Origin of the sequence: Streptomyces sp. JJ36 (assembly GCF_021696945.1) — a bacterium.
Lineage (GTDB): Bacteria > Actinomycetota > Actinomycetes > Streptomycetales > Streptomycetaceae > Streptomyces.
The window spans coordinates 55,003-112,673 of sequence record NZ_JACYHE010000010.1 but is presented as its reverse complement, the minus strand read 5'-3'; the positions used below and the strand labels follow the sequence as shown (position 1 = coordinate 112,673).

General features: G+C 70.1%; 34 protein-coding genes (2 of these 34 only partly in view). 17 read left to right on the top strand and 17 right to left on the bottom strand.

The genetic code is table 11. The annotated features are described in order from the left end of the window. Window positions 1-186 carry the 3' portion of a 3-hydroxyacyl-CoA dehydrogenase NAD-binding domain-containing protein gene (locus HOY81_RS06570; RefSeq protein WP_237319194.1) on the top strand. Its footprint begins 1,968 nt before the window's first position, so only the last 186 of its 2,154 coding nucleotides appear in the window; its start codon lies off the left edge, out of view; its stop codon occupies window positions 184-186. 73 nt (window positions 187-259) lie between these two features. Next, window positions 260-643: an NTP pyrophosphohydrolase gene (locus tag HOY81_RS06565; protein WP_237319193.1), complete on the top strand. Its 384-nt coding sequence runs from the start codon at window positions 260-262 to the stop codon at window positions 641-643. 21 nt (window positions 644-664) lie between these two features. On the opposite strand, the gene HOY81_RS06560 is transcribed toward HOY81_RS06565, so the two are convergent. From HOY81_RS06560 to acnA, 10 genes are all read right to left on the bottom strand, one after another. Beyond that, window positions 665-2,191: a glycosyltransferase family 39 protein gene (locus tag HOY81_RS06560; protein ID WP_237319192.1), complete on the bottom strand. Its 1,527-nt coding sequence runs from the start codon at window positions 2,189-2,191 to the stop codon at window positions 665-667. A gap of 530 nt (window positions 2,192-2,721) precedes the next feature. Further along, window positions 2,722-4,638: a 1-deoxy-D-xylulose-5-phosphate synthase gene (dxs, locus tag HOY81_RS06555; protein WP_237319189.1), complete on the bottom strand. Its 1,917-nt coding sequence runs from the start codon at window positions 4,636-4,638 to the stop codon at window positions 2,722-2,724. Window positions 4,639-4,900: 262 nt separating this feature from the next. Continuing rightward, window positions 4,901-6,211 carry a sugar ABC transporter permease gene (locus HOY81_RS06550; RefSeq protein ID WP_237319187.1) on the bottom strand — a complete coding sequence of 437 codons (1,311 nt, stop codon included), beginning with the start codon at window positions 6,209-6,211 and terminating at the stop codon, window positions 4,901-4,903. Further along, window positions 6,208-6,972 (bottom strand): ATP-binding cassette domain-containing protein, encoded by a 765-nt coding sequence (locus HOY81_RS06545; protein ID WP_237319208.1) that lies wholly within the window; start codon window positions 6,970-6,972, stop codon window positions 6,208-6,210. Before HOY81_RS06545 ends, HOY81_RS06550 begins: the two co-directional genes overlap by 4 nt. Window positions 6,973-7,146: 174 nt before the next feature. Beyond that, complete coding sequence (locus HOY81_RS06540; protein WP_237319185.1) at window positions 7,147-8,241, bottom strand: sugar ABC transporter substrate-binding protein; 1,095 nt, start codon at window positions 8,239-8,241, stop codon at window positions 7,147-7,149. A gap of 175 nt (window positions 8,242-8,416) precedes the next feature. After that, complete coding sequence (locus tag HOY81_RS06535; RefSeq protein WP_237319183.1) at window positions 8,417-9,625, bottom strand: ROK family transcriptional regulator; 1,209 nt, start codon at window positions 9,623-9,625, stop codon at window positions 8,417-8,419. Window positions 9,626-9,893: 268 nt separating this feature from the next. Then, complete coding sequence (locus HOY81_RS06530) at window positions 9,894-10,814, bottom strand: carbohydrate ABC transporter permease (RefSeq protein WP_237319181.1); 921 nt, start codon at window positions 10,812-10,814, stop codon at window positions 9,894-9,896. A 23-nt stretch (window positions 10,815-10,837) separates the two neighbouring features. After that, window positions 10,838-11,884, bottom strand: coding sequence for a carbohydrate ABC transporter permease (locus HOY81_RS06525; protein ID WP_237319180.1), 1,047 nt, complete (start codon window positions 11,882-11,884; stop codon window positions 10,838-10,840). Between the two features lie 49 nt (window positions 11,885-11,933). After that, window positions 11,934-13,355: an N-acetylglucosamine/diacetylchitobiose ABC transporter substrate-binding protein gene (gene ngcE / locus HOY81_RS06520; RefSeq protein WP_237319178.1), complete on the bottom strand. Its 1,422-nt coding sequence runs from the start codon at window positions 13,353-13,355 to the stop codon at window positions 11,934-11,936. Between the two features lie 324 nt (window positions 13,356-13,679). Further along, window positions 13,680-16,403 (bottom strand): aconitate hydratase AcnA, encoded by a 2,724-nt coding sequence (gene acnA, locus HOY81_RS06515; protein ID WP_237319176.1) that lies wholly within the window; start codon window positions 16,401-16,403, stop codon window positions 13,680-13,682. 410 nt (window positions 16,404-16,813) lie between these two features. Between acnA and HOY81_RS06510 the strand changes: the two genes are divergently transcribed. The 5 genes from HOY81_RS06510 (at window position 16,814) to pglX (ending at window position 31,801) form a co-directional block, all read left to right on the top strand. Then, complete coding sequence (locus HOY81_RS06510) at window positions 16,814-18,343, top strand: UDP-N-acetylglucosamine 1-carboxyvinyltransferase (protein ID WP_237319173.1); 1,530 nt, start codon at window positions 16,814-16,816, stop codon at window positions 18,341-18,343. Window positions 18,344-18,561: 218 nt separating this feature from the next. After that, window positions 18,562-18,957, top strand: a complete 396-nt coding sequence (locus HOY81_RS06505; protein ID WP_237319171.1) for a CU044_2847 family protein — start codon at window positions 18,562-18,564, stop codon at window positions 18,955-18,957. A 24-nt stretch (window positions 18,958-18,981) separates the two neighbouring features. Then, window positions 18,982-23,184 (top strand): serine protease, encoded by a 4,203-nt coding sequence (locus HOY81_RS06500; RefSeq protein WP_237319168.1) that lies wholly within the window; start codon window positions 18,982-18,984, stop codon window positions 23,182-23,184. A 323-nt stretch (window positions 23,185-23,507) separates the two neighbouring features. After that, window positions 23,508-28,196, top strand: coding sequence for a BREX system serine/threonine kinase PglW (gene pglW / locus HOY81_RS06495; RefSeq protein ID WP_237319166.1), 4,689 nt, complete (start codon window positions 23,508-23,510; stop codon window positions 28,194-28,196). Then, window positions 28,193-31,801 (top strand): BREX-2 system adenine-specific DNA-methyltransferase PglX, encoded by a 3,609-nt coding sequence (gene pglX, locus HOY81_RS06490; protein ID WP_237319163.1) that lies wholly within the window; start codon window positions 28,193-28,195, stop codon window positions 31,799-31,801. Before pglW ends, pglX begins: the two co-directional genes overlap by 4 nt. 65 nt (window positions 31,802-31,866) lie before the next feature. Here the strand turns inward: pglX and HOY81_RS06485 are convergent, their stop codons facing one another. Both HOY81_RS06485 and HOY81_RS06480 read right to left on the bottom strand, forming a co-directional pair. Next, complete coding sequence (locus HOY81_RS06485) at window positions 31,867-32,076, bottom strand: DUF397 domain-containing protein (protein WP_237319161.1); 210 nt, start codon at window positions 32,074-32,076, stop codon at window positions 31,867-31,869. Next, window positions 32,058-32,900, bottom strand: coding sequence for a helix-turn-helix transcriptional regulator (locus tag HOY81_RS06480; protein WP_237319159.1), 843 nt, complete (start codon window positions 32,898-32,900; stop codon window positions 32,058-32,060). Before HOY81_RS06480 ends, HOY81_RS06485 begins: the two co-directional genes overlap by 19 nt. A 205-nt stretch (window positions 32,901-33,105) precedes the next feature. Between HOY81_RS06480 and HOY81_RS06475 the strand changes: the two genes are divergently transcribed. The 4 genes from HOY81_RS06475 (at window position 33,106) to HOY81_RS06460 (ending at window position 35,620) form a co-directional block, all read left to right on the top strand. Then, window positions 33,106-33,375, top strand: coding sequence for a hypothetical protein (locus HOY81_RS06475; RefSeq protein ID WP_237319157.1), 270 nt, complete (start codon window positions 33,106-33,108; stop codon window positions 33,373-33,375). Beyond that, window positions 33,372-33,596, top strand: coding sequence for a hypothetical protein (locus HOY81_RS06470; protein WP_237319155.1), 225 nt, complete (start codon window positions 33,372-33,374; stop codon window positions 33,594-33,596). Before HOY81_RS06475 ends, HOY81_RS06470 begins: the two co-directional genes overlap by 4 nt. Window positions 33,597-34,119: 523 nt before the next feature. Beyond that, window positions 34,120-34,275 carry a hypothetical protein gene (locus HOY81_RS06465; protein ID WP_237319153.1) on the top strand — a complete coding sequence of 52 codons (156 nt, stop codon included), beginning with the start codon at window positions 34,120-34,122 and terminating at the stop codon, window positions 34,273-34,275. A gap of 577 nt (window positions 34,276-34,852) precedes the next feature. Beyond that, window positions 34,853-35,620 carry a hypothetical protein gene (locus HOY81_RS06460; protein WP_237319151.1) on the top strand — a complete coding sequence of 256 codons (768 nt, stop codon included), beginning with the start codon at window positions 34,853-34,855 and terminating at the stop codon, window positions 35,618-35,620. 343 nt (window positions 35,621-35,963) lie between these two features. Here the strand turns inward: HOY81_RS06460 and HOY81_RS06455 are convergent, their stop codons facing one another. From HOY81_RS06455 to HOY81_RS06440, 4 genes are read right to left on the bottom strand one after another with little or no spacing between them, the layout of a single operon-like run. After that, window positions 35,964-39,416: an SAV_2336 N-terminal domain-related protein gene (locus HOY81_RS06455; protein ID WP_237319150.1), complete on the bottom strand. Its 3,453-nt coding sequence runs from the start codon at window positions 39,414-39,416 to the stop codon at window positions 35,964-35,966. 4 nt (window positions 39,417-39,420) lie between these two features. After that, window positions 39,421-40,431: a MoxR family ATPase gene (locus tag HOY81_RS06450; RefSeq protein ID WP_237319148.1), complete on the bottom strand. Its 1,011-nt coding sequence runs from the start codon at window positions 40,429-40,431 to the stop codon at window positions 39,421-39,423. Then, window positions 40,428-42,581 carry a trypsin-like peptidase domain-containing protein gene (locus tag HOY81_RS06445; RefSeq protein WP_237319146.1) on the bottom strand — a complete coding sequence of 718 codons (2,154 nt, stop codon included), beginning with the start codon at window positions 42,579-42,581 and terminating at the stop codon, window positions 40,428-40,430. The genes HOY81_RS06450 and HOY81_RS06445 overlap by 4 nt, the downstream gene beginning before the upstream one ends. A gap of 1 nt (window position 42,582) precedes the next feature. Further along, window positions 42,583-42,897, bottom strand: coding sequence for a trypco2 family protein (locus HOY81_RS06440; RefSeq protein WP_237319144.1), 315 nt, complete (start codon window positions 42,895-42,897; stop codon window positions 42,583-42,585). A gap of 109 nt (window positions 42,898-43,006) precedes the next feature. On the opposite strand from HOY81_RS06440, the gene HOY81_RS06435 reads away from it, so the two are divergent. From HOY81_RS06435 to HOY81_RS06410, 6 genes are all read left to right on the top strand, one after another. Beyond that, window positions 43,007-44,545 carry a class I SAM-dependent DNA methyltransferase gene (locus HOY81_RS06435; RefSeq protein ID WP_237319142.1) on the top strand — a complete coding sequence of 513 codons (1,539 nt, stop codon included), beginning with the start codon at window positions 43,007-43,009 and terminating at the stop codon, window positions 44,543-44,545. A 340-nt stretch (window positions 44,546-44,885) separates the two neighbouring features. Then, entirely contained in the window at window positions 44,886-46,778 is a 1,893-nt protein-coding gene (locus tag HOY81_RS06430; protein ID WP_237319139.1) for a DUF2075 domain-containing protein, read from the top strand. A gap of 107 nt (window positions 46,779-46,885) precedes the next feature. Next, entirely contained in the window at window positions 46,886-50,776 is a 3,891-nt protein-coding gene (locus tag HOY81_RS06425) for a DUF6079 family protein (protein ID WP_237319137.1), read from the top strand. After that, on the top strand, window positions 50,773-53,673 hold the full coding sequence (pglZ, locus tag HOY81_RS06420; protein ID WP_237319135.1) for a BREX-2 system phosphatase PglZ: 2,901 nt from the start codon (window positions 50,773-50,775) through the stop codon (window positions 53,671-53,673). Before HOY81_RS06425 ends, pglZ begins: the two co-directional genes overlap by 4 nt. A 98-nt stretch (window positions 53,674-53,771) precedes the next feature. Next, window positions 53,772-55,097, top strand: a complete 1,326-nt coding sequence (gene brxD, locus HOY81_RS06415) for a BREX system ATP-binding protein BrxD (protein ID WP_237319133.1) — start codon at window positions 53,772-53,774, stop codon at window positions 55,095-55,097. Next, a complete protein-coding gene (locus tag HOY81_RS06410; protein ID WP_237319131.1) occupies window positions 55,097-57,265 on the top strand; it encodes a DEAD/DEAH box helicase in 2,169 nt (722 codons plus the stop codon). The genes brxD and HOY81_RS06410 overlap by 1 nt, the downstream gene beginning before the upstream one ends. A 169-nt stretch (window positions 57,266-57,434) precedes the next feature. Here HOY81_RS06410 and HOY81_RS06405 read toward each other — a convergent pair whose 3' ends face one another. Then, on the bottom strand, window positions 57,435-57,671 hold the end of the coding sequence (locus HOY81_RS06405) for a putative immunity protein (RefSeq protein ID WP_237319129.1). The gene runs 279 nt beyond the window's last position; 237 of the gene's 516 nt are visible here — the last part of the coding sequence; its start codon lies beyond the right edge, outside the window — the gene reads right to left on this strand; it ends in the stop codon at window positions 57,435-57,437.

Genomic DNA, 57,671 nt, shown 5'->3' with positions numbered 1-57,671 from the left:
ATCCGGCTGATGCTGGACGAGGGCGTGGTCGCCGAGGCGCAGGACGTCGACCTGTGCCTGATCACCGGCGCCGGCTGGCCCTTCCACCTGGGCGGCGTCACGCCGTACCTGGACCGGGAGGGCGTGAGCGAGCGGGCCACGGGCAAGCGGTTCCTGGAGCCGGGTGTGGCGAGCATCCCGGCGTAGGGACGATCCCGACCGGGGAGGGGGGTGCGCTTCAAGGGAGGCGCACCCCCCTTCCGCATGGGAGGCTTCCGGTATGAGAACGCTCCTCGTCGTGGACGCGGCCAACGTCATCGGCTCGGTGCCGGACGGCTGGTGGCGGGACCGGCTGGGCGCCGCGGAACGGCTGCGGGACAGCCTGGTGCCGTACGCGGAGAGCGGCCTGCCGGAACACCCCGGCCCGGTCGAGGTGGTGCTGGTCGTGGAGGGCGCCGCCCGTACGCTGCCGGGGGTCCCCGGGGTCCGTACGCTCGCGGCGCCGGGCAGCGGCGACGACCGCATCGTCCGGCTGGTGGCCGAGGAGGCGACCGGACGGCCCTGTGTGGTGGTGACCGCGGACCGGGGCCTGCGGCAGCGGGTACGGGCGCTGGGCGCCGAGGTGACGGGGCCGCGGGCGGTCCGACCGGAGGCGGGCGGCTGACGGCCGTACGCGCGGGACCGTTCAGTCGCGGCGCACCCAGAAGACCGCGCCGTCCACGGTGCCGGCCCGCTCGTAGTGACCGGTGAGGTACCGGCGCAGGGCCGGGACGCGCTCCGGGCGGTAGGGCTTGCCGCGCGAGTCGTCGACGACGATCTCCGGCTCCGAGGCGGCGAGGTCGCGGCGGAAGTGGTACCAGGCGCCGGGCATGGCGTGCCGCTGCCCGGTCCGTACGCCGCCGCGGCCGCCGCTGTAGTTGGTCAGGAAGCCCGCGGTCAGGTAGCGGGAGGCGGGTTCCCGGTCGGCCAGCCAGTAGTCCTCCGGGTGCATGCCCCAGACCAGCACCCGGTCCTCCGGCCCGGTGTACCGCTTGAGCGCCGCGGAGACCTTGCGGGCGTGCTCCAGCTCCGGGCGTTCGGCGGTGAGCCCCCAGGTCACGAACCCGGCGCAGAGCAGTGCGGTCCCCCCGAGGGCCGCCGTCGCGGGGCGCGGGGGCAGCCGGGTCAGGGCGGCGGTGCCCAGCAGCGCCAGGGGCGGGACGAGTTGCAGGAAGTAGTGCCCGTAGAACTGGAAGCCCACCGCCACGGCCAGCCCGGAGGAACCCAGCCACACCCAGACGTCCGTCGCCCGGAGCGGGCGGCGCAGCCGCCGGGTGACGTGCACCAGGGCCACCAGCAGCGGCGCGGCGGCCACCGTCAGGATGGCCGTGCTGCCCGCCGCCCGGGCCGCGGCGAGGAGTTCGGCGCCCGCCACCGAGGCGTAGGAGCCGGAGCCGGTGGCGATCCAGTAGCAGAACCGGCCGGGCTCGAGGGCCAGGGCCACGGCACCGATCGGCAGCGCGTACGCGGCCAGCAGCCGCAGCAGCGCGAACCCCCCGGCCCGGCTGCGGAACAGCAGGAAGAGCACCGGTACCAGCACGGCGCCGCCGGTCTGCTTGGTGAGCGCCGCCAGCGCCACCGCCAGGCCCGCCCACGCCCAGCGGCGGCGGTCCGCACACCACACCGCGGCCGCCGTCCACGGCAGCATGAAGACCTCGAAGGTGGCCGCCTGGGTGTCCTCCGGGTTCAGCCCCACCGAGAGCAGCACGACCAGCACGCCCGCCGTCCACCCGGCCCCGTCGCCCCACCGGCGCCGGGCGAACGAGGCCAGCAGCAGCGCGGTGGCGACCGTCGCGGCGACCGCGGCCGCCTTCAGCGGCCACAGCGACTCGTCGCCGAAGAGCGCGAACGCACCCTGGTACAGCCAGGGCAGCAGCGGCGGCTTGCGGTCCACGACGGTGTCGTAGAGCACTCCCCCTTCGGCCAGTTGGCGTGCCTGGGTGGCCAGGAAGCCCTCGTCGGGGTTCCAGAGGGAGCGGGTGAAGGAGGGGAGCCGGGTGAGCGTGGCGAGCACCACCAGAACGGGCAGCAGCCACCGCCAGTAGTGCGGCGTCCGGGCGGCGTCGGCCGGGGAGCCGCCGGCCACCGGGCGCACCGCCCGCCGTACGCCCGCCGCCGGCCGGGGCGGTGCGGCGGCGGGGCGGGCACGCGGCGGCTCAGCGGACGGCGGCATGGGCCCAACCTATCGGCCGGACCAGGGCCGCACGGGCCAAGGTCCCACCCCGCGGCGGCACGCCGGGCCGCGGGCGCCGGACGCACGGTGTGCCGCCGCCCTGCCGGCCACGGACGGCCGGCGCGTCCGGCATCCCGAGCACCGCACCGCTGCCACTGCCGCACGCCCGGCCGGACTTCGTCCGGCCGTCGCCGCCCGCGCAGCGTTCACGCTGCCGCCACCGCACAACCGGCCGCGCACACACCGCAGTCCGTACCGCCACCGCACACCCGGCCGCGCACCGCACCACTACCGCCGCCGCCCGCGCACCGTTCCGCTGCCGTCGCCGCACAACCGGCCGCGCACCGTCCGGCCGTCGCCGCCCGCGCACCGCAGCACGGCCGCCGCCGCGTGCACAACGCCGCGGCCCGCGCCCGGCGTGCGCACGTCGTGGGGACGGGCCCGCCGCGCGGACGGCGGGCACCGCCGCACGGACCCCGCCGGCGACCACGGGCCGCGGCTGTCATCTGCCGGCCGCGGCAGCACCCCCCTCAGTCGCGGGCGACTTCGGCCGCCTCCTCGTCGATCCGGCCGGTCAGGCGGGCGACCAGCCCGGTCACCTGGCGGGCGATGTCCGGTGCGGTGAGGCCGACCTCGGTCAGCACCTCCTGCCGGGAGGCGTGGTCCAGGAAGCGCTCCGGGATGCCGAAGTCCCGCAGCGGGACGTCCACCCCGGCGCCCCGCAGGGCCTGAGCGACGGCCGAACCGACGCCGCCCGCCCGGCTGTTGTCCTCCACCGTGACCACCACCCGGTGCCGCTCGGCGAGCGGCGCCAGCGCCTCGTCGACCGGCTTGACCCAGCGCGGGTCCACCACGGTGGTGGAGATGCCCTGTTTGTCCAGCAGGGCGGCGACCTCCAGGCACATCGGGGCCAGCGCGCCGACGGAGACCAGCAGCACGTCCGGGCGGTCCTGCCCGGCGGGCTCGCGCAGCACGTCCATCCCGCCGACGGTGCCGACCGCCGGCACGGCGGGGCCCACGGCGCCCTTCGAGTACCGCACCACGGTCGGCGCGTCGTCCACGTCCAGCGCCTCCCGGAGCTGGGCGCGGAGCTGGTCGGCGTCGCGCGGCGCGGCGAGTCGCAGCCCGGGGACGACCTGGAGGATGGACATGTCCCACATGCCGTTGTGCGAGGCACCGTCCGAGCCGGTGATCCCGGCGCGGTCCAGCACGAAGGTGACACCGCAGCGGTGCAGCGCGACGTCCATCAGCACCTGGTCGAAGGCGCGGTTGAGGAAGGTGGCGTAGACGGCGAAGACCGGGTGCAGGCCGCCGGTCGCCAGTCCGGCGGCGGAGACGGCCGCGTGCTGCTCGGCGATGCCGACGTCGAACACCCGCTCGGGGAAGGCCTCGGCGAAGCGGTGCAGGCCGGTCGGCCGCATCATGGCCGCGGTGAGGGCGACCACGTCCTCCCGTTCGCGCCCGATCCGCACCATCTCCTCGGAGAAGACGGACGTCCAGTCGGCGCCGGAGGACTTCACCGGCAGCCCGGTGTCGGGGTGGATCACGCCCACCGCGTGGAACTGGTCGGCCTCGTCCTGCCGGGCCGGCTGGTAGCCGCGGCCCTTCTCGGTGAGGCAGTGCACGATGACCGGGCCGCCGAAGCGTTTGGCCCGCTGGAGCGCGGACTCCACCGCCTCGATGTCGTGGCCGTCGATCGGGCCCACGTACTTCAGGCCCAGGTCCTCGAACATCCCCTGCGGCGCGACCAGGTCCTTCAGGCCCTTCTTGGCGCCGTGCAGCGCGTCGTAGACCGGCTTGCCGACCACCGGGGTGCGGTTGAGGACGTCCTTGCCGCGGGCCAGGAACCGCTCGTAGCCGTCGGTGGTGCGCAGGGTGGCCAGGTGGTCGGCGAGGCCGCCGATGGTGGGCGCGTAGGAGCGCTCGTTGTCGTTGACGATGATGACCAGCGGACGGTCCTTGGCGGCGGCGATGTTGTTCAGCGCCTCCCAGGCCATGCCGCCGGTGAGCGCGCCGTCGCCGATGACGGCGGCGACGTGGTGGCCGGTGCCGCGGATCTGGTTGGCCTTGGCGAGGCCGTCGGCCCAGCCCAGCACGGTGGAGGCGTGCGAGTTCTCGATGACGTCGTGTTCGGACTCGGCGCGGGAGGGATAGCCGGAGAGGCCGCCCTTGGCGCGCAGCCGGGAGAAGTCCTGACGGCCGGTCAGCATCTTGTGGACGTAGCACTGGTGGCCCGTGTCGAAGAGCACCTTGTCCCGCGGCGAGTCGAAGACGCGGTGCAGCGCGATGGTGAGCTCCACCACGCCGAGGTTGGGACCGAGGTGACCACCGGTCCTGGCGACCGACTCGATGAGGAAGCTCCGGATCTCCGCGGCGAGCTGGTCGAGCTCCTCGGGGGTGAGCCGGTCCAGATCGCGCGGTCCCGTGATGCGGGTCAGCAGGGCCACCCTTGCCTCCTTGCTGTCGGGCTGAGCCTGATCGGTGCCGATCCGACGAGTCTAATGTTCCCGGTGCCGCCCGGGTCGCCGAAGGGTCTCCTCTCGCTCACCCGTTCGGCGGCACGGGCGTGACTCCGGACACACCTGTGCCCGGCGCCACGGTGGCGCCGGGCACAGGTACCCGAGAGGCGCGATCGTACGCGCGAGCCGGCGCCCGCGCGCCGGGGGCGGCGCCGGGCACGGCGACCCGCGGTGCCGCCCCCGCGGGTCGCTAGGTGCGGCCCGCGGTCTTCTGGGTCTTCCGGGAGATCGAGTCGATCACGACCGCCGCCAGCAGCACCGCGCCGGTGATCATGAACTGGATCTCGCTCGCCATGCCCATCAGGTTCAGGCCCTGCTGGATGGACATGATCACCAGCGCGCCCAGCAGCGCGGAGAGGATCTTGCCCCGGCCGCCGAAGAGGCTGGTGCCGCCGATGACGGCCGCGGCGATCACGTTCATCAGCGTGTTGCCCGCACCGAGGTCCTTGGTCGCGGTGCCCTGCTGGCTCGCGATGAAGAGACCGCCGAAGGCCGCCAGCATGCCGGCGATGCCGAACACCGTGATGCGGATCTTCTCGACGTTGATGCCGGCCCGCCTGGCCGCCTCCGCGTTGCCGCCGACGGCGAAGATCTGCCGGCCGTAGGTGGTGCGACGGGAGACGAAGTCGGCGAGGAAGAGCACGCCCAGGAAGATCACCAGGGCCAGGGGCAGGCCGCGGGCGCCCGGCGGCTCGTTCAGCACGTAGGCCACCACGAAGGCGATCACCCCGATCACCACGGTGCGCAGCACGATCTCGCTGGTCGGGCGGAACGGCAGCCCGGCGCTGCGGCGGCGCTTGGTGTCCATGAGCAGCGAGGCGAGGTACCCGGTCACGGCCAGCGTCGCCACCGCGTACGCCGCGGCCTTGTCGGAGAAGTAGTAGCCGGTGATCTCCGAGACGATGCTGCCGGCGGGCGTGTTGAGGCTGCCCTCGTCGCCCATCAGCCAGATCTGCAGGCCGCTCCAGCCCAGGAAGCCGGCCAGGGTGACGACGAAGGCGGGGACGCCCACCTTGGCGAAGAAGAAGCCGTGCGTCAGCCCGATGAGACCGCCGACGGCGAGCGCCATCACGACCGAGAGCCAGTCGTTCAGGCCGTGCGTCACCTCCAGCACCGCCCAGATGGCCGCGCCGACACCGGCGACCGAGCCGACCGAGAGGTCGATCTCGCCGAGGAGCAGCACGAAGACGATGCCGATCGCCATGATGCCCAGGCCGGAGGTGTAGACGCTGATGTTGCTCAGGCTGCCGGCCGAGAGGAAGCTGTCGTTCAGCGACTGGAAGATGACGGCGATGGCGATCAGGCCGATGACCACGGGCAGCGAGCCCAGTTCGCCACCGCGCACCTTGCGCTTGAACTCGGTCAGGTAGCCGTGCAGGCCCTCCTGCCGGACCAGCAGCCGCGGGTCGACGGCGCCGCCCGGGGTGTCGCCGTTGCCACCGTTGCCGGGCTGCTGTGCGTGCCGCCCGCGGGCGGGGGCGTCCTTCTTCAGGTCACTCATGACGACGTCTCCGTCCTGCGCGCCTGGCGGCGGGTCACGGCGTTGTCCGTGGCGCCGGTGATCGCGGCGATGATCTCTTCGTTCGTGGTGTCGCGTACGGAGAAGATGCCGTTGTTCCGGCCCAGCCGGAGCACCGCGACGCGGTCGGCGACGGCCTTGACGTCGGCCATGTTGTGGCTGATGAGGATGGTGCCGAGACCGCGCTCCCGCAGACGTTCGACGAGGTCGAGCACCTGGGCGGTCTGCTCGACGCCGAGCGCGGCGGTGGGCTCGTCCAGGATCACGACCCGGGGGTCGCCGATCAGCGCGCGGGCGATGGCGACGACCTGCCGCTGACCGCCGGAGAGCGAGGCGACCGGGATGCGGACGCTGGGGATGCGGATGGCGAGCGTGCTCAGCAGCTCCATGGCACGCTTCTCCATCGCCACCTCGTCGAGGACGGTGGCGTGGCGGACCTCGCTGCCGAGGAAGAGGTTGGCCACCACGTCGAGGTTGTCGCAGAGTGCGAGGTCCTGGTAGACGGTGGCGATGCCGAGATCCTGGGCGTCGTGCGGCCGGTTGATCTGCACCGGCCTGCCCTGCCACTCGATGGTGCCCTCGTCGATGGGGTGCACGCCCGCGATCGTCTTGACGAGGGTGGACTTCCCGGCGCCGTTGTCGCCGACGAGGGCGACCACTTCACCGGGCCGGACCTCCAGGTCCACTTCGGTGAGCGCTTGGACGGCACCGAACCGCTTGGAGACGCCGCGCAGCGCGAGCACGGGTTCGTTCGGCACTGGGCCTACTCCGATCTGTGCGGGGGCGTCCCGCCGGTACGCAGTGGTACCGGGGGTACCGACGCGAGAAGCCCCCAGGGGGGTGGGATGTACGAGGCGGCGCGCCCCGGGCGCACCGCAGAACCCGCCCCCGGCTCCGGGCCGGGGGCGGGCGGCGGGTCACTTCAGTCCGGCCTCGGCGCAGGCCTTGGCGAACCGCGAGGTGCAGATCTCGCCGACCTCGTACACGCCGTCCTTGATGACCGTGTCCTTGATGTTGTCCTTGGTCACGATCTCGGCGCTGTAGAGCTTCGAGGGGATGCCCTTCTTGCTCTTGCTGTCGACCGTGGTGTCGGTGTGCTCCTCGACGCTCTCGCCGTTGAGCAGGGAGACGGCCATGGAGGCGGCGGTGTCGGCCTCCGGCTTGATCGCCTTGTAGATCGTGAAGCTCTGGGTGCCCCGCACGATGCGCTGCAGCCCGGCGAGCTCGGCGTCCTGGCCGCCCACCGGGACGTCCTTGATCCCGGCCTTCTGCAGGGCGGTGATGATGCCGCCGGCCATGCCGTCGTTGGCGGAGTAGACCGCGTCGAAGCCGTCCTTGCCGAGCGAGGTGATCGCGGCGGCCATCTTCTTGTTGGCCTCGTCCGGCGACCAGTCCGGGATGTCGCTCTCGTAGACGATCTCGCCGACCTGCTCGTCGAGGACGGAGTGCGCGCCCTTCTTGAAGAGCGCGGCGTTCGGGTCGGTGGGCGAGCCGTTGATCATCACGACGCGGGAGTCCTTGGCGTCGTCCCCGAGGGCCTGCACCATGCCCTTGCCCTGGAGCTCGCCGACCTTCTCGTTGTCGTAGCTGACGTAACCGGAGATGTCACCCTCGGCGAGGCGGTCGTAGGCGACGACCTTGACCCCGTCCTTGGCGGCGCGGTCGACCCAGGAGCGGGTCGCCGTGGCGTCGACGGCGTCCAGGATGATCACCTTCACACCCTGGTTGATCAGCGCGTCGAACTGCTTCTTCTGCTGCTGGGTGTCCTGCGAGGCGTTGTTGTACTTCACCTCGCACTCCGAGCACAGCTCCTTGATCTTCTTGGTGATCAGGGGCCGGTCGAAGGCCTCGTAACGGGTCGTCTTGTTCTCCGGCAGCAGCAGGCCGATCATCTTGTTGTCGCTGCCCCCGCTGTCCTCGTTGCCACTGCCCGCCTCGCCGCATGCGGCGAGCGAGACGGACATGGCGATCGCGGCCGTTCCGATGACGACGCGGCGCGTCATTGCCTTCATAAGTTTGAACCTCCCTGACGAGGCCGCGTCGCTGCGGCCGAGGTGGCAGGCAGTCAACTCCCAGCTCCGGACATCGTCAAGAAGTTAATCCTTAACGAGACGGCAACGATGCCATGCGTTATGTCTGTGAAGGCATCGCCGCCACCGAGCGTTGCCGCGCCGTCTCAGAGCGCTCTCAGACCGGGGCGGCCGCACCGGCCGGTACGGCCGGTGCCGAGGAGTCCAGCAGGGTGGCGTCCCCCATCTCGCTGAGGACCAGCGCCAGGGCCCCCAGGACCTCCGCACGCCCTCCCAGGGTGCCCGGTACCACGGTGAGCTGGCGAGCGGCGCTGGGAATGGCGTAGCGGGCCACGGAGTCCCGCACCGGGTCCAGCACCAGATCGCCGGCCTCGGCCAGGTCGCCGCCGAGGATCACCCGGCTCGGGTTGAGCAGGTTGCAGAGGCTGGCCACGCCGCTGCCGATGTGCCGCCCGATGTCCGCGACCACCCGGCGGCAGCCGGGATCGCCGTCCCGGGCGAGCCGGACCACCTCCGGCATGGTGACCCCGGGCCCGTGGCTGGAGTGCAGCAGCGGCAGCACGTAGCGGGCGGCGGTGAAGGTCTCCAGGCAGCCGCGGTTGCCGCAGCGGCACACCGGCCCGGACTCGTCCAGCGTGATGTGGCCGATCTCCCCCGCGGTGCCGCCGGGTCCCCGGTAGATCTGCCCGCTGATCACCAGGCCGGCGCCGACACCGCTGGCGATCTTGATGTACGCGAGGTCGCGGGCCCCGCGCCCGCTGCCCCAGACCTGCTCGCCGAGCGCGCCCAGGTTGGCGTCGTTGTCCACGTGCACGGGCACGCCGAGCCGGTCGGCGACCTCCTCCCGGGGGCGGGTGCCGCCCCAGCCCGGCAGGATGGCCGTGGAGCCCAGTGCACCGGTCTCCACGTCGATCGGGCCCGGGACGCCGAGGCCGACGCCGATGACCTTCTCCCGCGGGATGCCGGTGGCGTCCAGCAGCCTCTTCACCAGCCGCTCCGCCCGGTCGAAACCCTCCGCGGCGGAGGCGTCCACATCGATGGGCTCGGCCTCCTCGGCGAGCACCTGGTGCGCCAGGTTCCCGACCGCCACCCGCAGGTGCGAGTGGCCGAAGTCGACCCCGACCACGGTGCCCGCGTCGTCCGCGAGCGACACGCTGCGGGCCCGCCGGCCTCCCGCGGAGGTGGGCGTGACCTGGACGGTGCCGCCGTCCTTCAGCTCCCGGACGATGTTGGAGACCGTGGCCGCGGACAGCCCGGTGGACCGGGCGATCTCCGCCTGCGTGAGCGAGCCCGCCATCCGCACGGCACGGACGACGCGTTCCAGGTTGGCCCGGTGCAGCGAGGACTGCGACCCCGGAGTCTCCACGTGTGATCCACTCCCGCCTCGACGGGCGGCACGACCACCGGCCCGTCTGCCGCACCACAACAGCGGGGTACGGCCCTGCTTCCAACATATGAACTCTAAGCAGAGCCCCAGCGGTTCTGTTCCGTCAAGACCTTGAGCGGAGACATCGCTCAGATGTGAGCCATCGTACGGGCGTGAGCAGCGGGTCACGGACCGTCCGGACGGCATGCGCGCGGACCCGCCCCGGGCTGCCGGGGCGGGTCCGCGGTCCGGGCCGGGGGCCCGGGTGCTACTTCAGCGCGCCGGCGGTCATGCCGGCCTGCACCTGGCGCTGGAAGAGGATGTAGAAGGTCAGGATGGGCAGGGTGGCCAGGGTGAGCCCGGCGAAGAGGGCGCCCCAGTCGCCGTCGTACCCCTGCTGGGCGGCGAGGGCGGCGATGCCCTGCGGCAGCACCCACTGGTCCTCGTCGGTGTTGAGCACGAAGGGCAGCACGTACTGGTTCCACTGCCCCAGGAAGTTGAAGATCCCGATGCTGATCAGGCCCGGCTTGGCCATCGGCAGCATGACCTGGAAGAACGTCCGGGTCTGGGAGGCGCCGTCGATCTCCGCGGCCTCCGCGATGGAGCTGGGCAGCGTCCGGAAGAACGCGGTCATGAAGAAGACCGTGAACGGCATCGAATAGGCGATGTAGACCAGGATCAGCCCGAGCCGGGTGTTGAGGATGCCGAAGTTCTGCATCACGAAGAACAGCGGCACCAGCGCCATGAAGACCGGGAAGGTCATGCCCCCGATGAAGAGGAAGTAGAGCAGCCGGTTGCCGGGGAAGGAGAACCGGGCCAGCACATAGGCGGCCATCGAGCCGAAGAGCATGGTGCCGGTGACGGTGCAGGCCACGATGATCGCCGAGTTCATCGTGTACTGCCCGATGTGCGCCGTCGACCAGGCCTCCGTCCAGTTCTGCCAGTGCAGCGAGTCCGGGAGCGACCAGGGACTCTTCAGGATCTCCGCGGAGGTCTTGAAGGAGCTCATCAGCGCCCAGAGCAGCGGCCCTGCCGCCATCACGGCCCACAGGACCAGGAAGCCGTGCGAGAAGACGTTGAAGCCGGTGCCCTCCTTCTTCCGCCGGGCGGCGGTGGCGGGCGGCGGGGCGTCGTCCCGGCGGCCGGCCGCGGCGGCGTCCGGTGCGTCGGTCGGCTGTGCGGTGGTCATCGTCGTGTCTCCCCGGTCTGGACTCAGTACTCGATCGGCTCGCGGCGCCGGCCGATCGACATCGCGATCACCGCGAAGAGAATGGTGACGAGGCAGAGGGCCACACCGATGGCGGTGGCGTAACCGGCCTGCCCGTCCCGGAACGCCTTGTTGTAGAGGTGCACGCCCATGACCATGGTGGAGTTCTCCGGCCCGCCCGGTCCCTGCGTCATGATGTTGACCACTGCGAAGGACTCGTTGCCGAGCGCCAGGATGCCCATGTAGACCCAGCCGGTCTGCACGGTGTCCCGGATCAGCGGCAGCGTGATCCGGAAGAAGGTCGTGAAACGGTTCGCGCCGTCCAGGATCGCGCTCTCGTAGATCTCCTTGGGAATGGCTCCCATGGCGGCCGAGAACAGCACCACGTAGAAGCCGACGAAGGCCCACATCATCACGATCATGACGGCCCACAGGGCCCAGTCGGGATTTGCCAGCCAGGCCTTTTCCAGCGACTCCGGGAGAATGCCGTTCAGCAGCCCGTTGCGGGGTGCGTAGATGTTCTGCCAGAGCACCGAGATGATGGCGATGGAGAGGGCCTGCGGAAAGAAGTAGAGAATCTTGTAGGCCTTCGATCCGCCCACGCCGGCGACCGCCTCGCCCTTCCGGTGGCGGCCGCCGACGTTGAGCATGAAGGCGAAGAAGAGACCCAGCGACAGGGTGAGCAGCGGGAGCAGGATCAGCAGGACCATGTTGTTGCCGAGCGCCGCCCAGAAGACGTCGTCACCGAGCAATCGGTCGAAGTTCTCCAGGCCCACCATGGAGAAGTCGCTGCTGTATCCCGTCCAGTCCGTCAGCGAGTAGTAGAACGTCTGGACGAACGGCGAGACCACGAAGGTCGCGTACAGTCCCAGCGGGATCGCCAGGAATCCCGCGATGAACCGGTATTTGACGAAGGTGCGGTAGTGGCGGGACGTACGGAACCCGCCGCCGCCCCCCGCGCCGGCTCCCGCCGTACCGCCCCTGACCGGGCCCTTCCCGGCCGGCCGCGCCGTGGTGGCCGTGCCGCCCGCCGTCGGGCTGTCGCTCTTCATGCCGCCCCGCTCCATCGCTCGTACCCGCGCCGCCGGTCCCGCCGCCGCGTCACGCGTGCTTGTACTTCTTGACGTTGTCGTCCTTGGCGGTCTCATCGGCGAACTTCTGGATCTTCTTGATGGCCTCGTCGGGCTTGGTGCGCCCGGCCATCATGCTCGCCAGCACGTCGCCGATCTGCTCCTTGTGGAGCTGCTGGTACCAGTCCGGCAGCCGCGGGTTCAGCACGTTGTCCCCGGCGGCGTTGAGCGAGGCGCTGGCGGAGCCCAGACCGCTGGTGAGCTCCAGGCCCTCCTCGGAGCCCTCGACGCAGGCGAGCGAGGAGACCAGCCGGGAGAAGTTCTGTGCGGACTTCTTGCCGAGCATGACCCGGAGGAACTCCATGCCGCCGGCCGAGTTGGTGGCCTTGGCCGGCACGATGAACGGCTCGCCGGCCTGCGCCCAGAGGGTCTCGAACGGCATGGCGTCCGAGGAGTCCAGGCTGGTGGGCGGGGCGCAGGTCATCTGGAAGTCCTTGGGTGTGGTGTCCTTGGCCTCGTTCTCCACCCAGGAGCCGTTGGGGATGAAGAGCGCGTTGCCCTTGGTCCACTCGGTCTGCGACTGGATGTGGTCCAGACCGGGGGTGCCCTTCAGGATGTAGCCCTTGGCCTGGAGCTCGTAATAGGCGTCGAACGCCTTCTTCACGGCGTCGTGCTTCCAGGCGTTGGGCTCCAGGTTGTCGATGGCCTTGATGACCTCCGGGCCGCCGATCTTCCCGATGAACGGGTAGAGGGTGAAGGGGAGGTAATAGGGGTACTTCCCCGCGTACGTCCAGCCGGCGATGCCCTTCTTCTTCGCCTTGGCGCACAGGGCGAGCATCTCGTCCCAGGTCTTCGGGTACTCCCAGTCGTTGTCCTCCAGCAGCTTCTTGGAGTACCAGGTGCCGAAGACGGTGTAGGCGTAGTTCAGCCGGTAGCACTTCTCGTCGCCGTACTGGCCCATCTCGATCGTGCCCGGGCGCAGGGTGTCCCGCACCTTGGTGTCCGGGTCGTCGACCGACGGGGCGTCCAGCAGCGGGGTGAGGTCGAGGATCTGCCCCTTGGAGATCAGGGTGGCGGCGTCCATGGCCTCGGCGCCGGAGTTGTCCACCAGGTCCGGCGGGGTGCCGCCGACCATGCGGGGCTGGAGCAGGGAGCGGATCTTCTCGGTTTTGGTGATCTTCACCTTGCCGAAGTTCTGCTCGTAGATCTTGGCGGCGTCCTCGCCGTACTGGGTGCCGAAGCCGCCGTCGAAGATGACGAAGTCCAGCCCGGCGTTCTTGTCCACGCCCAGCGGGTTGTCCGCGGTCTTCTTGCCGGACTTCTTCTCGGTGTCGTCGTCGCTGCCGCCGCTGGCGCACGCGGAGAGTGCGCTCATGGACGGCACGGCGATCAGGCCCAGGGCCGCGGCCCGCTTGATGACGTCACGGCGGTTGACATCGGAGGTGGGTCCCATGCTCAAGTCCTCGCCTTCTCCAGGACTCAGGCGGTGCACCGCTCTCCCGGAGGAACTCGCCACCGGCGAAGGGGCCGACACCGCGCGTCGGTTCGAAGCTGGGTTCGTGCTGGTGGAACGGGGTCGTACGGACCGTGCGGCCCGCGGTCCGCAAGGGGCCCGTACGAGGTGCCGACAGGTATAGTCCACTTCTCCACGGCGGGGCAAGATCGAAGACGTTTTCCGGCGAGTCTTTCCCTAGTTGAGACCTCCCGGACACAGGACGGCGCCGTATCCCGCGTGGGGGGATACGGCGCCGTCTTCAGGGGGTGAAGCCGTCCGGGTTCACTTCCTGATGAGAGACCTCAGGACGTACTGCATGATGCCGCCGTTGCGGTAGTAGTCCGCCTCGCCGGGCGTGTCGATACGGACCTTGGCGTCGAACTCCTTGCCGGTGTCCGTGGTGACCTTGACGGTCTCCGGGATTCCGCCGTCGTTGAGTCCGGTGATACCGGTGATCGAGAAGGTCTCCTCACCGGTCAGGCCCAGCTCCCGCGCCGAGGAGCCGGCCGGGAACTGGAGCGGCAGCACGCCCATGCCGATCAGGTTCGAGCGGTGGATGCGCTCGTAGGACTCGGCGATGACCGCCTTGACCCCGAGCAGCGCCGTGCCCTTGGCGGCCCAGTCGCGGGACGAGCCGGAGCCGTACTCCTTGCCCGCCAGCACCACCAGCGGGGTGCCCTGGGCCTGGTAGTGCTGCGAGGCCTCGTAGATGGTGGTGACCGGGTGGCCGTCCTGGGTGAAGTCCCGGGTGAAGCCGCCCTCGGTGCCCGGCGCGAGCTGGTTCCGCAGCCGGATGTTGGCGAAGGTGCCGCGGATCATGACCTCGTGGTTGCCGCGGCGGGAGCCGTAGCTGTTGAAGTCGCGCCGCTGCACGCCGTGCTCGGTCAGGTACTGCCCGGCCGGCGAGTCGGCCTTGATGGCGCCCGCCGGGGAGATGTGGTCGGTGGTGACCGAGTCGCCCAGCTTGGCCAGCACCCGGGCGCCGGCGATGTCCTCGACCGGGGCCGGGTCCATGGACATGCCCTCGAAGTACGGGGGCTTGCGCACGTAGGTGGACTCCGGGTCCCACTCGAAGGTGTTGCCGGTGGGGACGGGGAGCGCCTGCCACTGTGCGTCGCCGGCGAAGACGTCGGAGTAGCTCTTGGTGAACATCTCCTGGCCGATCGCGCCAGCGACGACCTCCTCGACCTCCTGCTCGGAGGGCCAGATGTCCTTGAGGTAGACCGGCTTGCCCTCGGTGTCGGTGCCCAGCGGCTCGCTGGTGATGTCCACCTTCATGGAGCCGGCGATGGCGTAGGCCACGACCAGCGGCGGGGAGGCCAGGTAGTTCATCTTGACGTCGGGGTTGATCCGGCCCTCGAAGTTGCGGTTGCCGGAGAGCACCGAGGTCACGGCCAGGTCGTTCTCGTTGACCGCCGTGGAGACCTCCTCCGGCAGCGGGCCGGAGTTGCCGATGCAGGTGGTGCAGCCGTAACCGACGAGGTTGAAGCCCAGCTTGTCGAGGTAGGGCGTGAGGCCGGCCCGGTCGTAGTAGTCCATGACGACCTGGGAGCCGGGGGCCAGGGTGGTCTTCACCCAGGGCTTGCGGGTCAGCCCCTTCTCCACGGCCTTCTTCGCGACCAGCGCGGCGCCGACCATGACGTAGGGGTTGGAGGTGTTGGTGCAGGAGGTGATGGCGGCGACGGCCACGGCGCCGTGGTCGATCTCGTAGCTGCTGCCGTCCGCGGCGGTGACCAGGGTCGGCTTGGCCGGTACGCCGTTGGAGACCGCAGGGGCGTCGGAGGCCGGGAAGGACTCCTTGCCCGCCTCGTCCAGGTCCGACTCGTCGCTGACGTAGTCGCGGACGTCCTGGCCGAACTTCTCCTTGGCGTCGGCCAGCGCGATCCGGTCCTGCGGGCGCTTCGGGCCGGCGATGGACGGCACCACGGTGGACAGGTCGAGCTCCAGGTACTCGGAGTACTCGGCCTCCCGCGACGGGTCGTGCCAGAGCCCCTGCTCCTTGGCGTACGCCTCGACCAGCGCGAGCTGCTTCTCGTCCCGGCCGGTGAGCTTGAGGTAGTTCAGCGTCTCGCCGTCGACGGGGAAGATGGCGGCGGTGGAGCCGAACTCCGGCGACATGTTGCCGATGGTGGCGCGGTTGGCCAGCGGCACGGAGCCGACGCCGTCGCCGTAGAACTCGACGAACTTCCCGACGACCCCGTGGTTGCGCAGCATCTCGGTGATGGTGAGCACCAGGTCGGTGGCGGTGGTGCCGGTGGGCAGCTCGCCGGTGAGCTTGAAGCCGACCACCCGCGGGATCAGCATGGAGACCGGCTGGCCCAGCATCGCGGCCTCGGCCTCGATGCCGCCCACGCCCCAGCCCAGCACGCCCAGGCCGTTGACCATGGTGGTGTGCGAGTCGGTGCCGACCAGGGTGTCGGGGTAGGCCTGGCCGTTCCGCACCATCACGGTGCGGGCCAGGTGCTCGATGTTCACCTGGTGCACGATGCCGGTGCCGGGCGGCACCACCTTGAACTCGTCGAAGGCGGTCTGGCCCCAGCGCAGGAACTGGTAGCGCTCGCGGTTCCGCCCGTACTCCAGCTCCACGTTCTGCGCGAAGGCGTTGGCGGTGCCGAACTTGTCGGCGATCACGGAGTGGTCGATGACCAGCTCGGCCGGGGCCAGCGGGTTGATCCGGGCCGGGTCGCCGCCCAGCTCCTTGACGGCCTCCCGCATGGTGGCCAGGTCCACGACGCAGGGCACGCCGGTGAAGTCCTGCATGATCACGCGGGCCGGGGTGAACTGGATCTCCTGGCTGGGCTGCGCGTCGGCCTGCCAGTTCCCCAGGGCCCTGATGTGGTCGGCGGTGATGTTCGCGCCGTCCTCGGTGCGGAGCAGGTTCTCCAGCAGGACCTTCAGGCTGTACGGCAGGCGGGCGGAGCCCTCGACCCGGTCCAGCCGGAAGATCTCGTACGAGTCGTCGCCCACCTGCAGCGTGCTGCGGGCGTCGAAGCTGTTCGCCGACACGACAGTCTCCTTCAATGCACGGATTGGCGATCCACCCGGGGGACAGCTAGGTTAGGTAAGCCTTACTCCGAGCGGTCGCCGTACGCCTTTGGACAGATATCTCGATGTCGAGATAACTCTAGTACACGACCGCGGGCGGGTCATGCCCGGACCCCGCCCCGCCCTCCGGTGCGAGTACCAGGCCACGGCCGCTCCACGCACCCGGCCGACACGCGGGGCGCCCCGCGCGCCGACTGGCGGAAACCGCCCGGCGGGACCACCATGCCCGAAGAGGCAACCTCCGCGGCGTGCGAGTGGTTCCCGGCCGCCGCCACGACCGCTCCGCGCAGCCACACCCCGCACGAAACCCCTCACCCGTTCGGCGGCCCTCCGGGTGCCCCCTATCTCACATCTGAGATATCGTCGCCTGCATGACGGACGACTACCTTGGGCGCATCGGCCAGCTCATCCGCGACGCCCGCCAGCACCGTGGCTGGACGCAGAGCCAACTGGCGGAGGCGCTGGGCACCAGCCAGAGCGCCGTGAACCGCATCGAGCGCGGCAATCAGAACATCAGCCTTGAGATGATCGCCAGAATCTCCGAGGCCCTGGACAGCGAGATCGTCTCCCTCGGCTACTCCGGCCCGATGCACCTCCGGGTCGTCGGCGGCCGGCGCCTCTCCGGCAGTATCGCCGTCAAGACCAGCAAGAACGCCTGCGTGGCCCTGCTCTGCGCGTCCCTCCTCAACTCCGGCCGCACCGTGCTGCGCCGGGTCGCCCGCATCGAGGAGGTCTACCGGCTCCTCGAGGTGCTGCACTCCATCGGCGTCCGCACCCGCTGGATCGACGACGGCGGGGACCTGGAGATCGTGCCCCCGGCCGAGCTCGACATGGACGCGATCGACGCCGAGGCCGCCCGCCGCACCCGCAGCATCATCATGTTCCTGGGGCCGCTGCTGCACCGCCTGGACACCTTCCAGATCCCCTACGCCGGCGGCTGCGACCTCGGCACCCGCACCGTCCAGCCGCACATGATCGCGCTGCGCCGCTTCGGACTGGACGTCACCGCCACCGAGGGCCTCTACCACGCCGTCGTCGACCGCTCCGTCGCCCCCGACCGCCCCATCGTGCTGACCGAACGCGGCGACACCGTCACCGAGAACGCCCTGCTCGCCGCCGCCCGCCACGACGGCACCACCGTCATCCGCAACGCCTCCTCCAACTACATGGTCCAGGACCTCTGCTTCTTCCTGGAGCAGCTCGGCGTACGGGTGGAGGGCGTCGGCACCACCACGCTCACCGTGCACGGCCGCGCGGAGATCGACGTGGACGTCGACTACTCCCCCTCCGAGGACCCGGTGGAGGCCATGAGCCTGCTGGCCGCCGCCGTGGTCACCGAGTCCGAGCTGACGGTGCGCCGGGTGCCCGCCGAGTTCCTGGAGATCGAGCTCGCCGTGCTGGAGGAGATGGGCCTCGACGCCGACCGCAGCCCGGAGTACGCCGCGGACAACGGCCGCACCCGGCTCATCGACCTGACGGTCCGTCCGTCCAAGCTCGAGGCGCCCATCGACAAGATCCACCCGATGCCCTTCCCCGGGCTCAACATCGACAACGTGCCGTTCTTCGCGGCCATCGCCGCCGTCGCCCAGGGCAAGACCCTCATCCACGACTGGGTCTACGACAACCGCGCCATCTACCTCACCGACCTCAACCGCCTCGGCGGCCGCCTCCAGCTCCTCGACCCGCACCGGGTGCTGGTCGAGGGCCCGACCCGCTGGCGCGCCGCCGAGATGATGTGCCCGCCCGCGCTGCGCCCCGCCGTCGTCGTCCTGCTGGCCATGCTGGCCGCCGAGGGCACCTCCGTACTGCGCAACGTCTACGTCATCAACCGCGGCTACGAGGACCTCGCCGAGCGCCTCAACGAGGTCGGCGCCCAGATCGAGACCTTCCGCGACATCTGACGGGCGGGTGCCGCCGGGTCTGCCGACCCTGTTGCAGGGGTGTCGGCGGGCCCGGCGCACGCTCAGAAGTCGCGTACCTTGTGGCACGGCCGCCCGCCGGGCAGGCCCGCATCGTCCGGATGGTCACCGGCTCCGGCTGCCGGTGCAATTCTCAGCGCCGGGCAGACCGTCACACCTAGACTGGGCTGGCTGCTGAGTCGAGTGGGGGGGGAGGCTGCATGTACGTGGTCGACGTGCCGACGGGAGACGGAGCAGGCCGGTTACTGATCGAGGTCCGGGACGTGGACGAGGGACTCGTCGACGTCGCCCGGCCCGGTCAGGTGGTGGCGCGCAGCGCCCGCTCGCTCCAGGAGATGCTGCAATCGGTCCGACCGGTGGCCGCCTCGTTCGTGGACAACTTCTCCCGGCTTCCCCAGGCTCCGGACGAAATCACGGTCTCGTTCGGCATCTCTCTGGATGCGAAGGCGGATGCCGTCATCACCAGTACGTCGGCCGCCGCGAACTTCTCCGTGTCGCTGACGTGGCACCCCTCCGGGAGAGGCGGGGACACCGTGCCGCCGCAGGCATCCGGTCCCGCAGGGGGAGCGGGCTCGACGTCGCCCGCCGGCTCCTGAAAGCTGTCAGGCAGGGGCAGTTGGATGTTTGAGTCGGCGATCCTGCGGATCTTCGGCACAGGTGCGGGCCGACCGGTGGGCGCGGGCTTTCTGGTCGGCGGAGACACGGCTCTCACCTGTGCGCATGTGGTTGGCGCAGCGCTACCGGACGGGGAGGGGTCGCGCACGCCCGACGCCGCGCATTCGGACGAGTGCGGCCGGGAGCCGGGCTGCCCCTGCGGCCAGGCCGTCGAGGTGGATCTGCCCTTGGTGTCTTCGGCGGCTCCGCGTCGCCACAGAGCCGATGTCATCCATGTCGACGAGGCCGAGGACATCGCCGTACTCCGCGTGGCCGGGCTCCCGGAGAGCGCCGGCCGGGCGGGACTGGTCGACGCCGGGGACGTGTGGGGACATCGCATCCGCGCCTTCGGGTTTCCGCAGGCGCGGGACGACGGGGTGTGGCATTCGGGCGTGTTGCGCGCCCGTCAGTCGAGCGGACGTGTCCAGGCCGAACTGGCGGCTCCGCACGGATACCGGATCACCCGCGGCTTCAGCGGCACCGCCGTCTGGGACGAGGAGCTGACCGGGGTGGTCGGGATGGTGGTGCGGGGGGAACAGCGGGACCCGCCCGCAGCCGTCTTGATCCCGACGTCCCGGCTTCTCGACGCCTACCCGCCGCTTCGCTCCTGGGCGCAACCGGAATCACCTTTCCGCAGCCTGAAGCCGCTCCAGGAGGCGGACTCGGCGCTTCTTGTCGGCCGTGAGGCGGAGCGGGACGCGCTGGTGGCGCGCGTCCGCACGGAGCACGTCACCACGCTCACCGGGCCTTCGGGTTGCGGCAAGTCGTCTCTGGCCTTGGCGGGCGTCGTTCCTCTGCTCCGCGCCTCCGGCCATGTGGCAGTCGTGCTACGGCCCGCTCGGGAGCCGCTGCCACTGTGGTCCCTGGCTTCCGCACTGCTTCCGCTCGTCGCTCCGGACGCCGCCCGGCTCGGCGAGGAGAGTCGTGACGCCGCGGTCGACCGGCTGCATACGGACATCGAGCGAAACGGACTGGAACGCTGCCTCACCAAGGCACTGCGCGGGCCGGACGCACACCGGCTGCTCGTCGTCCTCGACCAGTGCGAGGAGGCGCTCGGCGCCTCCTCAACGCTGGCTCCGCTGGCCGAGGCGCTGACGAGGCCGGGACTGGACCGCCACGTCGGTGTCCTCCTCACTCTGCGCACCGACGCCCTCGACGACGCCCTGGCCGACCCCGTCCTCGGCGCACTGGTCGACCGGTGCGTGCACCCGCTGCGGCCCATGAGCCGTGACCAGTTGCGCCAGGTTGTCACCCTCCCGGTCGAGGGGGTTCCCGGTGTCCGCTACGAGGACCGGCTCGCAGAGAGGATCCTCGCCGACACCGCAGGAGTGCCCGGCGCGCTGCCGCTGCTGACGCACACGCTGGATCTGTTGTGGCAGAAGCAGTCGGGCGGCATGCTCACCCACGTCGCGTACGAGGGTCTCGGTGGCGTCGCGGGTGCGCTGAGCACACACGCCGACGCTGTGTGGAACCGCCACGTCCCGGCAGAACGGGTCCCGGAAGCCGACCGGCTGCTGGGCATGCTCGTCCGTATTCCGTCGACCGCCACCGACCCGGTGACCCGCCGGACCGTGCTGCTCGCCGACCTCACATCCGGGCAGCGGCGACTGGCGGAGCAGTTGGCCACCACGCGGTTGCTGGTCACCGGACAAGGGGTCTCGGGCCGTCAGGACACTGTCGAACTGGCCCACGAAGCCCTTATCACCGGCTGGCAGAAGCTGCGGCACCTGGTGGACGCGGACCGGGCGTTCCTCACCTGGTACGGCGACGTGCGTCACGACACGGAGCGCTGGCGTGCCGCCGGCCGCCCGGCCGAGCTGCTGCCCGGTCGGCGTACGCTGAGCGAAGCGGACCGCCGGCTCGAGGGCCGCCGCGACGATGTCGACGCCACCGTACAGGAGTACCTCGAGCACGGCAGGCGTCACCTCCGGACCACCCGCCGACGACGCCGGACCACGTGGACTGTGCTCAGCCTGGTCCTGGCCGCGGCTCTCGTGCTGGGCACGCTCTTCGTCCAGCAGCGCGAAGAGGCCGCCCGCCAGGGTGCCGGAGCAGCCTCCCGGGCCCTGGCGGCGGCGGCTGCCGCCACCGAGGTACAGGATCCCGCTGCGGCCCTGACCCTCGCCGTGGCCGCCTACCGCACGTCTCCTACCCGGCAGGCCCGCAACGCGCTCCTGCGGTACTACGTCGCGCACCGGGGAATCGAACGCATCCTGTCCAACCCACCGGGCGAGATCACGACGGCGCAGAGTTCCCAGGACGGATCCGTGATCGCCGTCCTCTCTGCCGGCGGGCGCGTCACGCTCTTCACCGGCGCCCTGAGCGACACACCCCACACTGTTCTCCTGGACGGTCCGGCCGACGCCATGGTGCCCCTGGTATCCCCGGACGGAGGCCGTGCGGGTTACCTGACGCAGGAGGTGCTGGTCTGGTTCGACGTGGACGACGACGGCGCGGTCGGCCTCGCCAACACCCTGCCGCTGCGCGACGCCGTCGACATGGGCGACGATGCCGGCGGCGCCGCCGCGGCAGCCTTCTCGCGGGACGGCACGCGGGTCGCCGTCGTGCAGAACGGCGGCCTCGTGTGGTGGGACCTGGCGCAGCCGGACGAGCCGCACCGCATCACCGTCCGGCGCAGGGGCGAGGGCACCGCCATGGTGTGGGCCGGGCCGGACGACCAGACCTTTCTCGCAGTGGCCGTCAGGGGTCTGTCCCGGCGCATCGCCGTGGCCGACATCGGCACCGCGGAGGTGCGTACGCTCGTCGACGGCGTCCGGGAAGTGAGCCCTTCCGGCGACGGGCGGTTCGTCGTGACGTGTGAGGAGCGGGAGAAGGGAGCGCTCTACCGGCGTCTGCGTGTCGCCGACGGCGCTCGCCACGGCAGCTTTCGGGACACCGACGCCTTCGGCTGCTCCCGGGTCATCGCGGACGGGGACGGCGGACGCTTCACCGTGGACGGCCTGACCTCGCTCCTCGTGGACGTAGGCCACGACCGGGTCACTGCGACCGCCTACGGCTACGGCCCCGACCGGGGACGGCCGTTCCGACTGGTGACCTCCCGTTCCCACAGCGCGCTGCTGAGATTCCGAGGGCACGCCGTGTACGCGGTCGACGCCGAGACCGCACTTCTCGACGGTGTCGCGGCTCGTCTCGTCGGCGGCGCGCGTATGGTGATGATCGGCAGCGAGCGCTCGACGGTTCAGCTTCGCCGGCCGGCAGGGGATCACCGGATGCTGAAGAGCGCCGACTTACCCGACACGGGGTGGCAAGGGCCACTCGGCCTCACCGTGAGCCCCGACCTGCAGACCTTCGCGCTGCGGGAGGCGGCGAGCCGGATCGTCGTCCGCGACAGCCGCTCTCTACGGCCTGTGAGCCGGATCGACCTGCCTGCGGCCGCGTCACAGGGTCCGGATGATCCTCCGCCTGTCCGGTTCCGCTACGACGGACCGCGCCGCCTGATCACCCGTATCGGCTCCGAGGTCGCACGATGGGAGGCCCGCACCGGCCGGCTCGTCGACCGTCTCGACCTCTCCGGCATCGTCCCCCACGCCGGAGACGAGAAGCTGACCCTCGGCTCCCACCCCGGGGACGATCGCGTCGCGATCACCTCTCCGCAGGACCCGTACGTGCACATCGTCGACCTGGCGTCCGGCCGGATGGTGCGCCGTCACCGCATCGGTGAGGGCGCGAACTCCGCCGCTTTCGACGACAGCGGAGACCACTTCGTGGTCGTCCGCACCAGCCGAAGCCTCGAACTGTGGACCACCGACCCGCTCGCCCCCCGGATCGGCCCGCTGTCCACCTTCGATCAACTGGTGCCGTATGTCGGCGGCTTCTCGGACGACGAGGGCCACTATTTCCTCGCCGCCCAGAACACCGTCCGCCTCTACGACATCAGCGAGGGCACGTACACCGAGTCCTATTCCCTGGGGGGCTACGACCCGGACACCACCTTCCGTACCGACGATCCCTACGGCTTCTACGACGTCGCCGACAAGACCCTTCTGTACGGCCGGGACGCAGGCGGCCGCACCAGGCTCGAGACCCTGCGGCTGCGCCCCGAGGAATGGGCCGACGCGCTGTGTGACATCACCGCCGGCCGTGAGCTCACCGGACGCGAGCAGACAGCTCTGCCCGTACCCTTTCCGGATCAACCGCTGTGCCGCTGAACGGGACTGCTTCCCTGCTCAGGCCCCGGTCCGCTCGCCGGCGACTACGACCTCCATCCGTACCGTCCGGCTCCGCCGTCCCGACGACGCTGGACTCCTCGTCGGCGCACACGCCTTCCGTGCCGTTCTCCACACCTGGGCGCGCCGAGGCACGGCCCCGGGAGGCAAGCCGCTGGCCGTCGACCGTCGTCTTGGGCGATCGCGCCCACGGCGTCCGTGCCCGCAGCTAGCATTTCACCAGGCCCGCAATGTAGGACAAGAGTATTTGCGGCCGGGGGATGGACCTCTACGCGCGGCACGATGGCACGAGGCGGGGACAGCGCATGCGGGAAGGCCGGTGGACCACCGTCACCGAGTCCGAGTTCGACCACGAGCGCCGTGGACTGGAGGCCATCCGGAAGCGGTTACCGGACGCCGACCCCTGGCGCGCGTGGTCGAACTTCACCTTCACCGCGCACACCGGCCACGTCCGCGAGGTCGACCTGCTCGTCGTCGCTCCCGGCGGCGTCTGGATGGTCGAGCTGAAGGACTGGCACGGTTCCGTGACCAGTGAGAACGGCACCTGGGTGCAGACCACGCCGAGCGGCCACCGCCGGCCCCACGGCAACCCCCTTCACCTGGTGAACCGGAAGGCGAAGGAGCTGGCCGGCCTGCTGAAGCAGCATGGACCGCGGGTATGGGTCAGTGAGGCCGTGTGCTTCACCGACAATGCCCTTCGCGTGCGGCTGCCGGCCCACGACCGGAACGGCGTGTACACCGTCGCCGAGCTGGTGGAGATGCTGCAGCGGCCGCCGCGCGACGAGCGCCGCCGCATCACGGTCACCGGTTCCCGCGAGACCAAGGCCGCGCTGGAGCGGATCGGCATCCGGCGCAGCGACGCCGAGTTCAAGGTCGGCCCGTACCAGCTCGAGCGGAAGTCCTACGACTCCGGCGAGACATGGGCCGACTACCGGGCGAACCACCAGGAACTGCCCGAGGCAGCCCGGGTACGGGTGTATCTCAGCGAGCGCGGCTCGGACGCGTCGATCCGGCAGTCGGTGGAGAACGCCGCCCGTCGAGAGGCCGCGGTGCTCCAGCGGTTCCGCCATCCGGGCGTCGTCCAGCTCAAGCAGTACTTCCCCTCCGGGCACTCCGCGGGGCCGGCCCTGATCTTCGACTACCACCCGCAGACGCTCCGGCTGGACGAGTACCTGCTCCAGCACGGCCAGGGACTGGACATCCTCGGCCGGATGGATCTGGTGCGCCAGCTCGCCGAAACGATGCGCTCCGCGCACGCCAGCCGGATCCACCACCGGGCTCTGGCCGCCCGTTCGGTCCATGTGATTCCGCGCGACCGGGGCCGCCGGGGGCAGGCGGTCGGCGAGGACACGACCTGGCTGGCCCCGCGCCTGGAGATCTCGGACTGGCAGATCGCCACCCAGCGCGCCTCCGGTACGGGCGGCAGCGGACCAGGCGGACCCCGCCTCGCCCCGACGGCCCTGTCGACGCGCCATGTGCCGGACGGCTCGGACCCGTTTCTGGCGCCCGAGCTGACCGCGCTGAACCCCGATCCGGTGTCGCTGGACGTCTACGGACTCGGCGTCCTCACCTATCTCCTGGTCACCGGCAAGGCCCCGGCAGCGAGCCAGGCAGAGCTGCTGGCCCGTCTGGAGGCGGGTGAGGGCCTGCGACCGAGTTCCCTGGTGGACGGCCTGTCCGAGTACATCGACGAGCTGGTGCAGGCGGCGACCGCCTACCGCCCCGAGCAGCGGCTGTCCTCGGTCGACGACTTCCTGGAGATGCTGGAGGTCGTCGAGGCCGATCTGACCGCTCCTGCGGCCCAGCCCGAGCCGGAGGCGTCCGGGGACCCCGGGAAGGACCCGCTGGAGGCCGTGGCCGGGGACGTGCTGGGCGGGCGCTGGGAGGTCCGCCGGCGCCTGGGCACCGGCTCCACCAGCCGGGCCTTCCTCGTCCGCGACCTGGAGGCCGAGGCGCACCGGACCAGGCCACTGGCCGTGCTCAAGGTGGCCCTGTCGGACAGCCGGGGCGAGGTGCTGGTCCGCGAGGCCGAGGTGATGGGGCGGCTGCGCCCCGACTCCCGGGTCATCCGGCTGGTCGAGCCGGACCCGCTGTCCCTGGGGGGCCGGACCGTCCTCGCCCTGGAGTACGTGGGCGACGAGCGCGAAGACGCCGATCAGCCCGCCGAGGACGGAGACACCGGCCCCCGGACACGGTCCCCCCGCCGCGAGGAGACGGTCGCGCGCCAGTTGCGGGAACGCGGCCGGCTCCAGATGGACCAGCTCGAGGCGTACGGCGACTACCTCTTCGGCGCCGTCGACTTCCTGGAGGGCGAGAGCGTCTGGCACCGCGACATCAAGCCGGACAACATCGCCATCCGCATCCGCCCGAACCGCACCCGGGAACTCGTCCTCATCGACTTCTCCCTGGCCGGCTTACCGGCCAGGGACCACGACGCCGGCACCGAGGGGTACCTCGACCCGTTCATCGGCACCCTGACCCGCACCGCCTACGACTCGCACGCCGAGCGGTACGCCGTCGCCGTGACCCTGCACCAGATGGCCTCCGGCGAGTTGCCCAAGTGGGGCGACGGGTCGGTGCCGCCCCGGATGACCGACCCCGCCGAGTTCCCCTGCCCGGTCATCGCCGCGGACGCCTTCGAGCCGGCGGTGCGGGACGGGCTGGTGGCGTTCTTCCGCAAGGCCCTGCACCGGGACGCGGCGCAGCGCTTCCCCGATCTGAAACCGATGCGGGACGCATGGCGGAAGATCTTCCTGGACGCCTCCCGTACGGTGCCGTCCAGTCACCGCTCCCGCCACCCGGCGGGTGCGGGACAGGAGTCCGGCGGCGACCGGCCCGCGATCGCGGAGGCGGAGCTCCTCACGGCCGACGAGCAGCGCGACCGTCTGGCGGCGGAGGTCACCCGGGAGACGCACCTCTCCGCCGCCGGCCTCACCCCGGCCGCGGAGTCCTTCCTCTACGGCCTCGGCGTCACCACCGTCGGCGAACTCCTCGACTACAGCCGCACCAAACTCCTCAACGCACCCGGACTGGGGACCAAGACCCGCACCGAGGTGCAGCGCCGCCAGCGCCAGTGGGGCAGGCTGCTGCGCGAGACGCCGGCCTCCCCGCTCACCACGAAGGGCCGGGCCGAGGCGAAGGAGGAGATCGCACACCTCACCGCGGCCGAGACGGCCCTCCTCGGCAGGCTCGCCACCGGCGAGGACGCCGGCGGGCTGAGCGAGGCCGCGCTCCGCGCGGTGAGCCTGGACGCCCTCGCCACGCTGCTGGTCCCGGAGCTCAACAACAACCGGTCCAACAGCAACAAGGCCGAGATGGTGCGGCTGCTGCTCCGCCTGCCGAACGAGCGCGGGGAACTGCCCGCCATCGGGGCCTGGCCCAAGCAGAAGGACGTGGCCGACGCGCTCGGTCTGTCCGCCGGGCGCATTCCGCAGATGCTCAAGGAGGAGCGCAAGCGCTGGAAGAAGCAACCGGCGATCCAGGCGCTGCGCAACGAGATCCTCGACCTGCTGGCGGACCTCGGCCGGGTCGCCTCGGCCGTGGAGATCGCCGACGCACTCGCCCTGCGGCGCGGCACACAACTGCCGGAGCGGGAGCAGCGGCGCGCACTCGCCCTCGCCGCCGTGCGGGCCGTCGTGGAGGTGGAGCAGCTCGTCCCGGAGGAGGCCGAGTTCCAGCACCAGCCCAACCGCAAGGCGACGGAAGAGGCACTGGCCGCCGGCCTGCTCGCCCTGGACGTCCGGGACGGCGACGCCCCGGACACGCCGACGGCTCCCGGCCTGCTCGACTACGCCGCGCGGCTGGGCAAGACCGCGGACCGCCTCGCCCGCCTGGAGACCCTGCCGACCGCGGCCACCGTCCTCACCGAGCTGGGCTGGCTCAACCCGCCACCCGGACTGGTCGAGTGGGACGAACGACGCCTCGTCGAGCTGGCCGCCGCCGCCTCGCCGAACGCGGCAGCGACCCCGCGTCTGGAGATCTACCCGCGCGACCTGCCACTGGTCCGGGCACTCCGCCTCACCCAGGCGGGCCTGGTGCGGCTGATCCCCGGCGTCCCTGAGGAGCGGCAGCCCGGCCTGCCGCCGGGCGAGGTCCACGAGCGGGTACGGGCCCGCTTCCCGGAGCTGGTCGTCCCCGACGGCCGCGGCGGGACCACGCACGAGCTACCGACCGGCGGCTCCCTGACCAAGGCCCTGCGCGACGCCGGGTTCGACCTCACGCTGTCGACGCGCGAGAACACCCGCACCCTGCGCTACCTGCCCTCGCAGATGGACGGGGCGTCCAGCTACCTGACCGTCGCCGCCTGGCGCCGCTCCACCGACGCCGGCCTCGTCACCCGCTACTCCGACGACCCGCTGCTCGCCGGCGCCGTCCGCGCGGACGAGCGGCTGACCGCCTCGGCCCGGCGGGACGGCTACCGGGTGCTCACCGTGCACCACGGCCGCACGGTCGAGGCGGTACGGGAACTGTCGAAGAGCCGCATCGGCGCCCAGCCGGTCTCGGTGACCTCGCTCTTCCTGGACGCGCTGCACGCTCTCGTGCCGCCGGGCACGAAGCCGACCTGGGAGACGCTGCTCAAGGCGGACGTGGCCGAACCGGGCTCCCGGGGCGCGTTGAAGTTCGCCGAGTACGCGCGTACGGCGTGGGGTGCGGTGGAGCCGCGCATACGGGAACTGCTCACGCCGGGGGCCGGGGCGGGGCCGGTGCTGCTGACGGAGGCGGCCGTCTTCGCCCGGTACGACGCCATGGGGGTGCTGGACCGGTTGGCGGAGGCGGCCCGCGGGGGCGGGCGGGGGCTGTGGCTGCTGGTGCCGCAGCCCGACCCGGGGCGGGAACCCAGGCTGGGGCAGGTGGCGGTGGCGTACCAGGCCGGCCTGGGCGAATGGATCGAACTTCCGGACTCATGGGTGCGCAACGCCCACCGGTCCGGACTGGTGAACGCGCACGCGAGCGCGAACGGAAACGAAAACGGAACCAAGGGAGACGAGACGTGATCGACCGCGCAGCCCTGTTGGACGATCTCAAACGGCAGGTGAAGGCGGTCGAGACCGACCTCGGGAAACAGGTGAAGGCCGTCGGTGAAGTCGGCGACCGGCTGAGAGCCGAGTACGAGCAGGCCCGGAAGTTAGGCCGCACGGCCGCCACCTGGAACTCCTGGCTGGACGACCGCGTCACGCAGGTCGCCGTGGCCTGGGTGCTGGGCACCGTCTTCGTCCGCTTCTGCGAGGACAACGGGCTCATCCCGGAGCCCTACCTAACCGCACCCGAGAACGACCGGCGGGACCTGGCGCTCGCACGGTACGAGGACTACCTCGCGCAGTCGGACGACCCGACGTACCGGGGATGGCTGGAGCAGGCGTTCGAGGACATCCGGGCGGGTCAGGCGGGGCGCCTCCTGTTCGACCGGCGGCACAACCCGCTGTACCAGATCCCGCTGTCGCACGACGGGGCGCGGGAGCTGGTCGAGTTCTGGCGTACGCGGGACGAGACGGGTGCGCTCGTCCACGACTTCACGGACCCGCTGGAGGAGGACGGCGACGGCACGCGGGGGTGGGACACGCGTTTCCTCGGCGACCTGTACCAGGACCTCAGCGAGGCCGCACGGAAGACCTATGCCCTGCTCCAGACTCCGGAGTTCGTGGAGGAATTCATCCTCGACCGGGCCATGAACCCGGCGGTGGACGAGTTCGGGTACGAGGGCCTGAAGATGATCGACCCGACCTGCGGGTCGGGCCACTTCGTGCTGGGTGCCTTCCGGCGGCTGGTGCGGCTGTGGGCGCACGGCCGGCCGGGGAAGGACGTGCACGAGCGGGTGCGGGAAGCGCTGGACTCGGTGCATGGGGTGGACCTCAACCCGTTCGCGGTGGCCATCGCCCGCTTCCGGCTGCTGGTCGCCGGTATGGCCGCGAGCGGGGTACGGACGCTGGAGGAGGCGTCGCGGTACGAGTGGCCGATCCACCTGGCGGTGGGCGACTCCCTCATCAAGCACCGGCACAAGCAGGGCAACCTCTTCGACGACTCGGACGAGGAGGGCGCGGACGAGCTCGCCGACTTCAAGTACGAGACGGAGGACGTTCAGGAGCACCCACGGCTTCTGGAGCCGGGGCGCTACCACGTGGTCGTGGGGAACCCCCCGTACATCACGGTGAAGGACAAGAAGCTCAACGCGCTGTACCGGGAGCTGTACAACGCCTGTGCGGGAACGTATGCGCTGTCGGTGCCGTTCGCTCAGCGGTTCTTCGAGTTGGCGAAGACAGGGGACCCCGATAGTGGACTCGGATACGGAATGGTTGGGCAAATCACAGCCAACTCATTCATGAAGCGAGAGTTCGGCACCCGGCTCATCGAGACGTACTTTGGACACGAGGTGGAACTGACCGAGGTCATCGATACCTCGGGGGCGTACATACCCGGGCACGGGACCCCAACGGTCATCCTGGCCGGTAAGCGCCGGAGTGGCAGCAGTCGCTCCGAGACAATCCGTACAGTACGAAGCATCCAGGGGGAGCCGTCAGAGCCTGAGCGAGCTCCAGATGGATTCGTTTGGACTGCAATTACAGGTCAAATTGACGACCCCGGATCCGTGAGCAAGTGGGTCTCAGTAGACGACCTGGAAAGAGGGCGCTACTTTGGCCGACAGCCCTGGGTCCTCGCTGATGGTGGACTCGAGATGATTCAGCGAATCGAAGAATCCAGCATCCAGACACTGAAGGCTACTATCGATCCCCCTGTGGGACGCGCCATTCGTGCGGGGGCAGATGAGGCGTATATTCGCCCCGCGCGTAGGACTTACCGAACCGTTGCGAATCGCATGGCGCTACGCCCACTGATGACTGGCGAGACCGTCCGTGACTGGGCGGCAGACCCGGCGGAGGCAATTTGGTTCCCGTATGCGCAGGAACTCCAGTCAGGAGACCTGACTGCTGACCTTTGGAGATTTCGCCGTGTGCTTGAAATGCGACGCACTTTCCAGGGGAGCATGGCAGACGCCGGACTCGCCTGGTGGGACTACATGCAATACACTGCTTCGGCATACCAAACACAGCTATCCCTTACTTTCGCCGAAGTGGCAACACATAACCATTTCGCCCTCCACTGCGGGAACGCCGTATTCAAGCAAACAGCACCAGTAATCAAACTCAAAGAGAGCGCCAACCGAGAAGACCATCTGAAGCTCCTCGGGATCCTCAACAGTTCGACCGCATGTCTTTGGTTGAAGCTGAACTGCCACAACAAAGGAATCCGAGGAGAAGGGGGCGGATTCACCAGTTCCGAATGGGAGCGCTTTTATCAGTTCAACGGGTCAAATATCGAACGCTTCCCTCTCCCCACTCATTACCCCACAGACTTCGCCAGAACCCTTAGCACGCTTGCCGAAGAAACCGTCGCGACTAGCCCTTTTTACAGCGCAGAGAATGAGGTTCCAACAAGTCACAGCCTTCGTGAAGCGCGCACAATCTGGCGAACCTCTCGCGCCCGAATGATCGCCATCCAAGAAGAGCTGGATTGGCAAGTCTATTCACTCTACAGTCTACACCCAGAAGATCTGCGAGCCTCCAAAGATCCCAACTCTCCGCAGATCCCTGACCTCGCCCTCGGTGAGCGTGCCTTTGAGATCGTTCTCGCTCGCCGCGTTGCCGCAGGGGAAGCCGGTGACGAGTGGTTTCAGCGCCACGGGTCGGAACCAAAAACCGAGATTCCCGCCCATTGGCCAACCACCTACCGTGAGGTCGTTCAGAAGCGGATCGACGCCATTGAGTCATCTCGGGCCATCGGCATGGTCGAACGGCCGGAGTATAAGCGACGCTGGGCGATCGAAGAGTGGGATGCGCTCCAAGAGAATGCCCTTCGTAGCTGGCTACTCGACCAGCTCGAGGACCGAAAGCACTGGTTTGATGAGAACGGTACGCCCGCCCTCATCTCACTCTCCCGACTCACGGACAGTCTGTCCCGGGACGAGGACTTCGTCTCGGTCGCGAAGATCTACGCACCCCGCAAGGAACTACCCGCCGTCGTTGCCGAGTTGATGTCCGACGAGCACGTGCCGTTCCTCGCCGCTCTGCGCTACAAGCCCTCCGGGCTGAAGAAGCGCTCGGACTGGGAGCACGTCTGGAAACTCCAGCGGAAAGAGGACGACGCTCCGGACGAGTTGGCCAAGCGTAAGATCAGGGACACCATCCCCGTGCCGCCGAAGTACACCTCGGCTGACTTCCTCCGCCCAACCTTCTGGCGCGCGCGCGGCAAGCTGGATGTGCCCAAGGAGCGCTTCATTTCGTACGGGCAGACCAACGCGGCAACCCCCGAGCTGTACGGCTGGGCCGGCTGGGACCATCGAGAGCAGGCGATCGCACTCGACTCTTACATCGCCACCCACGAGGCGCTGACGACCGAGGAGGTCACGCCACTCCTCGCCGGTCTGCTGGAACTCCAGCCGTGGCTGAACCAGTGGCACAACGAGCCCGACCCGGTCTTCGCTCCGACCCCCGCCAAGTTCTTCGAGGGCGACCGGCAGATGGAACAGGGCAAGCACGGCCTCACCGATGACGACCTGCGCGCGTGGCGCCCGGCCGCAGCCGCCAGGGGACGCCGACCCAAGTAGATCATCGAGCGCACGCACGGTGGTGGTCCGGCGATCCAAGCTATCGCCGGGCCCCACCCATTCGTTCAGGCTGTCAGCCGTCCATCCTTGACTGCCGACACGAAGGCGTCCCACCCACCTGCCGGGAAGACCAGTACTGGGCCGTGCGGAACCTTACTGTCCCGGACGGGGAAGACACCGACGAAGTCCTCAGAGACCTCCACACATGCGCCACCGTCCTGGTTGCTGTAGCTGCTCTTGCGCCAGGAGACGGCACTCAGGTCGATGGATCGCACGTCACTTCCTCCAAGATCTTCAGGATGAACTTCCGCGACTCCGATGGGGAAAGCGCCAGGTCGCGCACCGCATCGTACGTCTTCTGCAAACGTACAACCGGACTGGCTTCCTCGATCAGCTCACCTCGATATCCGTTCTCGGCGTACACAACAGTCCTCCCCTCCGGAAGGAGGAGGTACCACATGTCTGCCCCCATGAGGCCGTGCAACCCAGCGCTCTGCAGGAGCACATGAACTGACACGTTCGTGCGTTCCACGGCCTCCGCCAGGTACTCCAGCTGTTCGCGCCACTCCCCCATGTCCCGCATCGGCGTCCGCAGTACGGCCTCGGACAGGATCGTGCGGAACGGTGGTGCGTCCTCGCCGTCCAACAGCTCTCGGCGTCCCATGCGGGCCTCCACCTGCTGGTCCAGCTCCTTGCCCTTCAACCCACCCGCCCGCAGCACCTCCCGCGCGTAAGCGGGGGTCTGGAGGAGGCCGGGCAGGACGCTGACGGCGAAGTGCCAGAGGCTGACTGCCTCGGCTTCCAGGGCCATGTAGCGGCGGTAGCGTTCGCGGAACTGGGTGTGGTCGCCCGCTGCCAGCTCCCACAGGGCCAGCAGCAGGCCCGGGGTGCCGTAGTGGGTGTCCAGGGCCTGGACGACCTCGGGGCTGCCCAGGGTCTCGCCCTTCTCCATCTTGCCGAACAACGACCAGTCCCAGCCCATCCGTTCGCCGAGCTGACGCAGGCTCCTCCCGCTGCCCGTGCGCAACGTGCGCAGCTCCTCGGCGAACCGCTGGCGGGGTTCCTGGCTGCGGCCGGTGATGACACGTCGCTGCGGCATGCGGCTCTCCTCCGAAGCAATCTCGCGCGGGACCGTGTGGAAGGTGTGGAACCGGCCCCGGGCGGCCGGGAAGCACCTCCCCGCCCACACCGTCACCCGCCCACCCGCCGGTGCATCGTCGTCACACCGGCACTACGCACCGTAGTTCGCCCAGCAGAACGCGGCAGCACATCAGTCCACCATGCACACGGACGAGGGACACACCATGACGACACCGCCCCAACACCCTCACGCACCGGCCTCCGCCGTTCCCCCACCGGCAGCCCGCGTCCAGGAAGCCCTGGACGCCCGCGACGCACTCGCCGCCGCCCTCACCCGCGCCGGCATCCAGCTCCCCGCCATGGACATCCGCATCCCCTGGAGCGCCGTCGACCACCACGGCGAGGCCCAGTACGCACTCGTCCAACTCGGCGTGTGCTCCGCACCCGTGGCCCACCTGCTCGCCGACGCCCTCAACCAGGGCCCGGCCCGGTGACCGGACACGACGTGCCCGCCGTCGGCACAGCAGTCCGCGACACCGCACGCGACCGCGTCGGCCGCGTCATGGACCACACCGGCCCCTACCTCCAACTCCGCCCCCTCGGCGGCGGCCACGAATGGGACGCCCACCCCGACCAACTCCACCCCCTCACCCAGAACGAACTCCTCAGCGCCCTCGTCGCCGAACTCAACAAACACAGCCGCCAGGGGCTCTGACAGCACATCTGGTCAGCAAAGAGCCCAAGCCGCAGCGCGTTCGCCCGGCAATGCCCCTTCCCCAGGTTCCGTTTCCGCGCAGCCAGTCATCTCGCTGGGACGCATTCATCATGTGTTACGCTCATGCTACTGCGAGTCGAACTGACCATCGACCCGCATCGGGGAACTTCTTGGGGGATCACTTTTGCGTACCAGGATATCGACCGCTGCCATCTTCGTGGTCGGAATCATCCTGATGGGAACAGCAACGCCTGCAGCCGCCGACGACACCGAGCGCACCGGGAGCGTCAACAACGTCATCCGCGACTCCGGAGCAAGTCCCGCGGGTCGCGCTTCCGACAACTGCGGCAGCTGCGACTGCACAGTGAAGGCCCACGATCCGCACAACTCCCACCATAGTCCGGGCCGGACGAACGGCGAGGCCGTCACGACCTGTAAGAAGAGCTAGCCGAAGATTCGGGTTACCGCCCAGCTCTGGGAGGACCGCTGGTGGGGTTGGGACCGGATCGGCAAGAAGGGCGACGTGACGCGGCACAACAAGAAGAAGGTCAAGGCCTCCGCAAACGACAAGTGCCGAAACAACAAGCACCGAATCACCGCCAACAGCTGGGTCACCTTCCGCAGCGGAAAGACGGTGAAGGGGAACGACATCAGCCGGACCCGAACCATCAAGTGCTAGTCAATGCGACGCTGCGTTCCGGGGTGCGCGGCCTGCTTGCCGCGTACCTCGGCTGCGCCGCCGTCTCAGCTTGCGCATCCGACAGCGGGCGGGTGGCTCGGGAAGCTCCGATGCAGCCACCTTCCGCAGTCCTCCATGACCGACAACTACCGCTCTTCACCTTCGATTGGCTTGCCGTCGATGGGAGCGAGCGACGACCACCCTCTTCCCACGTGGCGTGGCCCCCGCCGGACACGGGCAACGCAAACAACGGGTGGCTCACCTTGCACACATCCGGTCGGCCCTATCTGGTCGAGGTGAACGGCTATTCCCGCGTCGACTCCTCAGGCATTCCCGAGGGCGACGGAAATGTATGGACGTGCCGGGCGGGCAGCGCTGACCCGTGCTCGATCCGGGGAGGCAGCACGGGCCATACGTCGATTGCCATGCCGCGCTCCCTGTTCCAGGGTCCGCGAAACACCTACGCTACGATACAGATCTACTGGTCGGTCCCACCGGAAGAACGGACCAGCAGCTACCCGGAAGTGGGAGAGGTTACCGCTGTGTGGCTCTGGCACGGCGCCTCCGAAAGGAACCAATGAATTCCGCATCGGTTTCGGCCTCCGCACTCCATGCGGCCCCGGTCGCTCTCCAGTTGGCCCGTGAGGCCGCCCTGGAACCGGATCTGTCGATGCCGGAACTGCACGACCTGGCCGTCGACATCGCACTGTCCTTCTCCACCGGTTCCGTGTGGGACGACCTGAAGACCTGGACTCCCGTATCCGACCGTGAGGCGGTGGAGCGCCTGGCCGCCTTCCTCGAATCCGAACGGCAATGGTGGTCCCCGCTCGAGGAACTCACCTTCCCCCAGGTCGTCGTCGCCGAGAACGGCACGCCTGTGCACACGCTCCGGCCACCCCGCCTGCGGGAGGACGACCCCACCTACCCGGACAAGCCGGCGGGCGCCCTGTGGACCTCCTCACTCCTGCCGACGGGGGCTCCCACCTGGACTGCCGTGGTCGACACCGGATACCTGGGCTTCGACAGACCCTTCACCGGCATCGACCTGCTCATGGACGGCTCCGGCTGCGACGTGTTCACCATCGCCTCCGCCGCCGACTTCGCCACCCTGTGCGAGGAGTTCGCCGCCCCCCGGCCGCAGGGCGCGCCCGGGATCGACTGGCACCGGGTCACCGCCTCTTACCACGCCGTGCACCTGACCTTCACCGGGCTGCTCCTGGCCCAGGAGGCACCCGTGCACACCCGGTTCGGGCCCATGCGCCTGCGCGGCTGGGACTGCGAGAGCACCGCATGGCTCCGCCTCCCGGACTCAGCCCGACTCGGGGAACATCGCCACGTGACATGACACGCCGCCCCTCGACCTCCGGACGCGCCGGTGACGCTCGTTCGCGTGCGGCCGGAATGCCTGTCGGCCACCCCAGGGCGGCTCTGTCGAGTTGGTCCGTTCTCCCACTCACCGGCTGTTGCTCGCCTCTGCACGCGAGAATTCCCACAGGCAACCGTCTTCGCCACGGTCCGACACCTGACAGATCGTCTCTGTACGAATACCCCGGTTACTGTGCATTGCACCGAGTCGTGGACTGCAGGGTGATTCAGGTCAGCACGAAGAAGCGACCCACACTCATATTCGGCCTGCCCCGGTCCGTTCGGAGATCCAGTGAGGAAGGCTCAGGAGAAGGGATCGTCCGCTACGTCCCAGGGGCTCGCGTGCGGCGATCCTTGAGCCAGCTCTCGATGCGCTCTGACTGCTCACTGGTCTCGGTGAGACCGTGCGCGAGATCGCGTCCGTACCGACGCTGAACCGCAACGCTCTCCTCGACCGTGCTCAGAGCTTCGCGATAGCGTCCCTGGTTTCCCAGCAGGACGGCGTGATTGTTGAGGCTGACGGCGTAGTCCCGCGAGACCTGGTGTGCGTGGTCCGTGTGCAGGTCACGATAGATGTCAATCGCTTCGGCCACGGCTGCGAACGCCTCTTGCTCACGTCCGAGGTCGACCAGTCGACTGCCCAGATTCGCCAAGCTTCTCGCCAGATCACCCGCACTTGCACGGTCCCCTTGAGCGGTCCGTCTGCGGTCGATCTCCACAGCCTTCTGGACGGCCTGAAGCGCCTGCTCTCCTCTCCCCGCTTCCGCCAGATGGATGGACTGGTTGTTGAGAATCCTTGCGTGGCCCGAGCCGAAAGTGTCGAAGTCGTCCTGAGCCAAGTCCCGGTACAGCGTTTTCGCTTCGGACACGGCATCGAGGCTCTCCTCCCTCCGGCCGACTTCGGACAACCTCACGGACAGGTTACTGAGAGCGGCACCCAGGTCGCCGAAGCGAGACCGGCCCTCTACTGCCACCAGTTCCCGGCACACCTCCACACCTTCCTGCGCTGTGGTGACCGACTCCTCCCGCTGCCCCACGAGAGCCAGTTGATTCGAATGCTTACGGAGGAGGCGAGCGAGTCGTTGGCCGTGGGTTCTCATGTCCTGGCGGGCGAGCGATCGCCGGTGGCGGATCTCCTCGGCCGTGCGGGCGAGCAACGCCTGGTTCGCCATCGCCGTTGCCGGACCTCCAGCTGCGGCGGCGAACGCCTCAGCCACGAAGGCGGCAGACGGCCTACGGGTGGGCTCGTGCTCCAGACAACGCCAGAGGATCCGCAGGAGCGCAGGATCGATCCTGGACGTGGTCGAGGGACTCTGGTCGCGGTGCCCGGCCTTCGGATCCTTCCATTGTCCCGCAAGAAGGGCGAGAAGCACCGCCCCGGCGGCATACACGTCGCTCTCGGGCGTGAGCGAGGGTCCACCATCGCGCGCTTCGACATAGGCCTCGCCCACAGGCAGGACCTCTCGATGGTCGCTGTCGACGCCGTCGAGGGTCGCCGTCGCCCAGCCGACCAGCCGAACGTCACTGTCGGACACGAGCACGGTCCGAGGCGCGAGCGAGCCGTGCACGATACCGAGACTGTGGGCACGGGCGAGTGCCTCGGAGAGGCCGAGGCCGATCCGCAGGAAGAGCTCCCCCGGAACGTCTCTCCCATGCTCGTGCAGGACGCCTCGCAGTGTGGGGGCGGGAGCCGACGACGGATCGCCCTCACGACGATGGACGCACGTCGCCGCAATCCAGGGGAGCTCCTCGGCAGTGTGCGATTGCACGTCGACCAGGGCGGGCGCGTGGGCGCCCCGCATCCGCAGCAGACACTCGGCTTCCCTGCGGACGAGGTCCAGCGCGGCCGTCGGATTCCTGATGTGCAGGGGTGTGGGCACCCGGATGGCGACAACGGCACCGTCCTCGTCCCGGCCCAGGTACATCGCCAAGTGCGACCAGCCCCTGACGCAACGCGCCAGAAGCCGGAACCGGCCGATTCGCGCCGGTTCCCCCGGCTCGAGCCCCACCCAGCCGGCCCCCAGCGCCGCACGCACGTCGTCGTCGGCTGACATGTACGGTTCGCTGGACGGGTCGGATCCTCCGCTGCCGACGGTCCCGGTTCCTGCAGGATCCTCGGTCGCGCCCCCGGACGCGTGGCGGCCGACCGCTACGGGCACCGCCGGCTGGGCATCCGCGGACGGGATGCCCAGCCGCTCCAGCAGCTGATCGCGGAGCCATCCGAAGGAGAGCTGGCTGTCCTCGATCACGGCAGCGCCGTCCGGGTGGCCGACCCACGCCGGAAAGGTCGGGGCACGACCGACGGCGGCCTCGATGCGTCGCGTGACGGCCTCGGCGGTGCGCAGCAGTTCCTTCGGTGAGACGGCACTAAGCAGAATGCGGCGGGCATCGCCGGAGAAGTCGAATCGCCTGTGATGCGGCAGCCTGCCGCGCTGGTCGACATCGACTTCGTGCATCAGGCCCCCCAGGAACACTTCCATGAGATGCCCGGGGTCGGTGGGAAGCGGGAGAGCGGCCTGCACCAGGCGCATGACCGGTGGCGTCACAGGCGATACGGCGGCCACGTGGGCGGCGAGCCGGTATGCCTCCGGGGACGCGGCCTCCCTGAAGCGCATCACCGCTTCGGCAGCGTTGCTCCGGTCGGTATCGGCGATGGACGGTTCGGCGCCGGGCCGGCTGTCGTCCCACAGAGGCAGAAGGGCGGTTGCGCCGGGTGAGGCGATGAGCTGCGCCCAGTCGGCGACGGCCGCGGGGGTCGGTTCCAGGATCGGGACGGCTACGGAGTCGAAGCTCACGAGGTTCGGCGGCAGGTCCGGATCGGTGACGTGCCAGGCATGGGTGGGGCCGCCGCGGCGGTGCGTGGTGACCTGCCACTGCCGTGCGCCGAGCCCGGTGCTCCCCCAGAGCCGGGTCGGCAGGGCCTGGACGACCGCTGTGGGGCCGCATCGGGCCCAGAGGTCCATCACCCGCCGCATCCCGCCGTCCCGCCACGCAGCTCCCACACCGTCGCTCACGACGAGCACGAGCGTGTTCCCCGCCGGATCGCACAGGGTCTTCGGTGACTGAAGGTGTCCGCGGTGCCGGAACGGGCCGGTCCGCAGGCCCGGCGCGAACCCACGTGTGTCCAGACCGTAGACGCGCACGTCGCGGAAGGCTCCGGCGCGTTCCATGACCTTGCGGACCTCGCTGGCGAGGCGCTGCCACAGAACCATGGACACCCCGTCGTCGACAACGAGAGCGAGCGACAGCCAGCGGCTCCTCACCGGGCGCGTCACGGTCTCGGGCACGCCTGTGTCGGCAATGGCGGCGACGGTCCGCGTGACGTCGAGCTCGTGACCGATCCGGTCGGGGAAACGCTGCCGCAGCGGGCGGAGACTCTTGCCGAGGCGCAGCTGCCCGGCACCGGCCAAGCGGGAGTCCGGTGTGCGGACGCCGATCGCCGGGGATGACGTCGCGTCGGCGTCGGTCCGCGCAGTCTGGTCCGAGGGCTTCTGCCCGGCGGCCAGGAGCGGGTGCGCCGAACCGGTCTCCGTGTTCTCGGCGCCCATCTTCTCGCTTACCGTGCCGGAGGACTTCGAGGCCTCGGGCGGCGACGAAGCCCCGTCGTGCTCCGACGTGTCGGGCCGCTCCGGCGACACCGCGGACACGCCGGCAGCGCGTGCCAGTGGCTTGGCGTCCTCTGGCAGGGTCACCGCGAGCCACAGGACATCGAGGAGTTCGTCCCGGGAGAGCTCCACCCCACTGTCGGCCAGCACTTTCGCCATGTGAGCGATCACGACGTCACACTGCTCCGCCGAGCTGATGCAGAACCGCCTGGAGCAGGGAGCCCGCATCGAGATCGGCGCCGCCGTTGCGAAGGTAGACCGCGTTGAGCAGCTGGTCGGTGGCGAGTTCTCCGGCAGCGCGGCGGCCGAGGAACTCCCCCAGCAGGTCGTCGACGTCGGTCAGCGCCTCGGGGCCGAGGTGTGCGGCGACGATCTCCCTCAGACGTCGCTCGTCGGGTTCGGGGAGGTCGAGGCGCACACAGCGTCTGAGGAATGCGGGCGGGAAATCCCGCTCGCCGTTGCTGGTGATGACCACGACCGGGAACTCCCTGCAGCACAAGCGGCCGCGTGTCACAGGGGCGGGGTCGTCCGGATCATCGGTCTGGACGTGAACCGGCGCATGGTTCTCGGGAAGCCGAGTGAGTTCGGGGATGGCGAACTCACCCTCCTCGAAGACGGTCAGCAGATCGTTGGGCAGGTCGACGTCACCCTTGTCCAGCTCGTCGATGAGCAGCACGCGGGGGCGCTCCCGTGGCACGAGAGCGTTGCCGAGCGGCCCGAGCCGAATGTACTGGCCGATGTCCGGCTCCGTGCCGTCCGCGTCCCGGCGTAACGTGGCCTCGCGGAGCCGGCCGACGGCGTCGTACTGGTACAGGGCGTCCTGCAGGGTCGAGCGGCTGTTCACCGGCCACTGCAGGACACGACCGAGCGCGAGTTCGTGGGCCACGGCGTGCGCCAGCGAGGACTTCCCCGTACCGGGCTGACCGGTGACCAGGAGGGGGCGGCGCAGATGGAGCGCCGCGTTGACGATGTCGGCCTCGTTCGGGCCGATGAGGTAGGGCCGGGGGTCGGAGTCCTTGGCTACGGTCGATGACCGCCTCTCGTCGAACCGACGCCACGGAGGGGCGGCAGGAAAGGGGACCTCGACGCGCTCGCCGTCCCCGCGGAACAACCGCCAGTCATCGCTGCTAACGGCAGGGGGCAGATCACCGGCGCTGCTGCCGGGCAGATGCTCTGGGGTTGTCATGACGCGTGTGTTCCTCTCCTGGGGTCCCTCAGGTGAAGCGACTCGCTTTGCGGGTGACGGCCTTCCGGCTCCCAGACGAGCGAAGGCCGTGCCCGGCGCTGATCCGGGTGCGCAGCGGAGTGACTCCGGAAATGCCGGACCCGCTCAGGGAGCGTTTCCGGCGGCCCGCCGGGAGCGAGGCTTCGCAGTCTTTCGGCGTCCTCGTAGCCGTCGGCGTCGCGATCCCAGAGCACCACGGGAACGCCCAGGGCCAGACAGACCACGAGCCAGGACTTGCGCTGGGTGGCGGGGCCGTGGAGGACGATCTGCGCGGTGTCGCGATGGTCGGTTTGCAGCAGGTGCATCAGCTGCCGCTTGCCGGCGCACGCGCTGCCGGTAGCGAGCGTCACCGAGCGGCCGCGCTTCCAGCGGCGTTGCTGGTCGCTTTCACGGTCCGGCCTCTGATCCGTGAGTTCCGGGCAGCTGAGGGAAACCCGGTACTGCGCTCCGATCGGCCATGCGGGCAGGAAGTCGTCAGCCTCCGGCTCCCACTCGTCGACAGCCAGATCGAGTCCCGCGCGGTCGACCACGACGGTCACCCACGGCACCTGGTCGCCCTGGCCGGGCTCCTGACAGGCTGTGGAGACCGCGTCGTTCAGGCATCGCGCCGCCTCGCGGGGGGTCTTCGACGCCGACTCCACATCCTTGAGCACGCTGCGCGAGCCATCGCCGCGGGCGAGTAGGATCCTGCACCGATAGCGTTCCTCGGCCGCTGCCGCATCACGTTGCACTTCCATCACCACCCGTGCCACGGGGGAGATCAGACGTTGCCTCCACCGGGCGGCGTCCGCACGTCGCTCGCCCAGAGCGCCGGATTGAACACCCAACCGCTCAGCGGTCGCCGACGACCAGGAGCGCAGCTCATCACCGAGCGCGGCGTCATCCATGGCCGCTGCAACGTACTCGACGAGCCGCAACAGCACGGGAACCGGCGTGGTGCCCCCGGAGATGCTCTCCGCATCGGACAGCTCCTCCAGCGCCTCGACCACGCCGATGAGATCTTGTTCCTCGAACTGCGCACCGGAAAGCGTCTCGGGCAGGACGACGTAGCGCAGAGCCTCACGAGCCGCCCACGGCATGACCTCCGGCCGCTGCTTGCAGACCCGGCGCAGCAAAGCGATCAAGGCTTCGTGCTCGTTCAAGGAGAGCAGGGACGCGCCGAGGAGACGGGAGCGCCCGAACAGGTGGGTCCACGCAGCTCGGACGGCGGTCCCCTCGACGCGCCGGACCCCGGCCTCACCGAGCGACGCGAGCCCGCGAGAGTGCGCCATCACGAGAGCAGCAAGGTCAGCGACGGTGGGCTCGTAGCCGTCGGTGCCGTAGCCCAGATCCCGGGCGAGATCCCGCGCATGGCCGACACGGAAGGCCGGGTCGGCGAACAACGGGGCCAGGAGCTGCTCGAGTTCACACTCGGCGCTGGTCCGTTCGGCGAACGGCTTCGCCCTCGGCGGCGACGCACCGACGGTGCTCATTCGAGGAGGCCCGCCGCCGTACTTCGCCAGGAGGGACACGAAAGTTCCGTCGTCGGTGAAGCACCGCGCCGGCAGAGCTATCAGCCGACGGGCTCCGTAGGAGTGCACCTCCTCGGTCACGACGCCCACCAGACGGTCGTCACAGAAGATCGCGGCCCCAGAGGCTCCGCCCCAGGCGTTCTTGTCGTCCGTTCGGGCAGTGGGCGCTGGGCCCTGGTCGAGGACATAGCTGTTGTGGCTGCCCGACAAGGGAGGCAGTTCACCGCGCAGGTGCTCCGGGGCCCGGGTCTCGCCCTTGGCGGCCAGGGGATAGCCGAGCCCTTGGTACCGCAGCGGGGCGGTACCAGCAGGGGAGCCCCAGCGAACGGCGCCGGGTAGGTGGACCTCACGGTCGATGCGGAGAAGTGCGACATCGAGTTCATCCGGGTGCCACATCACCTCCGCTCGCACATAAGTCATCTCACCGCCGCAGTGGTGGCCGATGCGCACGTGGACAGCAGGCCAGAGGTTCCCCGTAGCGTCGACCAGCACATGCCTGGCGGTCAGGACCAGTCGCGGAGCGATCAGATAGCCGGAGCCAAGGCGCTGGGGTGCCTCGTCGGTTCCGCTGCGGATCAGCGCCAGTCTGCCCGGATCCATGTCACTCCTCGTCCCACGACCCGGCTTCGTCGTCCCCGATCTCGGGGCCGGCACCGCCTGCGGCACGGTCCCTGACGGCAAGCCTCAGCGTCAGCTTGTGGGTACGGACCGAGGAATGGTCGCCGCCCCCGCCGACGCTGACAACACCGAAGGAGAGCTTGCCGTCTCCCTTGACGGAGTTGCGTAACTCGAGCTGAAGCTCGAGCTCGGCCTCCTCGACGCTGAACGCGAACTGCTGATCGGCGCCGCACGCCTGCGCCTCGTACAACTCCCGCCGCAGCTCCTCGATGGCCGCAGCCAGCCCGATCGTCGACACCTTTGCCCGCCCCCGGTGTAAGAACAGTGGGTCACCGGTACGTTACAACCTACGAGGGCATCTTGGACCCGAGTCAGGGTGCATCGGCGGTACAGGGGAGGCGGCAGCCGTGCCAGTGCAAAAAGTGGGAGCCACTGGGCAGGCAGAGATCCACGATGCTCTGTGGAGGGCCACAGAGAAGCTCCGCGGCTCGGTCGACGTCGCCGCATACAAGGAGTTCGTTCTCGGGCTGCTCTTCGTCAGGTACCTCTCCGAAGCGTTCGACCAGCGCCGCGCCGAGCTCGCGGAGGAACTGGCCGCGGACGGCGTCCCCGAAGAGGAAGGTGACGCCCGTCTGGAAAGTCGCGACGAGTACACCGGCCACGGCGTCTTCTGGATCCCGAGAGAGGCCCGCTGGTCCACGATCAGGGCGAACGTGAGCAGCCGCAACGCAGGCGACGTCCTCGACGACGCAATGAAGACGATCACGTGGGAGAACCCACGCCTGGCCGGTGCCCTTCCCGTCGTATTCAGCCGCGACCAAGTCGATCATGGGCGCTTGGTAGAACTGATTCAGTTCATGAGCGACAGGCGCTTCACCTCCACGGAGGGCAGGCCGGCGCCGGAGGTGTGGAGCGAAAGGTTCGAACACTTTCTCGAGTACTTCGCGAGGGCGGAGGGCAAACGCGGCGGCGAGTTCCACACCCCGCATTCCCTGGCTCAGCTGATCGTGGAGACACTGGAGCCATACGAAGGCCGCCTGTACGACTCCGCGTGTGGCTCGGGCAGCCTGCTCGTCGCCGCAACCAGGTTCGTCGAGCGAAACCTGGGCCGGGACCATGCCGCCGACCTCCTCGTCCATGGCCAGGACGTCAACGAGCGCACCCTGCGCCTGGCCCGGATGAACCTCGCAATCCACGGTATCGACGGCAACCTGGGGGATCACCCGGCAGACGTCTTCAGCAACGACCAGCACCCAGGTCTCGCGGCCGATTTCGTGATGACCCACCCGCCCTTCAACATGAGTGCCTGGCCGAGGGACGAGAACGATGACCGCTGGCGCCACGGGGTCCCACCCGCGGCCAACGCCAACTACGCGTGGCTCCAGCACGCGCTCTGGAAACTGGCCCCCCGAGGGACGGCCGGAGTCGTCCTCGCCAACGGCTCGATGAGCTCCCGCGCGCGCCCCGATGGTGAGATCCGGCGGGCCTTGGTGGAAGCTGACCAGCTCGCCTGCATGGTCGCGCTGCCGTCCCAGTTGTTCCGTACGACGTCGATACCGGCGTGCCTGTGGCTGTTGGCCAAGGACAAGTCCGGGCAGGGGTCGAAGCACCTTGCCGACCGCCGAGGCCAGATCCTGTTCGTCGATGCCCGCGATGCGGGCCGGCTGGTGGATCGCACGGAGCGCGTGCTCACCGGGGACGACATCTCGAAGATCGCCGGTACCTACCATGCGTGGCGGGGCACTGCCTCGGCACGTGGCGCTCAGCTCACCTACGAGGACGAGCCCGGCTTCTGTTTCTCGGCAGACAGCGCGACGGTTCGCGAGCAGGACTACTTGCTCACTCCGGGGCGCTACGTCGGCTCCCTCCCGCAGGTCCCACAGGAACCACCGGTAAGCCTGAGACCTGCGTCCCTGATGAAGGACCTGTATGCGATCTTCGACTGAGAAACCGGCAACGCGCGTCCTGGGCACGATGTCCGGCGCTCGGGTCGTTGAGCAAGCCATGGGTCGTTTCGCTGCATGTGGTCGCGCTGCGCCTTCCAACTGGGTGGTCGGGGGATATGCCCAGTCCCACTCCGAGATAGCAGCGAGCAGGAACCACGGCTGCAGCACGACCATCAGCGGTTGTGACCCTCTCGATCCCCTGCCCGTGATCAACGGGCTGTCCTAGGATGGCGGAAACATCTCAGCGGCCCGACGGGCTTCCTGAGGTGCGCCCGCGGGCGCACCAGGACATGCCCCCACCCGCACGAGTCCACTTCGTGCTGCCTGGGGGCATTCTCCGTTGCTGTTCCGTGAGTCGGCGAAGTTCGTGGCCGCCCGCCTCCTCGAAGGGTCGCTGGCGCTGCATCTGTCCGAGAGCTTCGTGCACCAGCACGGCCGCCGGCCCGGCGCCGCGGAGGAGCGGTCCTGGGCACGCAGCCTCCCGGCGCTCGTCCACGCGCTGATCGAGGCCGGCCTCGACGACGTCGAGGTCCTCCTCGAGTACAGCCTTCCGCTCACCAGCAAGCGGGCCGACGCGGTACTCGCGGGTGTGCATCCGTCGACCGGTGAGCCGTCGTACGTCGTCGTGGAACTCAAGCAGTGGAGCGCCGCCCAGCCCGAGGAGGACGACCCGCTGCTCTGCCGGCTCGACGCCTACCCGCGCCCGGTGCTCAACCCGATCGAGCAGGTCCGGGGCTACTGCGAGTACCTGCTGTCGTTCAACGGCGCTCTGGAACGCATGCCCCGGTCGCTGGCCGGGGTGGCGTTCCTGCACAACGCGACGGAGTTCCTGGTGTCCGGGCTGCGGGAGGTGCCGGAGGACGCGTACGGCCGGATGTACACCGGGGACCAGCGCGGCGCGTTCCTCGACTTCCTGCGCTCCCGGCTGGCCCCGAGGCCCGGCGCGGAGGCCGCCGACAGGCTGCTGCAGGGCAAGGTGCGGCCGTCGAAGCAGCTGATGGCCGTCGCGGCGGCGGAGGTTCGCGACCGCGAGCAGTTCACGCTCGTCGCGGAGCAGCGTCTCGCGTACGAGTTGGTGCTGTCCGCTGTGCGCAAGGCCAAGCGGGCCAACCGCAAGCAGATCGTGGTGGTGACGGGCGGCCCCGGTTCCGGCAAGAGCGTCATCGCGCTGTCGCTGCTCGGGGAGTTGTACCGGCGCGGGGTGACCGCGCTGCACGCGACGGGATCCCAGTCGTTCACGAAGACGATTCGCAAGGTCGCCGGTGCCCGGAAGCGGGAGGTGCAGCAGCTCTTCAAGTACTTCAACAGCTTCATGGACGCCGAACCGAACGATCTCGACGTGCTCATCTGCGACGAGGCCCACCGCCTCCGCAAGACCTCCGCCAACCGGTGGACGAAGGCCGAGCTGCGCACCGGCCGTCCCCAGGTGTCCGAGCTGATCGACGCCGCCCGGGTTCCGGTGTTCCTGCTCGACCAGTACCAGGTGGTGCGGCCCGGCGAGATGGGCACCCGCGAGCAGATCGAGGCGGCGGCCGCCGCGCACGGCGTCGACTGCACCGTGGTCGAGCTGGACGACCAGTTCCGCTGCGGGGGAAGCGACGCGTACGTGCAGTGGGTCACGGCGCTGCTGGGTCTGGAGGGCGACGGCCCGGTCCCGTGGGAGCCCGACGGCAAGGTGCACCTGGCGGTCGCCGGGAGTCCACAGGAGATGGAGGACTTCCTCGCCGCACGGCGGGAGGAGGACTACCGCGCGCGGATGTCGGCCGGCTACTGCTGGCGATGGACGAAGAAGATCACCCCGGACATGGCAACGCTCCCCGCCGACGTCGTCATCGGCGACTGGGCACGGCCGTGGAACCTCTACGGAGACCGTTCCGTGCTCGGAGCGCCGCCCGCGCCCCTGTGGGCCACCGACCCGGCCGGCTTCGGCCAGGTCGGCTGCGTGTACACCGCGCAGGGCTTCGAGTACGACTGGTCGGGCGTGATCCTCGGGCCCGACCTGGTGTGGCGCACAGACCGCTGGGTCGTGGACCGGGCCGCGTCCGAGGACCCCTCCTTCACCAGGGCGACACCGGACGCCGACGTGGACCGGCTCGTCCGCAACACCTACAAGGTGCTGCTCACCCGCGGCATGGTCGGCACGATCGTCTACTCCACGGACGCGGAGACGCAGGAGAAGCTGCGGTCGCTGATCGGCGTGGAGTCCGGCTCCGGGGTGCCCGCGTCGGCGTAGTTCCGGGGCGTCCGGTACCGCCTGCGGGAAACGGGCATCAGCAGGCAGACCGAGATCATACGATCGGACGAGCCCGTGCACACCGCCGTCGGAGAGCGTGATCGCCCATGGCCCATCAGCCGCCCCTGCTCCGCGATGTCATCGACATCAAGGAGTCCATCTCCACCTCGGACTTCGTCCTGCAGCTCTCCGATGCGACGACGCCCGAGGGCGCCGAGCGCGCGTTGCGGGACTATGTGGTCACGGAGCGGCTGCTGGAGAACTTCGACGAGGCGCTGAACCTGATCCGGGCCGCGCTGGACGGGCACACCTCCAAGGCGGCCTATCTGCACGGGTCCTTCGGTTCCGGTAAGTCGCACTTCATGGCGGTGCTGCACGCCCTCCTCAGCGGCAGCCCGGCCGCCCGGGCGCGGACGGACCTGGACCCGGTGCTCACCCGGCACGAGTGGCTCGGCACGGAGGGGAAGCGCTTCCTGCTGGTGCCGTACCACATGCTCGGGGCGAAGGCCCTGGAGCAGCGCGTCCTCGGCGGCTACGTCAGCCACGTCAGAAAGCTGCATCCGGACGCCCCCACACCGCAGGTGTACCGGACGGACGCCCTCTTCGACAGCATCCGGGCGATGCGGATCCGCATGGGCGACAAGAACATCATCGCAGGCCTGACCGCGGCCGAGGACGGCGCGGCGGACGAGGAGGACGAGTGGGGTGAGGCGTTCGGCTGGACGCCGGAACTGCTCGACACCGCCCTGGCCGCCGAGGAGGTCCACGAAGCCGGCCAGGCGCTGAACCTCGTCAGCCCGTCCGCCCCCGCAGAGCTGCGGGCGCGACTCGTCCAGGACGCGAGCACGCACCTGCTTCCGGGCTTCGCGAAGAACGCCGCGGAGGACGAGCACGGCTTCGTCTCGCTCGACGCCGGGCTGTCCGTGATCGCCGAGCACGCCAGGGAGCTCGGCTACGACGGGCTGATCCTCTTCATGGACGAGCTGATCCTCTGGCTCGCCACCCTCATCCACGACCAGAAGTTCGTGGCCCGGGAAGCGAGCAAGATCACCAACTTCGTGGAGAGCGGCGACTCCCGCCGCGCCGTCCCGGTCATCTCCTTCATCGCCCGCCAGCGCGACCTGCGCGAGCTGGTCGGCGAGGAGGTGTCCGGGGCGGCGGAGGCGTCCATCCAGGACACGCTCAACCTGGCCTCGGGACGGTTCGACAAGATCACGCTGGAGGACCGGAACCTCCCCCAGGTCGCCCACGCCCGGCTGCTGAAGCCGAAGGACGCGGAGGCCGCCGCCCTCGTCACCGCGGAGTTCGAGAAGACCCGCAAGGTGCGCCAGGAGGTGTGGGACACCCTTCTGGGGTCCGACCGGGGCGCGGACGGCGTCGGCGCGGACGAGGAGAGCTTCCGGCTGACGTACCCGTTCTCGCCGGCGTTCATGGACACGCTCGTGCACGTCTCCTCGGCGCTCCAGCGCAACCGCACGGGCATGAAGCTCATGGGCCAGTTACTCGCGGACCACCGCGAAGAGCTGCGGCTGGGCGACCTGATCCCGGTGGGCGACCTCTATCCGCTGATCACCGCGGGCGGGGACAAGCCCTTCACGGACCGGCTGAAGGTGGTCTTCGAGGCCGCCGACAAGCTCTACCGGACCAAGCTGCGGCCGTATCTGCTGCTGACGCACAACGTGTCGGAGGAGGTCGTCGAGCAGTACGCACACCGCCCCGGGAGCGTCACCGACCAAGCGCTGCGCACCCGGCTGCGGCAGTTCACCGGCGACAACCGGATCATCGGCACCCTGCTGCTCTCCGCCCTAGCCCCGAGCGTCCCGGCCCTCTCCGACCTGACCATCCGCCGGTTGTCCGCGCTCAACTACGGCTCCGTCGTCGCCCCGATACCCGGTCGGGAGTACGGCATCCTGAAGAACAAGGTGGCCGAGTGGGCGGGCCGCTTCCCCGAGATCAAGGAGACCGGCACCGAGGCGAACCCCGGCGTCCGGCTCGAGCTCTCCGGCGTGGACGTGGACTCGGTCATCGCCAACGCCAACGTCAACGACAACCCGGGCAACCGCCAGGCGCTGGCCCGGCGCCTCCTCGTCGACGAGCTCGGCGTCACGCAGGGGCAGCTGATCGACGAGCTGCACTTCGTGTGGCGGGGGACCGAGCGCCGCGTGGAGATCGTCTTCGGAAACGTGGCCGACGAGGACGAGCTGCCGGACCACGACCTCATGCCGCAGCAGGACGGGCTCTGGCGCGTGGTGATCGACCTGCCCTTCGACGAGAGCGAATACGGCCCGGTCGAGGACGCGAACCGGATGCGGCGGCTCCGTGAACGGCAGGGCGAGCCCTCACGGACCCTCGCCTGGCTCCCCGCCCACCTCTCCAGCCAGCGCTACGCCGACTTCCGCCGCCTCGTCGTCATCGACAAGGCGCTCGCCGACGACCAGCGGTTCGACGCCCAGTACGCGGGCCACCTGAGCCCCGACAACCGGGCCCGCGCGAAGGGCCTGCTGGAGACCCAGCTCGAATCCCTCACCAAGAACGTCAAGGCCGCCTTCAAGCAGGCGTACGGTCTCGCCGACAAGAAGGCCGCCGACGTGGAGCTCGGCTTCGTCGACCATCTGGCCTCGCTGCGCGAGGTCGAGGGACTGACCCTGTCCTTCGGCCAGTCCCTGCGCGACGGGATTCGGCACCTCACCGGCCGGCTGCTCGCCGGCCAGTACCCGGACCACCCGGACTTCGACCCGGACCACCGCGGGACCGCCGTCAAACCAGCCGACGCGCGCAAGGTGTTCACCCACGTACGCGCCGCCGCCGAGGCCCGCGACGGGCGTGCCGAAGTGCCCGCCGCCGACCGGGACCTGATGCGGCGGGTGGCCGGCCCGCTGCGGCTCGGCCGGCAGAAGGAAGCGTACTTCGAGGTGTCGGACTACTGGCCGGACCACTTCCGCAAGCTCGCACGCGAGCAGGGGGTGACGGGCGACCTCAGCCTGATCACGCTGTCCGACTGGACGGACCGGCCGGCTCCGCGCGGTCTGCCCGGCTTCCTCGCCCGCCTCGTCGTCGCCTCGTTCGCGGAGATGGACGACCGGGTGTGGGTGCGCGCCGGGACCCCGCTCGACCCTGCTCCCGCGCTCCACGAGATCAAGGACCACGACGCCCTGCGCAGCCAGCCGCTGCCCTCGGAGGAGGACTGGTCAACCGCACGGCAGCGGTTCACGACGTTGTTCGGCGAGCCGGCGCCGACCCTGCGTCGCGGGCGCATGGTGAACCAGCTCGCCCGGCAGATCACCCTGCAGGCGGGCACGCATCAGGATGCGGCCCGGGAACTGGTCGTCCAGCTCGAACGGCACGCCCCCTTCCTGCAGCTCGACGAGACCGCGGAGACGGGCCGTCTGACCGTCGCGCGCCGGGCCGTGGAACTGCTGCAGGCACTCAACCGCCCGGCCGGTCAGGGCGCCGCCGGAGCCAGGAGGACCGTCGAGACGCTGGCCTCCTTCGACTTCGGCGAAGTCGGAGCGGACCGCTTCGGGACCTCGGTGAAGCAGGCGCGTGCGGTGGCGCAGGCTCTGGACTCGGCGTCCTGGACGACACTGGAACTGGCCTCCTCCGAAGGTCCCGAAGGCGAAGCGCTGCTGGAGTCACTCCGCAACGCCGCCCGCAGCGACCAGCGGACCAACGACCTGAAGGAGGCACTGGCCCGCACCCAGCGCGAGGTGCTGGCCCTGGTGAAGCGGAACCGCGCGGCGGTCACTCCGCCGCCCACCCCTCCGCCGCCGGCTCCCCGCTCGGGAGACGTGTCGCTCGACACGGCGAGCAGTCACCCGCCGGTTCCCGAGCAGCGGAGCGCCGGGGCGGGGTCGGGGACCGGTCCGGTACGGCGCCACGGCGGCGGGCGGACCATCGCGGCGCGTGCGGCGGCCGAGCTCCAGGCGGAGATCGCCGCGCTGGCGGAGCGCGAGCCCGGCGCCACGGTGGAGATCAGCTGGCGGGTCGTCGAGGCATGAGCACGGTGACGAGCAACAGCGTCGCGGTACGGCTGAACCTCGCGACGCTCACCCAGTACCTGTCCGGTCAGAGCTCGCTCGCCGACTCCCTCGTCGGCCGGGGCAGGCGGCGCGCCGTGCTGCTGCGCTCCGCACCGCAGTGGGACGGCCCGGACGAACCGTTCTGGGACGACGGGAACACGGCACGCATCGCGGCGGCGGCCTCTCCGCTGGCCGTCCACGAACTGGTGCTGGACCACCTCGCGGAGGAGGCGACCGGCCCGGCCGTGCTCGTGGTCCTGACCGACCGCGAGCAGAACGAACTCGACCCGGCGATCCTGGCCCGAGCGCACAAACAGCGCATCGACGCGGTGGACCGCTGGGACGTGGTACGGGAGGCGTTCGGCGCCCACCAGGTCGACCGGCGGCTCAAGGAGGACAACTGGGCCGCCGAGGCGCTGCTCGACGCGGCGCCCCCGGGGGGCTGGCCGCGCCTGGCCGGGGGCATGCTGTCGCGGCGCACCGCACTGTCCGCCCTCGCTCTGCGCCGGCTGAGACTGGGCCGGTACGCGGAGGGGACGGCCTCCGCCGAGCACACGGCACCGACCGGCGGCAGCCTCGACATCCACACGCTGCTGGGCTGGTCACTCGCTCCGGGAGGGCCGCAACGGCTGCTGGAGCTGCGCGGCCCGGAGCGGTCCGGGCTGGCGGAGTTCCTCGGTGAGGAGGACCAGGGCGGACTCGCCGGGCGTGCCCTGGTCGCCCTGGTCCATGCCGAACACGGCCCGGACGCGGTGGCCTTCGGCCTGGTCTGCGCAGCCCTGTGGTGCCATGCGGAGCCGGACGCGGCCACCTACACGGCCCGCGGCCGGGCCGAGCGCTGGTTCGGGGAACGCCCTCCGGCGGAGGGCGAGCAGTTCGACGCGCTGGCCACCGCCTTCGGCCGGGCCGCGGAGGAGTACGTCGGCGGGCTGCTCGCCGTGGTGGACGGGGCCGGCGGCACCGGCCCGGAGGACGTACGGGAGGCGCGTCGCACCAGCGACACGGTGCTGGAACGGGCGTCCGTGCTGGCCCGGCAGTTCGGTGCCGAGGCGGCCACCCGGAGCAGCCCTCTCCTTCCGGCCGGCCTGGACGCCCGGTTCCGCGCCGTGGGGAACGCACTCGCCGCAGGTGAGCAGGACCGGCTCGTCCCGGCGGTGCACGCCCTGAGCGACCACCTCCGGGCCGGTGCCCCGGAGGTGCGTGCGCGCATCGAACGGACCCGCATGGCCCAGCGACTCGTCCAGTGGCTGTCCGGGGAGCCGGCGTCCGAGGCGCCCACCGTCGCCGACGCTCTCTCCCGGCATCTGACGGAGACCGGATGGGTCGACCGCGCCCTGGAGCACATCGAGGCCGGCGGCGACCCCGACCCGGCGCTGCGGGCGGCGTACGACCGGCTGACCGCGGCGGTGCGGGAGCGGCGCCACGAGATCGACCGCTCCTTCGCCCGCTCCCTGGCGATCTGGACCGCGGCGGGAACGGACCCCGGAACGATGCTCACGGTGGAGACGTTCCTGGAGCGGGTGGTGAAGCCGGTCGTCCGGTCCGGCACGGAACGGCGTGTCCTGCTGCTGGTCGTGGACGGGATGAGCGCGGCCATCGCCACCGAACTGGGCGAGGAGCTGCGGGCCTCCTGGGCCGAGTTCGACCCGGTCGCCGAGGGCGCTCCGCGGCGGCGCGCCATGGCCGCGGCGCTCCCGACGGTCACCGCCGTCTCCCGCACCTCGCTGTTCGCGGGGAGACTCCTACAGGGGTCGCAGCAGGACGAGAGCAGGCTGTTCGCCGGGCTTCCGCTGTGGGGCGGGGCGCCGGCCGCCGTGTTCCACAAGGACGACCTGCGTGCCGAGAGTGCCGGAGAGACCTTCGGGCCCGCGCTGACCGAGGCGCTGGCGGACGGCCGTACCCATGTGGCCGTCGTCCTCAACGCCGTCGACGACCGGCTCGCCAAGGAGCAGAAGCTGGGCGACGGCACCTGGAGGGCTGAGCACATCCCGGCGCTCCTGGACCTGTTGCGGGCTGCCGCCGCACAGGGCATGGCCGTCGTGATCACCAGTGACCACGGGCACGTGGTGGACCGGCACGGCGAGAAGGCCGCGGCCGACTCGCCGTCGTCCGCGCGCCACCGGCCCCCGGGCGGCGAGGTCGGCCCCGCGGAGGTCGAGCTGCGCGGACCCCGGGTGGTCGCACCGGAGCCGGGTGGCTCCATCGTGGCGTTGTGGGACGCCGACTCCCGGTACACGGCCCGGAAGGCCGGTTACCACGGCGGGGCCTCACTGGCAGAGTTCAGCATCCCGGTGCTGGCCTTCCTCCCCTTCGGGGCCGCTCCCCCTCCCGGATGGCGGGAGCTGGGAGACCAGCGACCCCTCTGGTGGCTTCTCGGCGAGCGGCCGCAGGAGACGGGCTCCGCACCTGCGCTCGAACCGGCTCCGTCGCTGAAGCGACCGGACCGCCGGCGGCCGAAGAAGTCGCAGGAGGAGTTCGCGCGCACCCACGACTCGCTGTTCGACGTGTCCCTGGTTCCCGCCCCGGAGGACGCGGGCGCCCTCGTCACACCGGAGGTGGTGGATCCCCAGGACGCCCTGGTGACGGCTCTCTTCGCGTCGGAGGTCTTCCAGGGCCAGATCGGCCTGCTCGCCCGGAAGCCGCCGATGGAGAAGGTGGAACAGGCGATCCGGGCGCTGCTGGACGCCGGCGGTACCCTGCCGGTCACCGCCCTGGCGCAACGCGTCTCGTACCCGGCCACCCGGGCGGACGGCTTCGCCGCGATCCTGCGCCAGCTGCTCAACTACGACGGTGTGCAGGTGCTCGAAACGCTCCCGGACGGCCGTACGGTGCGTTTGGATCTCCCCTTGCTGCGGGCCCAGTTCGGTCTGGGCTGAGCACGCCGCAGTGTCGCGCCACGCCCGGGGCCCGATACGCCGGCTACCGGAAAGCGAGCGGGGCGCAACCGGTTCCTCACGGATGGGAAAATCAGCGGATGACCGACCCTCGTTCCTCCGCCGTCTCCGCAGTCCGGCGGCGCACCGCCATCGACGCCCTCCGGCGCGGCGCCGTCCCCGAGAGCGGTCTGGATCTGCTCGCGACCGGGCTGGACCGCTTCGAGTCCGCGCTCGACGCGGAACTCGACGCGGTCGCCTCCGGCGGCTCCGTCTTCAAGGCCGTACGAGGCGAGTACGGATCCGGCAAGACGTTCTTCACCCGCTGGCTCGCCGAGCGCGCCAAGCAGCGAAACTTCGCCGTCTCCGAGATCCAGATCTCCGAGACGGAGACCCCGCTGCACAAGCTGGAGACCGTGTACCGCCGGCTCACGGAGCGACTGACCACGACGAGCTTCCCGCCGAGCGCGCTGCGGCCCGTGGTGGACGCGTGGTTCTATGCTCTGGAGGAGGACTCTCTCGCCGCCGGCACGGACGAGGCCGAACTGGACGGAGCAGTGGAACGCCTGCTGACCAGCCGGCTGACCGAGGTGTCGCGACATGCCCCGTCCTTCGCGACGGCGCTGCGCGGCTACCGCACCGCGCTCGGCGACGGAGACGAGGCCACGGCGGCTGCCGTCCTCGCCTGGCTCGGCGGCCAGCCTCATGTCGCTTCCGCCGCCCGGCGCTCCGCGGGCGTGCGCGGCGACCTCGACCACTTCGGCGCCCTGGGCTTCCTGCAAGGGTTGCTGACCGTCCTGCGGGACTCCGGTCACCGTGGGCTCTTCGTCGTGCTGGACGAGGTGGAGACTCTACAGAGAGTCCGGTCGGACGCCCGTGACAAGGCGCTCAACGCGCTGCGGCAACTGATCGACGAGGTCCACTCCGGCCGGTTCCCCGGCCTCTACCTCGTCATCACCGGAACACCTGCGTTCTACGAGGGCCGGCAGGGGGTCCAGCGCCTCGCGCCCCTCGCCCAGCGCCTCGCCACGGACTTCACCACCGATCCACGCTTCGACAACCCGCGCGCCGTGCAACTGCGGCTGACGGGGTTCACGCAGGAATCTCTGGCGGAGCTCGGTACGACGATCCGTGACCTCTACGCTTCCGGGGCCGACGCGGACGACCGGATCCGTTCCCTGGCAGACGACACGTACATCGCCGACCTCGCCCGAGCGGTGGGCGGAGCGCTCGGCGGGAAGGCCGGCGTGGCGCCGCGGCTGTTCCTGAAGAAGCTGGTGGGCGACGTCCTGGACCGTATCGACCAGTTCCCAGACTTCGACCCGCGACAGCACTACCGGCTGACGGTGGCGCATACCGAGCTCAACGACATCGAACGGAACCTCGCCGCATCGGCGTCCGCCGATGACGTCGAGCTGGAGCTGTGATGACGCCGCCGGTGAACCCCGTGGACCGCCTCGATCCCGTCATCCAGCACCATGTGGTGAACACGCTCGGCTGGTCCGACCTGCGGCCACTGCAGCGAGCGGCGATCGATCCGGTGCTGGACGGCGAGGACACCGTGCTGCTGGCCCCCACGGCCGGGGGCAAGACCGAGGCCGCGTGTCTGCCGGTCCTCTCGGCCATGTCCGCGCACGGCTGGGCGGGCACCTCGGTCCTCTACCTCTGCCCGCTCAAAGCCCTGCTCAACAACCTGGTGACGCGCATCGACGGGTACGCGCAGTGGCTGGGCCGCCGTGCAGTGCTGTGGCACGGCGACACGAAGGAGTCCCAGCGCCGGCACATCCGCACCGAACGACCCGACATCCTGCTGACGACGCCGGAATCACTGGAAGCCATGCTGATCGGGGTGAAAACGGACCACGCCCACCTGCTGGGCGGGGTCCGGGCCGTCGTCGTCGACGAGGTGCACGCCTTCGCCGGCGATGACCGAGGGTGGCACTTGCTCGCCGTACTCGAGCGCCTTCAGCGGGTCGCAGGGCGGCCCATTCAGCGGATCGGACTGTCCGCGACCGTGGGCAATCCGGAGCAGTTGCTCACCTGGCTCCAGGGCTCGGGCGCAGGCCGTCGCCCGGGCCGGGTCGTCGCCCCGGGTGTCCCGGACACCTCTGCGACATCTTCCGGCCGAGACACGGGAGCCGGGACGGCGGGGCCCCCGCCGGGGGATGTCGAGGTCGACCACGTGGGCTCCCTCGCCAACGCGGCCAAGGTCATCGCCGCTCTGCACCGAGGTGAGAAACGACTGGTGTTCTGCGATTCGCGGCGGCAGGTGGAGGAACTGGGCGCGGAGCTGAGCGCCCGCGGCGTCACGGTCTTCCTTTCCCACGCGTCGCTCTCGGCCGATGAACGGGCTCGCTCCGAGCAGGCCTTCGCGGAGGCACGCGACTGCGTCATCGTGGCCACCTCCACGCTCGAGCTCGGAATCGACGTCGGCGACCTGGACCGTGTCGTCCAGATCGACGCACCGGGCACCGTCGCCGCCTTCCTGCAGCGCATCGGCCGGACCGGACGCCGGGCGGACACCACGCGCAACTGCCTGTTCCTGGCCACCCACCAGGACGCGCTGCTCCAGGCTGCGGGCTTGCTGCTGCTGTGGGGCCGCGGATGGGTGGAGCCGGTCGTCGCACCACCGGAGCCACGCCACCTCGTCGCACAACAACTGCTGGCCGCCACGCTCCAGGAACACCGCCTGGGCGACACGGTGTGGCCCGAGCAGTGGAACGGTCTGGCCCCGTTCGACCGCTCGGCCGCTCCGGTGTTGCGTCACCTGACCAATGAAGGCTTCCTCGACTCGGATCAGGGCATGCTGTTCATCGGCCCGGAGGCCGAGCACCGTTTCGGCCGGCGGCATTTCTTGGAACTGACCGCCTCCTTCACCGCACCGCCGCAGTTCACCGTCCTGTCCGGACGCAGCGAGATCGGCCGGATGGACCCCTCGGTACTCACCGAGGAACGGCCGGGTCCACGGCGCCTGCTGCTGTCCGGGCGCAGTTGGCAGGTCACCTTCATCGACTGGAAACGCAAGCGGGTCTTCGTCGAGCCGGTCGACCGCGGTGGCGTGGCCAAGTGGTCGAGCGGCACCCTCGCGGGGCTCTCGTATGCGCTGACACGTGCGATGCGAGAGGTGCTCCTGGGCGCCGAACCCCCCGTCTCACTCACCCGGCGCGCGAAAGTCTGCCTCCAGGAGCGACGGGAGACGGACGGGCCGGACATCGTCCATCCGGGCGGGACCGTCATCGCCCGACGGGGGAACGAGGTGCGCTGGTGGACGTGGGCCGGCTACCGGGCCAACGCGACACTGGGCGCGACTCTCTCGTCCATAGCCGACCCGGTGCAGCGTCCGACGGACTGCTACGTGCGACTGCGGGAGGACCTCACCCAGCCTATGTGGCGCACCGCGGTTCAGGCCGCCGAAGCAGCCCCGGCACTCGTCCTCCCGAACGTCGACCGTCGTGCGGTGCATGGGCTGAAGTTCTCGGCAGCGCTCCCGGAACGGCTGGCCGTCGCCACAGTGGCGGCCCGGCTGGCCGACTTCGACGGCGCACGGACGGTTCTGGCAGAACCGAAGCACTTCTCCTCCGGCCAGGCCATGTGACGGCGGACCGGCCCCGAGACGTCGAAGCTGTGGCGGGCGTGCGGGGACGGCAGCCGCGGCACACCTACGCGGGCCGATGCCACCCACGCTCTCGCGCCCTTCTCGTTCGCAGGCCGGGCCTACCATCACCTCCGAGTATCCCTGCCCCGGAGGAGGTCACGGCGCGCGCTCAGCAGTCGAACACCGACCAGCAGATGTCGTTCCGCAAACGCTGGTCATCCAATACCAGCTCGCGGATCGCCTCCGGGAGCTGGTCGCGCTGCCACCGGCACTCGCTCCGCCCTGCCGCCTCGGCCTCCCCTTCCGGGGCAGCGGCGCGTATGGCCTTGATCGCGTAGGCGGCCGCACCGAGTTCGTGCGCGGCGACGTGTGCGACGGCCCCGGCCTGGCCGGCGGCGTACGCGGC

Bases quoted from the DNA above. Each gene is read 5' to 3' on its own strand.
- HOY81_RS06565 (WP_237319193.1), top strand. From the start codon at position 260: ATGAGAACGCTCCTCGTCGTGGACGCGGCCAACGTCATCGGCTCGGTG.
- HOY81_RS06560 (WP_237319192.1), bottom strand. From the start codon at position 2,191: ATGCCGCCGTCCGCTGAGCCGCCGCGTGCCCGCCCCGCCGCCGCACCG.
- HOY81_RS06550 (WP_237319187.1), bottom strand. From the start codon at position 6,211: ATGAGTGACCTGAAGAAGGACGCCCCCGCCCGCGGGCGGCACGCACAG.
- HOY81_RS06540 (WP_237319185.1), bottom strand. From the start codon at position 8,241: ATGAAGGCAATGACGCGCCGCGTCGTCATCGGAACGGCCGCGATCGCC.
- HOY81_RS06530 (WP_237319181.1), bottom strand. From the start codon at position 10,814: ATGACCACCGCACAGCCGACCGACGCACCGGACGCCGCCGCGGCCGGC.
- HOY81_RS06525 (WP_237319180.1), bottom strand. From the start codon at position 11,884: ATGAAGAGCGACAGCCCGACGGCGGGCGGCACGGCCACCACGGCGCGG.
- ngcE (WP_237319178.1), bottom strand. From the start codon at position 13,355: ATGGGACCCACCTCCGATGTCAACCGCCGTGACGTCATCAAGCGGGCC.
- HOY81_RS06510 (WP_237319173.1), top strand. From the start codon at position 16,814: ATGACGGACGACTACCTTGGGCGCATCGGCCAGCTCATCCGCGACGCC.
- HOY81_RS06505 (WP_237319171.1), top strand. From the start codon at position 18,562: ATGTACGTGGTCGACGTGCCGACGGGAGACGGAGCAGGCCGGTTACTG.
- HOY81_RS06500 (WP_237319168.1), top strand. From the start codon at position 18,982: ATGTTTGAGTCGGCGATCCTGCGGATCTTCGGCACAGGTGCGGGCCGA.
- pglW (WP_237319166.1), top strand. From the start codon at position 23,508: ATGCGGGAAGGCCGGTGGACCACCGTCACCGAGTCCGAGTTCGACCAC.
- HOY81_RS06480 (WP_237319159.1), bottom strand. From the start codon at position 32,900: ATGCCGCAGCGACGTGTCATCACCGGCCGCAGCCAGGAACCCCGCCAG.
- HOY81_RS06475 (WP_237319157.1), top strand. From the start codon at position 33,106: ATGACGACACCGCCCCAACACCCTCACGCACCGGCCTCCGCCGTTCCC.
- HOY81_RS06460 (WP_237319151.1), top strand. From the start codon at position 34,853: ATGAATTCCGCATCGGTTTCGGCCTCCGCACTCCATGCGGCCCCGGTC.
- HOY81_RS06450 (WP_237319148.1), bottom strand. From the start codon at position 40,431: ATGACAACCCCAGAGCATCTGCCCGGCAGCAGCGCCGGTGATCTGCCC.
- HOY81_RS06445 (WP_237319146.1), bottom strand. From the start codon at position 42,581: ATGGATCCGGGCAGACTGGCGCTGATCCGCAGCGGAACCGACGAGGCA.
- HOY81_RS06425 (WP_237319137.1), top strand. From the start codon at position 46,886: ATGGCCCATCAGCCGCCCCTGCTCCGCGATGTCATCGACATCAAGGAG.
- pglZ (WP_237319135.1), top strand. From the start codon at position 50,773: ATGAGCACGGTGACGAGCAACAGCGTCGCGGTACGGCTGAACCTCGCG.
- brxD (WP_237319133.1), top strand. From the start codon at position 53,772: ATGACCGACCCTCGTTCCTCCGCCGTCTCCGCAGTCCGGCGGCGCACC.
- HOY81_RS06410 (WP_237319131.1), top strand. From the start codon at position 55,097: ATGACGCCGCCGGTGAACCCCGTGGACCGCCTCGATCCCGTCATCCAG.